This is a genomic window from Nocardia barduliensis, from assembly GCF_013315795.1.
Classification (GTDB): domain Bacteria; phylum Actinomycetota; class Actinomycetes; order Mycobacteriales; family Mycobacteriaceae; genus Nocardia; species Nocardia barduliensis.
The window spans coordinates 113,052-169,522 of sequence record NZ_JABLTE010000002.1; the positions used below are offsets into that span (position 1 = coordinate 113,052).

Annotated in this window: 56 protein-coding genes (1 of these 56 only partly in view); 37 read left to right on the top strand and 19 right to left on the bottom strand. The window is 69.7% G+C overall.

Annotation, left to right across the window (positions count from 1 at the left end; translation table 11 throughout):
• The 5 genes from HOV91_RS01845 to HOV91_RS01865 all read left to right on the top strand — a co-directional run.
• Positions 1-29 carry the end of an MCE family protein gene (locus tag HOV91_RS01845; protein ID WP_174183646.1) on the top strand. Its footprint begins 1,006 nt before the window's first position, so 29 of the gene's 1,035 nt are visible here — the last part of the coding sequence; its start codon lies beyond the left edge, outside the window; it ends in the stop codon at positions 27-29.
• The gene (locus tag HOV91_RS01850) at positions 26-1,264 is read left to right on the top strand and encodes an MCE family protein (protein ID WP_174183647.1); all 1,239 of its coding nucleotides are present in this window, start codon (positions 26-28) and stop codon (positions 1,262-1,264) included. Before HOV91_RS01845 ends, HOV91_RS01850 begins: the two co-directional genes overlap by 4 nt.
• Positions 1,265-1,266: 2 nt before the next feature.
• On the top strand, positions 1,267-2,403 hold the full coding sequence (locus HOV91_RS01855) for an MCE family protein (RefSeq protein ID WP_174183648.1): 1,137 nt from the start codon (positions 1,267-1,269) through the stop codon (positions 2,401-2,403).
• A gap of 2 nt (positions 2,404-2,405) precedes the next feature.
• The gene (locus tag HOV91_RS01860; protein ID WP_174183722.1) at positions 2,406-3,854 is read left to right on the top strand and encodes an MCE family protein; all 1,449 of its coding nucleotides are present in this window, start codon (positions 2,406-2,408) and stop codon (positions 3,852-3,854) included.
• A 147-nt stretch (positions 3,855-4,001) separates the two neighbouring features.
• Positions 4,002-4,472 (top strand): DIP1984 family protein, encoded by a 471-nt coding sequence (locus tag HOV91_RS01865; RefSeq protein ID WP_174183649.1) that lies wholly within the window; start codon positions 4,002-4,004, stop codon positions 4,470-4,472.
• 226 nt (positions 4,473-4,698) lie between these two features.
• On the opposite strand, the gene HOV91_RS01870 is transcribed toward HOV91_RS01865, so the two are convergent.
• Genes HOV91_RS01870 through HOV91_RS01890 form a run of 5 tightly spaced genes read right to left on the bottom strand, consistent with a single transcriptional unit; the run spans position 4,699 to position 9,345 of the window.
• Positions 4,699-4,941, bottom strand: coding sequence for a hypothetical protein (locus tag HOV91_RS01870; protein ID WP_174183650.1), 243 nt, complete (start codon positions 4,939-4,941; stop codon positions 4,699-4,701).
• Positions 4,941-5,612 carry an SRPBCC family protein gene (locus tag HOV91_RS01875; protein WP_174183651.1) on the bottom strand — a complete coding sequence of 224 codons (672 nt, stop codon included), beginning with the start codon at positions 5,610-5,612 and terminating at the stop codon, positions 4,941-4,943. Before HOV91_RS01875 ends, HOV91_RS01870 begins: the two co-directional genes overlap by 1 nt.
• A gap of 16 nt (positions 5,613-5,628) precedes the next feature.
• Positions 5,629-6,129 carry a (2Fe-2S)-binding protein gene (locus HOV91_RS01880; protein WP_174183652.1) on the bottom strand — a complete coding sequence of 167 codons (501 nt, stop codon included), beginning with the start codon at positions 6,127-6,129 and terminating at the stop codon, positions 5,629-5,631.
• Positions 6,122-6,997, bottom strand: coding sequence for an FAD binding domain-containing protein (locus HOV91_RS01885; RefSeq protein WP_174183653.1), 876 nt, complete (start codon positions 6,995-6,997; stop codon positions 6,122-6,124). Before HOV91_RS01885 ends, HOV91_RS01880 begins: the two co-directional genes overlap by 8 nt.
• On the bottom strand, positions 6,994-9,345 hold the full coding sequence (locus HOV91_RS01890) for a xanthine dehydrogenase family protein molybdopterin-binding subunit (RefSeq protein ID WP_174183654.1): 2,352 nt from the start codon (positions 9,343-9,345) through the stop codon (positions 6,994-6,996). The genes HOV91_RS01885 and HOV91_RS01890 overlap by 4 nt, the downstream gene beginning before the upstream one ends.
• A gap of 373 nt (positions 9,346-9,718) precedes the next feature.
• Between HOV91_RS01890 and HOV91_RS01895 the strand changes: the two genes are divergently transcribed.
• Positions 9,719-10,807, top strand: coding sequence for an XdhC family protein (locus tag HOV91_RS01895; RefSeq protein WP_174183655.1), 1,089 nt, complete (start codon positions 9,719-9,721; stop codon positions 10,805-10,807).
• 79 nt (positions 10,808-10,886) lie between these two features.
• On the opposite strand, the gene HOV91_RS01900 is transcribed toward HOV91_RS01895, so the two are convergent.
• The gene (locus HOV91_RS01900) at positions 10,887-11,720 is read right to left on the bottom strand and encodes an SDR family oxidoreductase (RefSeq protein WP_174183656.1); all 834 of its coding nucleotides are present in this window, start codon (positions 11,718-11,720) and stop codon (positions 10,887-10,889) included.
• Between the two features lie 91 nt (positions 11,721-11,811).
• On the opposite strand from HOV91_RS01900, the gene HOV91_RS01905 reads away from it, so the two are divergent.
• From HOV91_RS01905 to HOV91_RS01920, 4 genes are read left to right on the top strand one after another with little or no spacing between them, the layout of a single operon-like run.
• Positions 11,812-13,389: a methylmalonyl-CoA mutase family protein gene (locus tag HOV91_RS01905; RefSeq protein ID WP_174183723.1), complete on the top strand. Its 1,578-nt coding sequence runs from the start codon at positions 11,812-11,814 to the stop codon at positions 13,387-13,389.
• Positions 13,389-13,787, top strand: coding sequence for a cobalamin B12-binding domain-containing protein (locus HOV91_RS01910; protein ID WP_174183657.1), 399 nt, complete (start codon positions 13,389-13,391; stop codon positions 13,785-13,787). The genes HOV91_RS01905 and HOV91_RS01910 overlap by 1 nt, the downstream gene beginning before the upstream one ends.
• Before the next feature lie 37 nt (positions 13,788-13,824).
• Complete coding sequence (locus HOV91_RS01915; protein ID WP_174183658.1) at positions 13,825-14,781, top strand: LLM class F420-dependent oxidoreductase; 957 nt, start codon at positions 13,825-13,827, stop codon at positions 14,779-14,781.
• On the top strand, positions 14,778-15,824 hold the full coding sequence (locus HOV91_RS01920; protein ID WP_174183659.1) for a CaiB/BaiF CoA transferase family protein: 1,047 nt from the start codon (positions 14,778-14,780) through the stop codon (positions 15,822-15,824). The genes HOV91_RS01915 and HOV91_RS01920 overlap by 4 nt, the downstream gene beginning before the upstream one ends.
• Positions 15,825-16,451: 627 nt before the next feature.
• Here HOV91_RS01920 and HOV91_RS01925 read toward each other — a convergent pair.
• Positions 16,452-17,495: a ferredoxin--NADP reductase gene (locus HOV91_RS01925; protein WP_174183660.1), complete on the bottom strand. Its 1,044-nt coding sequence runs from the start codon at positions 17,493-17,495 to the stop codon at positions 16,452-16,454.
• 75 nt (positions 17,496-17,570) lie between these two features.
• Between HOV91_RS01925 and HOV91_RS01930 the strand changes: the two genes are divergently transcribed.
• From HOV91_RS01930 to HOV91_RS01965, 8 genes are all read left to right on the top strand, one after another.
• Positions 17,571-18,983 (top strand): class I adenylate-forming enzyme family protein, encoded by a 1,413-nt coding sequence (locus HOV91_RS01930; RefSeq protein ID WP_174183661.1) that lies wholly within the window; start codon positions 17,571-17,573, stop codon positions 18,981-18,983.
• Positions 18,961-19,863, top strand: a complete 903-nt coding sequence (locus HOV91_RS01935; protein WP_174183662.1) for an acyl-CoA dehydrogenase family protein — start codon at positions 18,961-18,963, stop codon at positions 19,861-19,863. The genes HOV91_RS01930 and HOV91_RS01935 overlap by 23 nt, the downstream gene beginning before the upstream one ends.
• Complete coding sequence (locus tag HOV91_RS01940; RefSeq protein ID WP_174183663.1) at positions 19,850-20,938, top strand: acyl-CoA dehydrogenase family protein; 1,089 nt, start codon at positions 19,850-19,852, stop codon at positions 20,936-20,938. The genes HOV91_RS01935 and HOV91_RS01940 overlap by 14 nt, the downstream gene beginning before the upstream one ends.
• A gap of 1 nt (position 20,939) precedes the next feature.
• Positions 20,940-21,707 carry an enoyl-CoA hydratase/isomerase family protein gene (locus tag HOV91_RS01945; protein ID WP_174183664.1) on the top strand — a complete coding sequence of 256 codons (768 nt, stop codon included), beginning with the start codon at positions 20,940-20,942 and terminating at the stop codon, positions 21,705-21,707.
• A 344-nt stretch (positions 21,708-22,051) separates the two neighbouring features.
• Entirely contained in the window at positions 22,052-23,902 is a 1,851-nt protein-coding gene (locus tag HOV91_RS01950) for an SCO2524 family protein (protein WP_174183665.1), read from the top strand.
• 11 nt (positions 23,903-23,913) lie between these two features.
• Entirely contained in the window at positions 23,914-24,828 is a 915-nt protein-coding gene (locus HOV91_RS01955) for an SCO2523 family variant P-loop protein (RefSeq protein ID WP_174183666.1), read from the top strand.
• Positions 24,829-25,839 (top strand): SCO2522 family protein, encoded by a 1,011-nt coding sequence (locus HOV91_RS01960; RefSeq protein ID WP_174183667.1) that lies wholly within the window; start codon positions 24,829-24,831, stop codon positions 25,837-25,839.
• A 1-nt stretch (position 25,840) separates the two neighbouring features.
• Complete coding sequence (locus tag HOV91_RS01965; RefSeq protein WP_174183668.1) at positions 25,841-26,812, top strand: SCO2521 family protein; 972 nt, start codon at positions 25,841-25,843, stop codon at positions 26,810-26,812.
• Between the two features lie 12 nt (positions 26,813-26,824).
• On the opposite strand, the gene HOV91_RS01970 is transcribed toward HOV91_RS01965, so the two are convergent.
• From HOV91_RS01970 to HOV91_RS01980, 3 genes are all read right to left on the bottom strand, one after another.
• Positions 26,825-27,646, bottom strand: a complete 822-nt coding sequence (locus HOV91_RS01970) for a hypothetical protein (protein WP_174183669.1) — start codon at positions 27,644-27,646, stop codon at positions 26,825-26,827.
• Between the two features lie 2 nt (positions 27,647-27,648).
• On the bottom strand, positions 27,649-28,125 hold the full coding sequence (locus HOV91_RS01975) for a GNAT family N-acetyltransferase (protein ID WP_174183670.1): 477 nt from the start codon (positions 28,123-28,125) through the stop codon (positions 27,649-27,651).
• Positions 28,126-28,258: 133 nt separating this feature from the next.
• Complete coding sequence (locus HOV91_RS01980; RefSeq protein WP_174183671.1) at positions 28,259-29,023, bottom strand: SDR family NAD(P)-dependent oxidoreductase; 765 nt, start codon at positions 29,021-29,023, stop codon at positions 28,259-28,261.
• A 123-nt stretch (positions 29,024-29,146) separates the two neighbouring features.
• Between HOV91_RS01980 and HOV91_RS01985 the strand changes: the two genes are divergently transcribed.
• Both HOV91_RS01985 and meaB read left to right on the top strand, forming a co-directional pair.
• Complete coding sequence (locus tag HOV91_RS01985) at positions 29,147-30,292, top strand: thiolase family protein (RefSeq protein WP_174183672.1); 1,146 nt, start codon at positions 29,147-29,149, stop codon at positions 30,290-30,292.
• Between the two features lie 31 nt (positions 30,293-30,323).
• The gene (gene meaB, locus HOV91_RS01990) at positions 30,324-31,205 is read left to right on the top strand and encodes a methylmalonyl Co-A mutase-associated GTPase MeaB (protein ID WP_312884427.1); all 882 of its coding nucleotides are present in this window, start codon (positions 30,324-30,326) and stop codon (positions 31,203-31,205) included.
• An 8-nt stretch (positions 31,206-31,213) separates the two neighbouring features.
• On the opposite strand, the gene HOV91_RS01995 is transcribed toward meaB, so the two are convergent.
• Positions 31,214-32,029 (bottom strand): acyl-CoA thioesterase, encoded by an 816-nt coding sequence (locus HOV91_RS01995; protein WP_174183673.1) that lies wholly within the window; start codon positions 32,027-32,029, stop codon positions 31,214-31,216.
• 44 nt (positions 32,030-32,073) lie between these two features.
• On the bottom strand, positions 32,074-32,727 hold the full coding sequence (locus HOV91_RS02000; RefSeq protein WP_174183674.1) for a TetR/AcrR family transcriptional regulator: 654 nt from the start codon (positions 32,725-32,727) through the stop codon (positions 32,074-32,076).
• A 274-nt stretch (positions 32,728-33,001) separates the two neighbouring features.
• On the opposite strand from HOV91_RS02000, the gene HOV91_RS02005 reads away from it, so the two are divergent.
• Positions 33,002-33,787 carry an enoyl-CoA hydratase gene (locus HOV91_RS02005; protein ID WP_174183675.1) on the top strand — a complete coding sequence of 262 codons (786 nt, stop codon included), beginning with the start codon at positions 33,002-33,004 and terminating at the stop codon, positions 33,785-33,787.
• A 163-nt stretch (positions 33,788-33,950) separates the two neighbouring features.
• Positions 33,951-34,451, top strand: coding sequence for an MTB12 C-terminal domain-containing protein (locus HOV91_RS02010; protein WP_174183676.1), 501 nt, complete (start codon positions 33,951-33,953; stop codon positions 34,449-34,451).
• Between the two features lie 84 nt (positions 34,452-34,535).
• On the opposite strand, the gene HOV91_RS02015 is transcribed toward HOV91_RS02010, so the two are convergent.
• The 6 genes from HOV91_RS02015 to HOV91_RS02040 form a co-directional block, all read right to left on the bottom strand.
• Positions 34,536-35,279: an acyl-CoA dehydrogenase family protein gene (locus tag HOV91_RS02015; RefSeq protein ID WP_174183725.1), complete on the bottom strand. Its 744-nt coding sequence runs from the start codon at positions 35,277-35,279 to the stop codon at positions 34,536-34,538.
• A gap of 65 nt (positions 35,280-35,344) precedes the next feature.
• Positions 35,345-36,457, bottom strand: a complete 1,113-nt coding sequence (locus HOV91_RS02020) for an acyl-CoA dehydrogenase family protein (RefSeq protein ID WP_174183677.1) — start codon at positions 36,455-36,457, stop codon at positions 35,345-35,347.
• Between the two features lie 73 nt (positions 36,458-36,530).
• Positions 36,531-36,947, bottom strand: a complete 417-nt coding sequence (locus tag HOV91_RS02025) for a nuclear transport factor 2 family protein (protein ID WP_174183678.1) — start codon at positions 36,945-36,947, stop codon at positions 36,531-36,533.
• On the bottom strand, positions 36,934-38,151 hold the full coding sequence (locus HOV91_RS02030) for a metal-dependent hydrolase family protein (protein ID WP_174183679.1): 1,218 nt from the start codon (positions 38,149-38,151) through the stop codon (positions 36,934-36,936). Before HOV91_RS02030 ends, HOV91_RS02025 begins: the two co-directional genes overlap by 14 nt.
• A gap of 3 nt (positions 38,152-38,154) precedes the next feature.
• Positions 38,155-38,520, bottom strand: coding sequence for a hypothetical protein (locus HOV91_RS02035; protein ID WP_174183680.1), 366 nt, complete (start codon positions 38,518-38,520; stop codon positions 38,155-38,157).
• Positions 38,504-39,772 (bottom strand): aromatic ring-hydroxylating oxygenase subunit alpha, encoded by a 1,269-nt coding sequence (locus tag HOV91_RS02040; protein WP_174183681.1) that lies wholly within the window; start codon positions 39,770-39,772, stop codon positions 38,504-38,506. The genes HOV91_RS02035 and HOV91_RS02040 overlap by 17 nt, the downstream gene beginning before the upstream one ends.
• A gap of 494 nt (positions 39,773-40,266) precedes the next feature.
• Here HOV91_RS02040 and HOV91_RS02045 point away from each other — a divergent pair, with 494 nt between their 5' ends.
• From HOV91_RS02045 to HOV91_RS02110, 14 genes are all read left to right on the top strand, one after another.
• Positions 40,267-41,625, top strand: a complete 1,359-nt coding sequence (locus tag HOV91_RS02045; RefSeq protein WP_174183726.1) for an ABC transporter substrate-binding protein — start codon at positions 40,267-40,269, stop codon at positions 41,623-41,625.
• A gap of 16 nt (positions 41,626-41,641) precedes the next feature.
• On the top strand, positions 41,642-43,765 hold the full coding sequence (locus HOV91_RS02050) for a branched-chain amino acid ABC transporter permease (RefSeq protein WP_174183682.1): 2,124 nt from the start codon (positions 41,642-41,644) through the stop codon (positions 43,763-43,765).
• Positions 43,743-44,456 carry an ABC transporter ATP-binding protein gene (locus HOV91_RS02055; protein WP_174183683.1) on the top strand — a complete coding sequence of 238 codons (714 nt, stop codon included), beginning with the start codon at positions 43,743-43,745 and terminating at the stop codon, positions 44,454-44,456. The genes HOV91_RS02050 and HOV91_RS02055 overlap by 23 nt, the downstream gene beginning before the upstream one ends.
• On the top strand, positions 44,453-45,211 hold the full coding sequence (locus HOV91_RS02060) for an ABC transporter ATP-binding protein (RefSeq protein WP_174183684.1): 759 nt from the start codon (positions 44,453-44,455) through the stop codon (positions 45,209-45,211). The genes HOV91_RS02055 and HOV91_RS02060 overlap by 4 nt, the downstream gene beginning before the upstream one ends.
• Positions 45,208-45,579, top strand: a complete 372-nt coding sequence (locus HOV91_RS02065; RefSeq protein WP_174183685.1) for a hypothetical protein — start codon at positions 45,208-45,210, stop codon at positions 45,577-45,579. The genes HOV91_RS02060 and HOV91_RS02065 overlap by 4 nt, the downstream gene beginning before the upstream one ends.
• A gap of 353 nt (positions 45,580-45,932) precedes the next feature.
• The gene (locus HOV91_RS02070) at positions 45,933-47,099 is read left to right on the top strand and encodes an acyl-CoA dehydrogenase family protein (protein ID WP_174183727.1); all 1,167 of its coding nucleotides are present in this window, start codon (positions 45,933-45,935) and stop codon (positions 47,097-47,099) included.
• The gene (locus tag HOV91_RS02075) at positions 47,099-47,863 is read left to right on the top strand and encodes an SDR family NAD(P)-dependent oxidoreductase (protein WP_174183686.1); all 765 of its coding nucleotides are present in this window, start codon (positions 47,099-47,101) and stop codon (positions 47,861-47,863) included. Before HOV91_RS02070 ends, HOV91_RS02075 begins: the two co-directional genes overlap by 1 nt.
• Entirely contained in the window at positions 47,863-49,137 is a 1,275-nt protein-coding gene (locus HOV91_RS02080; RefSeq protein WP_174183687.1) for a CaiB/BaiF CoA transferase family protein, read from the top strand. Before HOV91_RS02075 ends, HOV91_RS02080 begins: the two co-directional genes overlap by 1 nt.
• Positions 49,134-49,961, top strand: a complete 828-nt coding sequence (locus tag HOV91_RS02085; RefSeq protein WP_174183688.1) for an enoyl-CoA hydratase/isomerase family protein — start codon at positions 49,134-49,136, stop codon at positions 49,959-49,961. The genes HOV91_RS02080 and HOV91_RS02085 overlap by 4 nt, the downstream gene beginning before the upstream one ends.
• Before the next feature lie 3 nt (positions 49,962-49,964).
• Positions 49,965-51,110: a thiolase family protein gene (locus tag HOV91_RS02090; RefSeq protein ID WP_174183689.1), complete on the top strand. Its 1,146-nt coding sequence runs from the start codon at positions 49,965-49,967 to the stop codon at positions 51,108-51,110.
• 13 nt (positions 51,111-51,123) lie between these two features.
• A complete protein-coding gene (locus HOV91_RS02095; protein WP_174183690.1) occupies positions 51,124-52,275 on the top strand; it encodes an acyl-CoA dehydrogenase family protein in 1,152 nt (383 codons plus the stop codon).
• Between the two features lie 204 nt (positions 52,276-52,479).
• Positions 52,480-53,013, top strand: coding sequence for a hypothetical protein (locus tag HOV91_RS02100; RefSeq protein WP_174183691.1), 534 nt, complete (start codon positions 52,480-52,482; stop codon positions 53,011-53,013).
• Positions 53,014-53,120: 107 nt separating this feature from the next.
• Positions 53,121-53,474, top strand: a complete 354-nt coding sequence (locus tag HOV91_RS02105) for a hypothetical protein (protein WP_174183692.1) — start codon at positions 53,121-53,123, stop codon at positions 53,472-53,474.
• A gap of 57 nt (positions 53,475-53,531) precedes the next feature.
• Positions 53,532-54,287 (top strand): DUF6882 domain-containing protein, encoded by a 756-nt coding sequence (locus HOV91_RS02110; RefSeq protein WP_174183693.1) that lies wholly within the window; start codon positions 53,532-53,534, stop codon positions 54,285-54,287.
• 36 nt (positions 54,288-54,323) lie between these two features.
• On the opposite strand, the gene HOV91_RS02115 is transcribed toward HOV91_RS02110, so the two are convergent.
• Complete coding sequence (locus HOV91_RS02115; protein WP_174183694.1) at positions 54,324-55,523, bottom strand: alpha/beta hydrolase family protein; 1,200 nt, start codon at positions 55,521-55,523, stop codon at positions 54,324-54,326.
• 283 nt (positions 55,524-55,806) lie between these two features.
• Between HOV91_RS02115 and HOV91_RS02120 the strand changes: the two genes are divergently transcribed.
• Positions 55,807-56,391: a hypothetical protein gene (locus tag HOV91_RS02120; protein ID WP_174183695.1), complete on the top strand. Its 585-nt coding sequence runs from the start codon at positions 55,807-55,809 to the stop codon at positions 56,389-56,391.
• Positions 56,392-56,471: the final 80 nt, after the last annotated feature.

A 56,471-nucleotide genomic window follows, 5' to 3' on the forward strand; every position in this document is an offset into this window, starting at 1 on the left:
CTCTCCCGAGCCCGGAGCCGCCCCGATGAAGAAGCGAATCCTCGGTATCGCCGGTGTGGCGGTGGTCGTCTCGCTGGTCGTCACCGGCGCCTATCTCGGATACCGTAACCTGTTCGGCCCCAAGACGATTCACGCGGAGTTCGCCTCCGCCACGGCGATCTACACAGGCGACGATGTGCGCGTGGCCGGGGTCCGCGTCGGCCGCATCGCCGCGATCCGACCGCGCGGGACGAGCACCGAGATGGTGCTGGAGGTCGACCGCGACGTGCCGATCCCGGCCGACGCCAAGGCGGTGATCGTCGCCCAGAGCCTGGTCGGCGCCCGCTACGTGCAGCTGACGCCCGCCTACCGCGCGCAGGGGCCGACGCTGCCCGACGGTGCGGTCATCCCGCTGGAGCGCACCGCCGTCCCCGTCGAATGGGACGAGGTGAAGACCCAGCTCACCAGGCTGGCCACCGAACTCGGCCCCGGCATCGATCTGGCCGGCAGCGCGACCGGCCGTTTCATCGACAGCGCGGCGAACGCGATGGCCGACAACGGCGCGAAGTTGCGGCAGACGCTGGCGCAGCTGTCCGGAATCGGGCGGGTGCTGGCCGACGGCAGCGGCGACATCGTCGGCATCATCGCCGACCTGCAACACTTCGTGACGGTGCTGCGCGACAGCGACGTGCGGATCGTCGAATTCCAGCATCGGCTGGCCAGCCTGTCGAGCGTGCTGCACGACAGCAGATCCGACCTGGATGCCGCGCTGACCGAGTTGTCCGTCGCGGTGGGGGAGGTCCAGCGGTTCGTCGCCGCCAACCGGGACGGCGCGTCCGAACAGGTGCAGCGCCTGGTGAACGTGACCCAGAATCTGGTCGATCACCGCGCGGACGTCGAGGAACTGCTGCACATATTCCCCACCAGCATCGCCAACTTCTACAACATCTACAACCCCGACACCGCGACCGAAGCGGGCGTATTCGTCCTGAACAACTTCTCCGATCCCGTGCAATTCGTATGCTCGTCCATCGCCAGCCTGGAGAAGACGACCACCGCGGAGGCGGCGCGCAAGTGCCGCGACTATCTCGGCCCGGTGCTCGGATTACTGAACTTCAACTATCTGCCGTTCCCGGTCAACCCCGTGCACGGTCCGAGCGCGCGCCCGGAGAGCCTGATCTACACCGAAGACCATCTGATCCCCCAGGTGGTCACGGCCGAGGGGCCGCCACCGCCGCCCCTGCCGAGCCTCGCGGACATCCTGTTCCCCGGCGGAAGGCGTTGACCATGAGAACATTTCCGCGCCGCGGCTGCCCTCCGCTGCTCGCCGTGAGCGCCTGCGCGCTCCTGACGCTCACCGGATGCGGATGGCACGGAGTGAACTCGCTGCCGCTGCCGGGCGCTCCCGGACAGGACGCGGGGGCGACCGTCATCCAGGTGGACATGGCGAATGTCGGTACCTTGGTGGCGAATTCGCCGGTGCTCGTCGAGGACGTGGTGGTCGGCAGCGTCAGCGGTATCCGGCTCGACGGCTGGCACGCGGTGGTGGAGGCGTCGATCCGCGCCGACGCCGCGGTGCCCGCGAACGTCGTCGCGACGATCGGGCAGACCAGCCTGCTCGGGTCCAGTCACCTCGCGCTGAACACCCCCGCGGGCGTCGAACCGTCCGGCAGGCTGGCTTCCGGTACCCGGATCCCGCTGAACAAGTCCTCGACCTATCCGTCCACCGAACAAACCCTGGCGTCGCTGTCGGTGGTCGTCAACGGCGGCGGACTCGGTCAGCTCGGCGAGATCATCGGCAACTTGAACGACGCTTTCGACGGCCGTCAGGAGCAGATCGGTGCGCTGCTGGTGCGCCTGGACACGATCATGGGCGTCATCGACGGTCAACGCGACGACGTCATCGCCTCGATCACCGCGCTCAACCGGCTGGCCGGACAGTTCGCCGAGCAGCGCGACGTGGTGACCGAGACCCTCGAGCGGCTGCCGCCCGCGCTGGACGTGCTGCTGGCCCAGCGGCCGAACATCACCGCGGCGCTGGATCGGCTGCGCACCTTCAGCGACACCGCCACCGCCGTGGTCACCGACGTCCGGACCGATCTGCTGACGAACCTGCGCAACCTGGAACCGACGCTGCGGGCGCTGGCCGACGTCGGCCCGCAGATCGACGCGGCGCTGGCGTACGCGACAGTATTCCCCTACGGCCAGAGCGTCATCGACCGCGCGGTCCAGGGCGACTACCTGAATTTGTTCGCGACAGTCGATCTCACTGTGCCGCGGCTGAAACGCGAAATGCTGCTCGGCACGCCGTGGGGCGATCCGACCGCCGTGGTGCAGGCGGCCGTGGGCGACCCGGGCTACGCGCAGCAGACCTCGGACCCGCTCGGAGTCGGGATCACGCCGCCGACCACCGGAGGCCGCTGATGCTGCTGTCCCGTTTCGTCCGCGTCCAGTTGACGATCTTCGCGGTCCTGTCGGTGATCGGGCTGACCGCGATGGCGACGGTCTACATGCGCCTGCCCGATCTGGCCGGTGTCGGCACCATCAGCGTGTCCGTCGACCTGCCCGCCACCGGGGGCCTCTACCGCTTCGGCAACGTCACCTACCGTGGCGTCGAGATCGGTGAGGTGAGTTCGGTCGAGCTGACCCGCGACGGCGTGCGCGCCACCCTGAAGATCGACAGCGACTACGACATTCCCGCCGATCTCACCGCGGAGGTGCGCAGCGTGTCCGCGGTGGGCGAGCAGTACGTCGAGCTGCGGCCCCGCACGGACGCGCCGCCCTACCTGCGCGACGGTTCGGTGATCGAGCGCCGGCACACCGCCGTCGCGCAACCGGTCGGTCCCATGCTGGACTCGCTCAGCGATCTCGTGGGCAGCATCCCCACCGACAAGCTGCACGAACTACTCGACGAGCTCTTCCAGGGCATGCACGGGGCCCACTACGATCTGGACTCCCTGCTGACCTCGGCGCGAACGCTCGCCGCCGACCTGAACGGCGCCGGTGGCCGGACCCGCACACTGGTGGAAGACGCCGGGCCACTGTTGGATTCGCAAGTGCGCTCCGCCGACGCCATCCGCATCTGGACGCGCAGCCTCGCCGGGGTCACCGGTCAGGTCGTCGCCAACGACCCGCAGGTCCGTACGCTGTTGCGTTCCGGCCCCGGATTCACCGGGGAGGTGGCGCACCTGCTGGATTCGGTGCAGCTCACGCTGCCGATCCTGCTGTCGAACCTGACGACTGTCGGGCAACTCGGCGTGACCTACAACGCCGGCCTGGAGCAGATCCTGGTCCTGCTGCCACCGGCGATCTCGATGATCCAGGCCGTGCAACCGAATCGGAACGCCTCGGGTCTCGGCCTCGGCGACTTCCGGTTGGGCGGCATCTCCGATCCGCCCGCGTGCACCGTCGGATTCCTGCCGCCGTCGGCCTGGCGATCGCCGGAGGAGACCGACACCATCGACACCCCGGACGGGCTGTACTGCAAACTGCCCCAGGATTCCGACATCGCCGTGCGCGGAGTGCGCAACATCCCGTGCGCGAACAACCCCGCCAAGCGGGCGCCCACCGCGGCGCTGTGCAACAGTGACCAGGAGTTCCAGCCCCTCGCGACCGAACAACCCCTGCTCGGCCCCTATCCGCGCGATCCAGGACTGGAAGGCCAAGGCATTCCGCAGGACTCCCGCCGGGCTCCGGGCGCGCCACCACCGGCCGCACCGGCGTCGGCGCCCGCCGACCCCGCAACCCCTTCGATCGGCTTCGCGCGCTACGACCCCAGAAGCGGGAACTACCTCGGCCCGGACGGCCGTCTCTACCAGCAGAGCGACCTGGCGTCCTCGACCGGCCGAACCTGGACCGACATGCTGCCGCACTGACCGCGCGAGGCGGAATCGGCTCCGGTGAGTACCGACGGCAGCGCGCCGGGAGCCGGGACCTCGCCACTGGGAAGCTTATTCGCGTGACTCGACCCTCGGCATGATCGATACTCGACCTGCACGAGTCGATGTCCGGAGGTAGGGGATTTGAAGCTGGCGGAGGCGTTGGCATTGCGCGCGGATTCGGCGCGCCGGATCGAGCAGTTGCGTGCCCGCATCGTGAGCAACGCGCGCTTTCAGGAGGGGGAGGAGCCCGCCGAGAACGCGGCCGCTCTGCTCGCCGAGGCGGGCGAGGTGCTCGAGGAATACGAGACGCTGATCCGGCGCATCAATCGCACCAATGCCGCCGCGCGGATCGATGACGAGGGCACCTTGACCGACGCGCTGGCCCGCCGGGACGCGTTGCGGCTGCGGCACTCCTTGGTCACCGCCGCGGCGGACGCGGCAGCGGGCAAGGGGCAGCCGGGGTACGCGCGCCAGCTGCGGTCGGAGCTGAAGATGTTCTCCGCGTTGCCGGTTGCCGAACTGCGTGAGCGGGCCGATGACGTCGCCCGGGAACTGCGCGAACTCGACGTGCGCATCCAGCGCTCCAACTGGGAGGTCGAGCTGCTGGACTGAGCGGGGACGTGGAGCAGGTAGTCATCACGGAGGCGTGCACGAACCCGATTGGCCGACGGGATATTCGGCCACTTTCTCGGCGCACGAGGGGCAGTGCGAAGGGTTCGACTCCCTTCCTCACACCGCAGCCCAGCAATGCGCACAAGAGACAGTGCACAGCACACAGCACACCACCATGTGCAGATCCGTGACGACGAGGGCGGGTAAGGGGCACTCCACTCTTCGCTCAGTCCCAGAGTTCGCCGCAGGGTAGGGGCGGCAGGTCGGGGCGCACGTTGTCGTCGACGGTGACGACGAATCCGCCGTGGGCGCCCAGCTCGGCGACGACATCCGCGATCTGCGCCGCGCCCGCCTGGTAATCCACCGCCAGAGCGCCGGTTTCGATGTGGATGTGCCGGATGTGGCGGCTCTGCGCGCTCACGTTCCGCGGCCGATCCCCGGCGAGCGTCGTCGGAGCGGGCAGGGACATCAGGGTTCCGATCGTGCGGAGCGTTTGCGCAGCAGGAGGGCGAAAAGCAGGATCAGGCCACCGGCGAGGGCCAGTCCGCCCAGTCGCGTCGCGCTGCCCGCACCGGCCGCTTGTAACAGGTCGATCGGCTCGGCCGACCGGCGTGGCGCGGTCCGCGTGGACGAGGCGGCGTCCGGCGCCGCCGAGAGGACCCGCGGCTGCGCGTCCGGCACCGGAGCGGCCTGCGCCGACGCGGTGATCTCCGCGGCGAGGTTGGTGGCGAACTGGCCGATGAGCGTGCCCGCCACATCGGCGAGCGCGCCACGCCCGAATTGCGCCGGCTTGCCGGTGATCGCGAGGTCGGTGTCCACGAAGACGTCCGTGGTCGCGCCGGATTCGACGAGGCGGCAGGTGATGGTGGCCTTGGCCGTTCCGTTGCCGCGGGTTTCGCGCCCGCGCCCCTCCAGGACGGCGATCCCGGCGGCCTCGTCCTGCGAGACGACCTTGATGACACCGCTGTAGCTCAGCCCCACGGGTCCGAGCTTGACCTTGATCTTGCCGTGGAAGTCGTCGCCGTCGCGGGAGGTGATGGCGGCGCCGGGAACGCAGGGGGCGATGCGCTCCAGATCGAGCAGCGCCTGCCAGGCCTGCGCGGCCGGAACCGGAATGGTGAAGGTGTTGTCGAGTTTCATGGAAGTCCTTCGCTGCTCACGCCTGCGGTGCGGTGGGCGTCTCGGCGTTCATCGAATCGGCGGCGGCGCGGACCGCGCGCACGATGCCCTGATATCCGGTGCACCGGCACAGGTTCCCGGAGATGGCCTCGCGGATCTCCGTCTCGGTGGGGTCGGGGTTGTCGCGCAGGAAGGCGGTGGCGGACACGATGAAGCCGGGGGTGCAGAATCCGCACTGGAGCCCGTGCTGTGCCCGGAATGCCGCCTGCACCGGCGAGAGTTCGCCGTCGGGCCCGGCGATGCCCTCGACGGTGGTGAGTTCGGCGCCGTCGGCCTGCACGGCGAACAGCAGACAGGCGCGCACCGCCTGTCCGTCGAGCATGATCGTGCAGGCGCCGCACACGCCGTGCTCGCACCCGAGGTGGGTGCCGGTGAGGCCGCACTTGTCGCGCAGATAGTCGGCCAAGGTGAGCCGGGGCGGCACGCGGTCGCGGCGCAGGGCACCGTTGATGCGCACTTCGATGTCGACGTCAGTCATTTCCGGCCTCCTCTACGGCGCGTCGCCACGCGCGCGCCACCATTGCCGCTCCGACCCGGCGCCGGTAGTCGGCGGAGCCGTGCACATCCGACGAGATCGCCTCCAGTCCGGCGGTCGCGCTGCGGCCGACCTCCTCGGCCCGCGTCGCCTCGACGGCGCGACCGATCAGCTCGGTCTCCGTCTCGGTGGCCCGCACCGGCGTCGGCGCCAGCCCGAACAAGCCGATCGCGCACCGCTCGACGCGGGAGTCGGCGTCCAGCCGCACCGCCACCGCGGCGCCCGCCATCGCGAAATCGCCACTGCGGCGGGTGAATTCCTCGATGGCCCAGCCGCACCGCCCGTGCCACGTCGGGAAGACGATGCCGGTGACCAGCTCGTCCGGCTCCAGGTCGGTGGTCCACATGCCGGTGAAGAACGCGGAGGCCGGGACGGTGCGCCGTCCGCGCGGGGAGAGTGTCTCGATGTCGGCGTCGAGAGTCAGGGCCACCACCGGATATTCGGCGGCGGCGTCGGCGTGCGCTATCGCGCCGCCGATCGTGCCGCGGTTGCGGATCTGGAAGTGCCCGATGAGCGGCGTGGCCCGTGCGAGCAACGGCACCCCGCGGCGGACGTCGTCGGACCGGCCGACCGCGGCGTGCGTCGTCCCGGCGCCGATCCGGACGGCGTCCGCTCGCGTTTCGATGCCGCGCAGTTCGTCCACGCGCCGGAGGTCGACGAGATGCTCGAACACGGCCAGCCGCAGCGCCAGCATCGGCACGAGGCTCTGCCCGCCCGCGATGATCTTGGCTTCCTCGCCCAGTTCGGCCAGGAGGGTGACGGTCTCGCCCGCGGTCGCGGGCGCGTGGTACTCGAAGGTAGCCGGTTTCATGCGGGACCCTTTCCGGCGGCGCGCGCCTCGTCCAGCAGTGCCACGATCGTGGCGGGGGACAGGGGCAGTTTCGAGATCTCCACCCCGAACGGCGAGAGCGCGTCGATGACGGCGTTGAGCACGGCCGGGGTGGCCCCGATGGCCCCGCCCTCGCCGACGCCTTTGAAATTGCCGGGTCCCGGGCTCGGCGTCTCGACGTGGCCCACCTCGATCGTCGGCGCTTCGGTCGCCGTGGGCAGCAGATAGTCCAAGAAGGTGGTCGTCACCGGATTGCCGCTCTCGTCGTAGGCCAGGTGCTCGTAGAGCGCGCCGCCGATGCCCTGCACGGTGCCGCCGTAGATCTGGCCTTCGACGACGTTGGGGTTGATCATCGGGCCGCAGTCCTCGCTGACGATGTAGCGCAGCAGCTTCACCTCGCCGGTCTCGATGTCGACCTCGCAGGTGCACACGTGGGTGGCGTTGGCCCAGATCGCCAGCTGCGGGGTCTTGTAGCGTCCGCTGGCCTCCAGCCCGGGCGGCACCCCGGGCGGCAGCGCGTCGGCCTGGAAGTACGCGATCTCGGCGATCTCGGCCAGCGACAGCCCCTTGTCGGGCGTCCCGCGCACGGTGGCCCTGCTGCGGCCGAACTCGATGTCCTCGGGGCTCGCGCCCAGCCGGTGGGCGGCGATCTTCAGGATCCGTTCCCGCAGGATGGAGGCGGTCTGCGCGATGGCGCCCGCGGTCATCGAGCCGGACCGGCTGCCGCCGGTGCCGCCGCCGAAGGGCGTGATCGCGGTGTCGCCCTGGATGGTTCGCACATCGGTCAATTCCGCCCCGAGCGCGTCGGCGGTCAGCTGCACGACGGTGGTCTCCAGGCTGTTGCCCGCCGAGCCACCCGCGACGTAGACGTTCACCTTGCCGCTCGGCTCGATGCGGATGGTGGCGCCCTCGGTGCTCAGGAACGGGCTGCCACCGGTGGTCGGCTCCACGTAGGTGCAGGTGCCGACGCCCAGGTAGCGGCCGAGGGCGCGCGCTTCGCGCTGCTGCTCGCGGAAGCCCTCGTAGTCCAGCATCCGGACCGCCTGCTCCAGCGTCTCGAGCGGTGAGATGTTGTCGAAGGTCATGCCGTTCGGGTTGGCCCACGGCAACTCGTCGCGGCGCAGCATGTTCCGCCTGCGCAGTTCGATCGGGTCGATGCCGATCTGCCGGGCGGCATGGTCGAGCAAGATTTCGCGGGCCACCGATTCGAACTGCCACGGACCTCGGTAGGCGAGCCGGCCGACGGTGTTGGAGTACCGGAATTTCGCGGTGAAGGAGGCGTCGGTGATCCGGTACGGCCCGGGGAAGAGGATCCCCACCACGACGCCGCCGGTGAGCGGCGACGGCGTCGGGTAGGCGCCCACGTTCTGTACGTGGTCGATCGCGGCGGCGAGGATGTTTCCTTCGGCGTCGAAGGCCATCCGGACATCGGCGTGCTCGTGGCGCGACATGCCCGCGGCCATCAGGTTCTCCTGGCGGTCCTCGATCCACTTCACCGCGCCGCCGAGTTTGCGCGCGGCCAGCAGAACGCAGGCGTCCTCGCGCAGCGGGACCTGTTTGAGGCCGAATCCGCCGCCGGTGTCGCGGGCGATGACGCGCACCTGGTGTTCGGCGATGCCGAGCAGCCGGGCGCAGAACCCGCGCACTTCGTGCGGTGACTGGGTGGAGCTCCAGATCGTCATCTCCGCGGTCGGCGCCGACCAGTCCGCGATGATCCCGCGCGTCTCCAGCGGGACCGGCAGGTACGCCTGCTGAAAGATCGTCTGCCGCACGACATGCGCGGCCGAATCGAACAGCGGCGCCAGATCGGCGGCGGGGCGCCCGCCCAGTTCGCCCGCGGAGTTCCCCGCGAATCCGGCGTGCACCAGGTTCGGTGAGTCCGCCGCGGTGACGTAGTCGACCACCGGTTCCAGCGGCTCGTAATCGATGACCACCAGTTCGGCGGCGTCCTCGGCCACATACCGGTCGACCGCGATCACCAGGGCCACCGGGTCGCCGACGAAGCGAACCTCCTCCTCGGCCAGTGGCGGCCGGGGCACCGGAGGGAAGCCGACGATGTCGAGCGCGTAGGAGATCTCGTGGACGCCGGAATTGAGGTCAGCGGCGGTGTAGACGGCGAGCACGCCGTCCAGTTCCAGCGCGCCGGAGACATCGATCGCTCCGATCGTGGCGCGGGGAAGGGGGCTGCGGACGAAACACGCGTGCGCCATGCCCGGACGGGTCACGTCGTCGACGAAGGTTCCCGCGCCGCTCACCAAGCGCGCGTCCTCGATCCGCGGCACTCGGGTGCCGACGACACCGGTCGTGGTGGTGGGTTCGGTCTGGGTCATCGGTGGGCTCGCAGCGGGCGTGGGCCGGACTCGCCGCGAGGCGGCCTGGTGGATGTCATCCGGTTGATCCTCCGTTCACCTCGGGCGCCCGCGGGCGCGCACGAGTGGCGGTCGTTGTCCTCGGAGCGTCCGGACCTCGTGCGCGGCGCCCCGGCCGGAGGCGGGGAGCAGGGTCGGCCCGCGTACCGGAGCGGCGATCGGTTGCCGCTCGCGGATGCCGAGCACGTGTTTAGCATCGGGATTCGCACGGTGTCAACTCCGCCTATGTCGGAAATGAATATGACGCTAGTATTGCAAGAGAATAGCATTCTCGTCGCGGTGCCAGGAGAAAACGCCGTGTGGGCGGGGCCGACGATTGCCGAAAGGGATCATCATGCGGGAACTCGCTGCGCATCTGCTGCGCTGGCATGTCGCGAACACCCCCTATGCGCTCGCCACCGTCGTGCGCGTGACCGGCAGCGCGCCCCGGCCGGCCGGGGCGACCATGGCGGTGGACGCATCCGGGAACGTGCGCGGCAGCCTGTCGGGAGGGTGCGTGGAGGGCGCGGTCTACGAGCTGTGCCAGGAGGTGCTCGAATCCGGCGAGCCTGTTCGCCGGACCTACGGCTATAGCGACGCCGACGCCTTCGCCGTCGGGCTGACCTGCGGGGGAGAGTTGGACATCTTCGTGCATCGGATCACGCCCGCGGAGTATCCGGCCGTCGAAGCCGCACTCGATCCCAGCGGTCCGATGGCGTTCGTGCGCGACCTGTCCTCCGGCGTGGTGGCGGCGCTCGGGCCCGAGAGCGCCACGGGCGCGGACTTCGATCGCGCGGTGGTGCGCGAGGCGCGCGCGATGCTCGACACCGGCGCGACCGGGGTGCGCGTCGTGGGCTGCGCGGACCGGGAGCGCACGGTGTTCGTCGAGTCCTTCGCACCTCCGCCGCGCATGCTGATCTTCGGCGCCACCGACTTCGCGGCCGCGTTGTGCCGGGTCGGCCGGTTGCTCGGATACCGGGTCAGCGTGTGCGAGGCGCGTCCGGCCTTCGCCGACCATGCCCGGATGCCGGACGCCGACGAGGTGGTCCGCGATTGGCCGCACCGGTACCTGCGGCGCACTCCGGTCGACGCGCGCACGGTGATCTGCGTCCTGACCCACGACCCCAAGTTCGATATCCCGGTGCTCACCGAAGCCCTGCGTCTGCCCGTGGCCTACGTGGGCGCGATGGGCTCACGGAAGGCCGACCGGGATCGCCGGGTCCGGTTGCGCGCCGCCGGGCTCAGCGAACACGAACTGCGACGGCTGCATTCGCCGATCGGCCTGGAATTGGGTGGCCACACGCCGGAGGAGACGGCCGTGTCCATCGGCGCCGAGATCGTCGCCGTCCGGCGCGGTGGCTCCGCACGGCCGCTTTCCGCCACCGAACGACCCATTCATGCTGGGGAACTGCGAGTCGCGACAGGGCACGCGATCGGGAATTAACGCGCGGGAATAGTCGCGAGTGCGATTGCGGCACTGGGAATATCGGCGGGCGGCCGGTCCGCGGGGGCGGGTTGGTCGCTCAGTCCAGAAACAGGTCCGGCGTGGGGTTCTCGCCACCGCCGTACCCGGACAGATCATCGATCCCGGCATACAGCGACAGCGCGTCCGCGTCGATGAAGCAATTGCCGGTGACCTCTTTCGCAGGGCGGGTCAGGATCGTGAGAGCGGCGTCGGCCATGATCCGCGGGCTGCGGGCGGAGGCGAGCTGCCGCTCGCCGTCGGGCAGGTTCGCGACCGCCGAGGTGGCGATGTAGGTCTGCGGCCACAGGCAGTTGAAACCAATCCCGGCCTCGGCGAATTCGGCTGCCCAGCCTTGGGACAGCATAGTCATCCCGTACTTGGCGAGAGTGTAGGCCGGGTGGGCGCCGAGCCAGCGGGGGTTCAGGTTCACCGGCGGCGCGATGGTCAGCACGTGCGGGTTGGCCGAGTCGCGCAGCTGCGGCAGGCAGGCCTGGGTCAGCAGGAACATGCCGCGGATGTTGATGTCCTGCATGAGGTCGAACTTCTTGACCGACAGCCGCTCGGTGGGTTCGGTGGCGATCGCGCTGGCGTTGTGCACGCAGACATCGATGCCGCCGAACCGCTGCACGGCGGTCTCGACTACGCGCCGCACGTCCGTTTCGTCGCGCACGTCACCGACCACGGCGGCGGCTCGCCCGCCCGCGGCTTCCACTTCGGCGGCCGCGGTGTAGACGGTGCCCGGCAGCCGGGGGTGTGGTTCGGCGGTCTTGGCCAGCAGCACCACGTTGGCGCCCGCTTCGGCGGCGGCGATGGCGATCGCCAACCCGATGCCGCGGCTCGCTCCGGACACCACCACGGTGCGGTCGGTCAGCTGTCGGTGCTGGTCGGACATCGTTCTCCTCGGTCGTGGCGGGCGGTCGCACCCGGCCCTGTCCCCTGAATGGTATTGGCATTCTCCTTTTACGCAAGTACCGTATTCAATGATGAACAACCAAGTGCAGACCTCGTCCGGCATCCCGCTGGAGCCGAGCTACGGACCGGACGCCCGGCGCGGTGAACCACCCGCACCGGGCGCCTACCCCTTCACCCGCGGCAACTTCGCCACCGGCTACCGGGGACGGTTGTGGACGTTCCGGCAGTACTCCGGCTTCGGTACCGCCGAGGAGTCCAACCGCCGCTACCGCTACCTGCTGGAGCAGGGCGGTACCGGGCTCTCGGTCGCGCTCGATCTGCCCACCCAGTGCGGGTACGACTCCGACGATCCCGAGGTGAGCGAGGAGGTCGGCCGGGTCGGCGTCGCGGTGGACACCCTCGCCGACGCGGAGGTGCTCTTCGACGGCATCCCGCTGGACCGGATCAGCACCAGCTTCACGATCAACGGCACCGCCGCGATCCTGCTGGCCTTCTACGTGGCCGCCGCGGAGAAGAAGGGCGTGCCGCGCGCGAAACTCACCGGCACCATCCAGAACGACATCCTCAAGGAGTACGCCTCGCGCGGCACCTGGATCTGGCCGCCGGAGCCGTCGCTGCGGCTGATCGCCGACACCATCGAGTTCTGCGCGGCCGAGGTGCCGCGATTCAACGCGATCTCGGTGGCGGGCGCGCACTTCCGCGACGCCGGTGCGAACGCCGTGCAGGAGATGGCCTTCACGCTGGCCGACGGCGTCACCTACTGCGACACCGTGATCGAACGCGGCCGGATGACGATCGATCAGTTCGCCCCGCAGATCTCGTTCTTCTTCTACACGCACGGCGACTTCTTCGAAGAGATCGCGAAATACCGGGCCGGGCGCCGCCGCTGGGCCACCATCGTGCGCGAGCGGTATGGCGCGACCACCGACAAGGCGGCGATGTTCCGCTTCGGCTGCGTGGCGGGCGGCGCGTCGCTCTACGCGCCGCAGGCGCGGAACAACCTGGTTCGCGTCGCCTACGAGGCGCTGGCCTCGGTGCTCGGCGGCGTGCAGTCGATGTTCACCGCCGCGTGGGACGAGCCCTTCGCGCTGCCCAGCGAGGAATCCGCGACGCTGGCGCTGCGCACCCAGCAGGTGCTCGCCTACGAGACCGGGGTGACCAGAGTGGCCGACCCGCTCGGCGGCTCCTACTTCGTCGAGGCGCTCACCGACGCCACCGAAGCCAAGATCGTCGAGATCATGCGCGACTTGGAGCAGCACGGCGGCATGGTGCGCTGCATCGAGGACGGTTACCTACAGGGTCTGATCGCCGACGAGGCCTACCGGCTGCACCAGGCGGTGGAGTCGGGCGAGCGTCCGGTAGTGGGTGTGAACACATTCGTCTCCGACGAGCCCGCACCGGATATCGGCACCTACGAACTCGACGCCGACGGGCGCGAACGGCAGTTGAAGCGATTGGCCCGAGTGAAGTCCGAGCGCGACGCCGCGACCGTCCGCGACACCCTGGCCGCCCTGTCGCGCGCCGCGGAAGGAGACGACAACCTCATGCACCGCCTCATCGATTGCGCCAACGCCTACTGCACGGTCGGCGAGATGACCGCCGCGCTGAAATCGGTGTGGGGCGAATTCCAGCAGCCGGTGGTCTTCTGATGCCCGCCCGCGTACTGGTCGCCAAACCCGGTCTGGACGGGCACGATCGCGGCGCCAAGATCGTCGCCCGCACACTGCGCGACGCCGGGTTCGAGGTCGTCTACACCGGGATCCGCCAGCGGGTCGAGGACATCGTCGCCATCGCGCTGCAGGAGGACGTGGCCGTCGTCGGCTTGAGCATTCTCTCCGGCGCGCACGTCGCGCTCACCACGCGGGTGGTGGACGCGCTGCGCGCCGCGGACGCGGGCGACATCGCGGTCGTCGTCGGCGGCACGATCCCGCAGGCGGACGTGCCGCGGCTGCTGGAAGCCGGTGCCGCCGCGGTGTTTCCGACCAGCACCCCGCTGGAGACGCTCGTCACCGAGATCCGCGCGTTGACCGGGCACCCGGCGCCATGACCGGCCGCCTGCCGAATCGACACAGTTTGGAGGAATCGTGCGCATCGGAGTGATGATCGGGCCGGAGAAGGGGGACTCCGGGCGCAAGCTCGAACGAATGCTGCGCGATATCGAATGGGCCGAGTCCGCTGGGATGGACACGGCGTGGATCCCGCAGATCCCCACCGATTTCGACGCGCTGATCACGATCGCCGCGATGGGGCTCGGCACTTCGCGCATCGAATTGGGCACCGCGGTCGTGCCGCTGCAAGCACAGCATCCGATCGCCCTGGCTCGGCAGGCGCTCTCGGCGCACGCCGCGGCCGGTGGCAGGCTGGCGCTGGGCGTCGGGCCGTCGCACCACTGGATCGTGCGGGACATGCTCGGCCTGCCCTACGACAAACCGGCCGCCTACACCAGGGACTATCTCGAGGTGCTGAACGCGGGACTGCGCGGGCCGGGCTCGGTGGACGTGGAGAACGCCACGTTCACCGTGCACAATCCGCTCGATCTCGGGCCGGTGGCGCCAGTGCCGGTGCTGGTCGCCGCCCTCGGGCCGGTGATGTTGCGCATCGCGGGGGAGTCGGCCGACGGCACCGTGCTGTGGATGGCCGACGAGCGCGCGATCGCCGACCACGTCGTGCCGAAGATCACCAAGGCGGCGGCGGACGCGGGCCGGCCTGCTCCCCGTGTGGTCGCCGGGTTGCCGGTGTGCCTGTGCGAGCCGGGCCGAGTGGACGAGGCGCGCGAGCGGGCCAACCGCATTCTGGGTGAGGCGGAGATCTCGCCCAACTATCAGCGACTGTTGGATCAGGGCGACGCCCGCGACATCGGCGATCTGTGCCTCGCCGGTGACGAGACGCAGATCGCGGCCGGGCTGCGCCGCTACGCGGAGGCGGGCGCCACGGACATCTCCGTGCGCCTGCTGCCGATCGGGGAGACCCGGGACGAACTGGTGGCGTCCAAGCGCCGCACCCGGGAGATGATCGCCGAGATCGCCAGGGAGTTGCGGTGAGCCCTGAGGGCTCCGGACCTCTCGACGGGATCCGGATCCTGGAGGTCGGCACCATGCTGGCCGGTCCGTACGCCACCATGATGCTCGCCGACCTGGGCGCGGAGGTCACCAAACTGGAACCGGAGGGCGGCGACATCTCCCGCCAGGTGAGCAACAGCTACTTCGCGAGCCTCAACCGCGGCAAACGCAGCATTCGCGTCGAATTGGGCAGTGCGCACGGTCAGGCGCGGCTCGGCGAACTGGTCGCGGGGTCGCACGCGCTGCTGGTGAACCTGAAACCCTCGGCGATCCGGCGGCTCGGTCTCACCTACGACGCGCTGCGGCGGTGGAACGAGAAGATCGTGTGCGTCGCGATCACCGGCTACGGCCTGCACGGCGGGGACGATCCGGCGTTCGACTACGTGATCCAGGCGGCGGCCGGGATCGCCGCCCTCACCGGCGATCCCGCGGGCCCGCCGACGCTGCCGGGGTACTCCTCGGCGGACAACTCCACCGGTCTGACGGCCGCGCTGGGGCTGCTGGCCCAGATCGTCTCCGGTCGCGGCGGCCAGATCGACGTGTCGCTCTACGAGGTCATGCTCTCGCAACTGAACTACCACGCGGCCGCCTACCTCAACGAGGGGAAGCGGCCGCAACGCCGCCCGCACGGAGCGCACTCGTATTACGTTCCCGCCCAGATTTTTCCGACGGCCGAGGGCTATCTGGCGCTGTTCGTCACCCACGACGGCTTCTGGAAGACTTTCGCCGCGGAGGCGGGCGTCGACGGGTTCGAGCTGATGGCCGAGCGGGTCGCCCGTCGCGCGGAGGTACTGGCGGCGGTGACCGCCGCGCTGGCGGCGGATACCGCGACCGGCTGGGAAGCGCGGCTGCGGCCGCTCGGCATCCCCGCCGCCGCGGTCCGCGAGCTGCCGGAGGCGCTGGAAGCCAGCCCCGAGGCCGTGGTGACCGCGGGCGCCTTCCGGCTGGTCGGCAGCCCCATCCGGATCGCGGGCTACGAGCCGGTGTACGCGTCTCCGCCGCGGTTGGGTGAACACGGAAGCTGAGGCACACTAGCCGGGTGTCACGTCGAGTGCGTCGGCGCGGCCGTTCACGCTGCTGCGGCGGGTAATTGTGCACTGAGCGCGGCGTAGTCGTGTCTGCCGAGTGGCGCCGTGTTCGTAGCTGCCGGGCGCAACGTGCTAGTGCCTGCGGGCGTGCGGCTTGCTCGTGTCTGCGGGGTGCAACGTGCTGATGTCTGCGGGAGTGCGGCTTGTTTGTGTCCGGCGGGTGCAACGTGCTGATGCCTGCGGGGGGTGCGGCGTGCTCGTGTCTGCCGGGCGCAACGTGCTAGTGCCTGCGAAGTACAGCGTGCTCGCGCCTGCCGAGCGTAAGGTGCCTCCACCTGCCGGGCGTAACGGTGGTCGCGCCTGCCAGGCGTGACGTGGTCGCGCCGGTCGGGCGTAACGTGTTCCCGCCTGACGAGTAGCGGCGTGCTCGTAGCTGCCGGGCGCGACGTGGTGGTGTCTGCCGGGGCGCGACGTGCTCGTGTCTGCCGGGTGTAAACGTGTTCGCGCCTGCCGGGTGGCGGTGTGCTCGTGCCTGCCGGGCGCATTTCGTGCCGACGGCGCGCGCACTGGTCCGGTGCGGCGGCCCGGGTGCGGCGCTCGCCGCCGCGTGGAACCGCCCGGCGCTCACTCGTAGTCGACGGTGATCGTGTCGGTGTCGGGCACGGCCTGGCAGGTGAGGACGTAGCCGTCCGCGAGTTCGTCATCGGTGAGCGCGTTGTTCTGGCGCAGCGTCGCGCTTCCCGAGGTCACCTTGGCGATGCAGGTGGCGCAATTGCCCGCTTCGCAGGAGAACGGCGGCGCCAGCCCGCCTCGGCGGGCGCTCTCGAGCAAGGTCTCGCCGTCCTTGCGCGGCACCGTCTTCCTCTTGCCGTTGAGGATGATGGTCACGGCGCTCGCCGCCGCGCCGGTAGCGGAAGCCGCTGCGGCAGGACGGGTCTCGACGGGCGCCGGGCTCTCGGCCGGAGCGTCGGGAAGCGGCGCGGGGGCGCCGAACCGCTCGCTGAACACCAGCCCAGGACCCGGCAGCGCCAGTTCGACCATCTCCATGAAAGCCTCCGGCCCGCAGACGTACTGATCGGCGTGCCCGTCGGCGCCGACGAAGGCGCGCACCGCCGCGGCGTCGAGGAACCCGCCCTCGCTGTCCAGGTGCCGGACCACCTCGAGCCGGTCCGGGTAGCGCCGGGCGAGCTCGGTCAAGGCCGCGTCGAAGAGCATCGAATCGGCGTCGCGGTCCGCGCACAGCAACCGGACCCGCCGCCGCGTGCCCGCCAGCGCGCACTTGGTGAGCGACAGGATCGGCGTGATGCCACTGCCGCCGCTGAAGCCGAGCATCGGCACACCGGTCTCGCGCAAGCAGAATCGTCCTGCTGCCCTGGTCATCTCGATCTCATCGCCCTCGGACAGGTTGTCGTGCATCCAGTTCGACACCGCCCCGCCGGGCACCCGTTTGACGGTCGTCATCAGTTCGCCGTCGGTCTCCGGCGCGCTGGACATGGAGTACGACCGGAACAGCTCCGTGCCGTTCACGGTGATCTTGAACGTGCAGAACTGCCCGGCGCGGTAGGTGATCGGCCCGTCGTGCGGCGCGAGCACGAACGTGCGCGCGTCGGCGCTCTCCTTCACGATCCGGGTCACGGTCGCGCGCTGGAACAAAGAGGGTCTCGCCATGAACCGTGTCCTCCTGGTATGAAGATTCTATCCGAATGAGAATTATATTCTCACTCACGAGACGGGATCTCTCAAATGTCCTCGACCACCGTTTCGAGCGCGCTCGTCTTCGAGGGGCGTTCCTATACCAGGACCGAGCTCGACGATCTCGCGGCCGGTCTCGCGGCCGAGCTGGCCGACGGCGGCGTGCGGGCGGGCGACCGGGTGGCGCTGATGTCCTCGAATCGGCCGGAGTTCGTCGTCGCCGTGCTGGCGATCTGGCGGCTGGGCGCCGCGGCGGTCCTGATCAGCCCGGCGTACAAACGTGCCGAGGTCGCGCACGCGGTGGCGGTCACCGGGCCGCGCCAGGGCGTCGGCGACAGTCCGGTGCTGGCGGCGTTGCTGCCGATGCGGCACCTGGACGCGCCGATCGTCCCCGGGCACGGCGGCGGTACGGCGCCGGACCCGGCTTCGGACGCCGTGCTGGTGTTCAGTTCCGGAACCACCGGCATGCCGAAGGCGGTGCGGCACACGCACGCCTCGCTGGCATTCGCCGTGCGGCAGTGGGCGCAGGTGCTCGGCCTGACCGCGACCGACCGGATCCAGATCGCCACGCCGCCGTCGCACATCCTCGGCCTGCTGAACATCGTGACCGCGCTCCAGGTGGGTGCGTGGATGCGGCTGCACCGCCGCTTCGACCTGGAGACCATGCTCGGCTGCATCCAGGACGACCGGATCACCGTCGAGATGGCGGTCGCGCCGATCGCTCTCGCCCTGGCTGGGCACCCGGAGCTCGAGTCCTACGACCTCGGTTCCCTGCGATACATCATGTGGGGCGCGACGCCGGTGACGGTCGCGGTGGCCCAGACCGTCACCCGGCGCACCGGGGTGCGCTGGTTGCCCGCCTACGGCGCGAGCGAACTGCCGGTCATCGCGTGCAACCCGCTCGCGGGTGCGCGGCTGGACACCGTCGGCAAGGCCGCGCCGGGGGTGCATATCCGGGTGGTCGCGCTGGAGACCGGAGAACTCCTGCCCCCCGGGGAGATCGGCGAGATCCAGTGCCGCGCCGAATCGGTGATGGCCGGCTACCTGCCCGCCGAGGAGACCGCAGGCGCCTTCCACGACGGCTGGTACCGCACCGGCGACGTCGGCTACGTCGACGAGGAAGGCTGGATCCGGCTCACCGACCGGGCCAAGGAAATGATCAAGGTGCGCGGATTCCAGGTGGCGCCCGCCGAGATCGAAGCGGTCCTGCACGGCCACCCCGAGGTGACCGACTGCGCCGTGTTCGGGGTGCCCGACGCCGCGGACGGCGAGGCGGTCGTCGCGGCGGTGTCCGGCGCCGCGGCGGTAACCGCGGACGAGCTGATCGCCCTGGTGGGCGAGCGCCTGGCCACCTACAAGCGACCGCGTCGCGTCGTGTTCGTGCCCGAGATCCCGCGCCTGCCCTCGGGCAAGGTGCTGCGCCGAGTACTCAAGGAGCGCTATGGACGTCCGTCTGACCGATGAACAGCGGCAATTGCGCGGCGCCGCCGCGAAATTGGCCGACGACCTCGGCCCGGGCTCGGTGGCCGAACTCGACGACGAGAACCGCCGCGCGCGCTTGGAGCGAGCCGTGGCCGCGACCGGATGGCGAGCCCTGCGCACCGACGGGGCCTCCGGTGTGGAGGTCGCGATCGTGGCCGAGGAGTTCGGCCGCGGTCTGGTCGACGTGGCCTTCCTCGGGCCGGTGCTGGCCGACGACCTGGGCGGGCGACTCGGCGCCGAAGGGCGCTGGACCATCGCCGTCGGCGACCGTGCCATCGACGCGCGCGGCAGCGATTCGGCGCTGCTCCTCACCGGCGAGCAGGTCCAGGCCGCACCGGTGGGCGCGCCGCTCCCCGGCGCGGACCTGACCCGGCGGACCGCGACGGTGGCGGACGAACGCCGACACCTCGGCGAGCTGACGGCCGACCAGGCCACCCGGTGGCACGCACTCGCCGTCACCGCGACCACCGCCGATCTGCTCGGCGTCGCCCGCGGCGCCCAGGGGCTCGCGGTCGAATACGCGAAGGTGCGCGAGCAATACGGCCGCACGATCGGGTCGTATCAGGCGGTGGCGCATCTGCTGGCCGAGAACCAAGCGCTGATCGAAGGGGCGATCAGCGTGCTGCGGCACGCGGCCTGGGCCGTGGACGAACTGGCTCCGGCGCACGCGTTGCAGGCTGCGCGGATCGCCAAGGTCTACACCGCGCGGGCCGCCCGCACCGTCTGCGAGACGACGATCCAGGTGCACGGCGGTATCGGCAACACCTGGGAATGCCTCGCCCACGTCTATCTGCGGCGCGCGCTGGTCTCGACCGAACTGTTCGCCGTTCGTCTGGAGGAGATCGACCTTGGACTTTCGTGACGCACCGCAGGAGGCCGAATTCCGCTCCCGGCTGCGCGCCTGGCTGGCCGAGACGGCCGGGCGGTTCCCGACTTCGGGCGACGACTACTGGGCGCGCCAGGGTGAGTGGCATCGAGCGCTGTACGCGGCCGGATTCTTCGGGTTGTCCTGGCCGAAGGAGTTCGGCGGCCACGAGCTGCCCCCCGTCTACGACGTGATCGTGGACGAGGAACTCGCGCTCGCCGGGGCGCCGCCGCGGCCCAGCCTCGGGTATCTCGTGCACGGCCTGGGCCGCCACGGCGGCAAGGAACTGCAGCAGCGCTTCCTGCCCGGCATGATCGACGGCACCCAGCGCTGGTGCCAGGGTTTCAGCGAGCCAGGCGCGGGCTCCGACCTCGCCTCGCTGCGCACCACCGCCACCCGCGACGGCGACCACTACGTTGTGCACGGTCACAAGATCTGGACCAGCTACTCCGACGTCGCCGACTGGTGCCTGCTGCTGGCCAGGACCGACCCGGCCGCGCCGCGGCACAAAGGCATCTCGGCGTTCGTGATCGCGATGGACCAGCCCGGCGTGCAGCAACGGCCACTGGCCATGATCAGCGGCGTCACCCGGGAATTCGGCCAGGTGTTCTTCGACGGCGCCACGGTGCCCGCCGATCAGATGGTCGGCGAGCCCGGCGACGGCTGGAAGCTGGCGATGACCGTCGTCGGGCACGAACGCGAGCCGTCGACGCTGGGCTACGCGGCCCGCTACGGAAAACTGGTGCGGCAGTTGGCCGCCCGGCTCGACGGCCCGGCCCCGGCGGAACTGGTCTGGGCGGCGGTGCACACCGAGATGCTGCGCCTGCACGTGCGGCGGCGGCTGTCCGAACAGCTGGACGGGGTGGTCCACGGCCCCGACGGCTCGCTCGACAAATTGCTCATGACCTGGGTCGACCAATCGGTCGGGCACGCGGCGCTCGCGGTCGGCGGCACGGACGACACCGAACTGCTCGGCAGCTACCTCTACAGCCGCGCCCAGAGCGTCATGGGCGGCACCTCGCAGATCCAGAAGAACATCATCGCCGCGCGCATCCTCGGATTAGGAGTTTGACATGTACGACCTGCCGGAAGAGATCCACGTCGAGGCCGACGGACCGCTGCGCGTCATCACGCTCAACCGGCCCGACGCGCTCAACGCCGTCAACGACGACCTGCACACCGGCCTGGCTCGGCTCTGGCCCCGGCTCTCCGACGACCGCGCGGCCCGCGTCGCGGTGCTCACCGGCGCGGGCAAAGCGTTCTCCGCGGGCGGGGATTTCGGCTATCTCGCCGAGCTGGGCCGCGACGCCGACCTGCGCGCCAAGACGATCGCGCACGGCCGCGACATCGTGCTCGGCATGGCCCGCTGCCGGGTGCCGGTGATCGCGGCGGTGAACGGCCCCGCGGTCGGCCTGGGGTGCAGCCTGGTCGCGCTGAGCGATGTCGCCTACATCGCCGAGACCGCGTACCTCAAGGACCCGCACGTGCAGGTGGGCCTGGTCGCGGCCGACGGCGGACCGCTGACCTGGCCGCTGCACACCAGCCTGCTGCTGGCCAAGGAGTACGCGCTCACCGGCGCGAAGATCCCGGCCGAGCGGGCCCGCGAGATGGGTCTGGTCAACCATGTGGTCGCCGACCCGCGCACCGAGGCGCTGGCCTGCGCGAAACGCATCCTCGAACTGCCACGCCAAGCGGTCGAGAGCACCAAGCGCCTGCTGAACCTGCACTTGGAACGCGCGGTGCTGGCCACCCTGGATTACGCGACGACCGCGGAAGATCTGTCCTTCCAGACCGAAGACTTCCGCGCGGTGATCACCGCCCTCACCGCCGATCGGAACTGACGCCGCGGCGCCGGTCGCGGGCAGCGGCCGGCCCGCGCCGCGATTCCGCAGTGCGCCCGGCCGGTAGCCGTCGATTCGCCTGTGGAACGCGCTCAGGTGCGCGGATCGCCGTCGCGGCACGCCGGAAGCCGACGTGTCGACGAAGGCGCGCCGACGGATCCCGGCCAGCCACACGGCGGCAAAGCACTCCCGCCACGAATTCACGGAAGCCTCTGCCGCGCAAGATAATTCGCAGCAAACGGCGGCGTCGCAAAGTGCTTGGCCAAGTGAACCTCCGCAAGGCACACTCTATGTAACGACGTCCGGCGCCGCCGGTCGAACGCGGGGGCGAGGTCCGACAGCAGATGAGGATTCGGCCGAGGCAGCAGCTGCTCGAGCTGTGGCGAGCGCTGCTCGCCTGCTCCTACCGCGACGGGACCTGGCAGTGGGGCGGGCGCGACGGCGCCAATTCGATCAGCGACGCCGAACAGCTGCTCTGCCTGCTGTATCCGGCGACCGAGATCGACGCGTTCGCGCTGGACCAGCCGAACGACATGAGCCCCGACGTCAGAGCCGCGCTCGCCCCCTTCGGTGAGGAGACCCGCATCGGTGGTGTCCTGGTCGCCCTGGTGGAGGACTATCTGCGCCGCTACACCGGGCCGGACGGCGAGCCCGTCTTCGCCGCGGGCTCCTACTTGCGCTCCGGCGACGACAGCCCGCTCACCGAAGGCCAACTGGCGGTGGAGATCGTCGACTCGTATTCGATGTCGCTGAGCCTGTGTATCGCGGCGTTGCGTTTCCTGCGCGGCTTCCAGCGGTTCGTCAGCGGCGAGGTCCGGCTGGAGGCCCGGCAACTGCGCGAGCGGATCCCGACGGTGATCGAGCAGGCCAGCGCGCGGCTCACCGCGGCGATGGCGGGTCTGGTGCGCAGTTTCGTCATCCACACCCCGGAGCCGAGGACCGAGTTCGGCCGGTCGATCGTCTACATGCTCAACCAGACCCGCACGCCGGCCGACGAGATCATCGAACGGCTGTCGGCGCAGCTGGAACGCCTGCGCGTGCAGGCGGCCAACGAGGTCAGGCTCAGCCAGACCACCGAGGTCGATATCGCCGACGACGGGCGGCTGTTCGAGTGCGGATGGAGCTGGGGCATCGTGCACAGCTCCGAACCCATCGAGATCGTGCCGGGCCGGGTCAGCAGCGCGATCGGCCACGCCGAACCCCGTCCCTACCTGTACTTCACGGCGGTGGCACTGGACGGCATCATCGACCTGTCGTCGCAGCGCATCCGGGAACTCGACCTGTTGACCGACCAGCAGCGCATCCTCGCCGACGCGTTGCAGTTGCGCTTCGAGCTGACCCGCAACTACTGGTCCAGGGTCGCCCGCTTCGGCAGCGGCCGCTGGCCGCTGGAGGACATCCCGTGGCGCACCTCCGACGGGGAGGAATCGGAGTACTTCAGTCTCGTCATCGCCGCCATGCTCATCCAGGACCTGGTCCACCGGGACAGCACCGAGGATCTGTCGCGCACGGTGGCGGTGCTCGACCAGCTGGCCCGCCGCGGGCGCATCACCAGCCGGTTCACCGTCGAAGATCCGGCGGCGCCGCTGCACTATCCGGGTGTGCGGCTGAATCTGGCGGGCAGCGAGGAGGTCGCACCCGGCCCTCCGCTGGTCTGGTACGTGCCCGATTTCGCGACCATGCTGCTCAAACGCTGCCTGCAGGCGGCGAGTCTGCGCACCGACGTGGACACCCGCGACCAGCTGATGGCGCTCGCCGAAGCGGCCATGGAACACCTCGACCAGCGAGTGCTGCGCGACGGCGAGGTGATCGGCCTGTGGGACGACATCGGCAGGCTGGTCGGCTCCGGGGACCCGAAACCCGACGGGCCGTCCTGGTTCGTCACGGAGCGGATGATGGAGTGCCTGGTCATCGCCTACGGCACTTTCGAGCAGCCCCCGCTGGCTCCACAGTCGATGGTCGCCCGCGCGGTGGATCTGCTCAGTGAGGCCGAACATCTGCTCAATCAGGAGGAACTGGAGATCGAGGGCCCGGATCTCTCGCCCAAACAGGCCGCCGTCAACCGGATCCGGCAATCGCTCGACCGGGCCCGCCGCGTGCTGCGCGAGCGTCCCGGTACCGCCTACAGTCTGGCCACCCAGGCGCTGGTGCAGCTCGACGAACTGGCGTACGCCCGCCGGGACGCGACACGGTAGGGGATGGCACGGTGCTGGTGTTCTCCACCTCCGACAAGGGCGGCACCGGCCGGTCGGTGACCAGTTGCAACATCGCCTACCGGCTGTGCCGTTCCGGCTTCAACGTCGCCTACGCCGACTTCGATCTCGGTTCACCCACCGCAGGCGCGCTGTTCGAGATCGGCGCGGCCGAACGCGGCGTGCCGCGCGGCGGCGTGCATTCCTACCTGCTCGGCGAGAGCGGAACCGTGGCCCGGCTCGATGTCGGCGCGGCCACCGACCGGCCGGAACTGCGCCGCATCGGCCCCAACTCGGGGCGACTGGTGCTGCTGCCGGGGGACGAGGGCGGCGCGGAGTTCCTCACCGACGACGACGCGGTGGTGCAGCGCTGCGCGGAACTGCTGGTGGCGCTGGATCAGGAGTTCCGCGTGGTGATCGTGGATCTCAGCGCGGGCCGTTCGGCGGCCCTGCAGATCGTGCTGCAGGCCACCGCCCTGCCCCAGTTGCGTGGGCGCGTCGCCCGATGGTTGATCTTCCACCGCTGGACGCGCCAGCACATCCTGGCCGCCGCCGGTCTGGTGTACGGCTCGCACGGACTGCTGAAGGCAGGCGCGGAATGCGGTCACGACCCGGAGGAGTTGCTCGGCTCGGTGCGTTACGTGCGCACGGCGGTGCCCGACGCCAACTGGGACGGGGTCGCCCAGCGCCCGGCGCAGGCCGCGTGGCTGCAAGAGCAGGACACCGCACTGCGGCGGCTGGCCACCGCCAAACGGCTCGGCGCCACCGCCGTCCTCGGCTCCACTCCGATCGAGCCGGTGTTGCAGCGGCGCGAACAGCTCATTCTCGACGCCGACGTCAACGCCCAGATCGCCAACGAGGCGACCGCGTCGGCCTATGCCGAACTGGCACGCCGCCTGGTCGACATCGCCACCTGGGAAAGGCTGTAGATGCGGGATACACAGGGCTACAGCGAGGCGACCGAACAGCCTCGGATCGCGTCGGTCCCGTTGTCGCACTTGTCGATCGAGGTCGGGCACTTCTATCTCAACGACATCACCTCCGATATCGCACGGGTCGGCGCGGAGTTCCGCCGCATCGTGCCGCTGGTGTCCGCCTTCGTCGAGTCGGCCAAGGTGCAGTACGGCCCGAACGCCCGGGTGAGCACCTGCTACCTGATCGACGACTACTTCCAGCCCGACACCGATCCCTCCGCCATCCTCGCCAAGCTGCTGGACGCCGCGGAGGAATCCGGATTGGTCATCGACTATCTGGCGCGTGAATCCGGCTGCTGGCGGGCGTCGAAGTTCGTCGACGGCGTGGCGTTCGGCGAGGCGATTCCGGTGGCGGAGATGGTGGCCGCGCGCATCGTCGCCGAGCCTGCACCGCCGAGCACCGGCCGCAGACCGCCGACCGCGGAGTCGGGATGGCTGTGCAACGGGCGGCGGTCGTCGGAGGACGAACGCGGTCAGGCCATGCGCCAGCGCACCTATCAGCCGCCGGAGGAGTTCGGCCGCCGGGAGCACTCGATCTTCCTCGACGTGGAATTGTGGAGCAGGCACGTGGTCGACGGGGTGACGGTGACGCGCTGGTCGTGCCCGTTCCTGGCGGCCGTCTGGCATCTGTTGCGGCTGGGCATGCTGCGCTATCACGGTGACGCCGTGGTGGAGCCGCAACCATGGGCTCGTGCCGATCTCACGCCGCGGCGCTGGCACGACATTCCGCCGGTGGTGCAGCTCAATCCGGCCGCCGCGCCGTTCGCCGCCTACAAGACGCTGTCGATGCTGCCCAAGCGGTACATCGGTATCGAGCACGCGGTACGGCTGGTGCTCGACCACCTCGATCTGGACGACGACGTGGTCGAGCAGATCATCGCCCGGGGCGGCGACGAGGTTCCGCCGGTGCCGGTACCGCGCGAGGTCAGCGAACGTCTCTCCCACCTGCTGCTCGACGGGACCTGAGATGGCCGCGACCACGCCCCTGGTCGTCCTCGGTGAAGTGCGCACCTGCCTGCTGCCGTCGACGACCGCGCTGACCGCAGCGGAGGCCTGTGATCTGCTGGCCCTCATGCCCGGCTGCACGGTGCGGTGGCGGGAGCGGCCGGGCACGCTGGCGGTGTCGCCGACCACGGCGGTCGGCGTCGACTGTGATCTGAGCTTGGGCGAGGAGTCCGCGCACATCGTCGGAACCGTGGCGACCAGCGCGGTCTTGTCCGGCGGACGCGTGCTGCAGTCCACCGCGCTGACCCGGGTGGTGCGCGCCACGAGCCGGCGCAGACAGACCTGGTCGCACTACCTCAGCCAGAAGGGCGTGACCGAAGTCATCAGCCGCATCCCCGGAGGATCGACTGCCGGTGCGGGTTTGGCCGAGGGGTATCTCACCGGGGCGGTCGACGCCGAGACACTGGACCTGGCCTCGATCAGCGAACGCCTGCTCGCTCACCTGCGCGCCGACACCAGGCTGGATCAGCAGCCGCCGGTGCGGGCGGGCACGACCCGGCTGCGCTGGGTAGCCCGAGTGGGGGGCAGCACGGGTCCCGCGGCCGCGCTGCACTTGGACGACGCCACCCTCCGCACGGTTCGGCTGATCGTGCGCGAGGAGAAGGATCTGGATGCGGCGCAGCGATTCTGCGAGGATCTGGCCGCGCACGACTGGCTGCTGACCGTCGTCGCCGACGCGCTGGCCGAAGCCGACCGTTTCCCCTCGCACAGCCGGGAACGCACCGACATCCTGGCCCCGGTGCTCGAAGACCTCACCGGGCTGTGGATGCCGGGAGCGCACACCCCGGCATCGATGCGCGCGTTGTGGCGGGAGTTGCAGGTCGATCCCGGCTTGTCCCGGCAGTGGAACACCCTGGTCGCCCGGCTTCGCGACCGCATCGCCGTGGCGACCCTGAACGCGCTGCGGCACAAGGCTTTCGAGGCCGAATGGTAGCGGCCGATCCGGCTAAATCCGGAACCACTTGCGCACCAGCAGGGCGAAGAACACCGACATCGATACGGTGCCGGTCCACGCTTCCACCGCGAACAGCGGCCGGGCGGCCGGGCGCAAGTTCTCGGTGTCACCGGGGCCCAGCGGATTGATGAAGCTGGTCACGCACGTGTAGACGGTGGCAGCCGGTGAAGCGTTTCCGCTCAGCAGCAAGGCGGCGACGGTGAACAGCACCAGCTGCACGGCAACCCAGCCGAGTAGCCAGGACGGCCGGTACCCGTGGCCGCACAGCACATACGACAGCTGCCCCGTCCAGCGCCTGCGGCCCGGCGGCAGGGCGAGGGTGCGCGCCCGCGCCAGTCGCAGGCCGCAGCGGTCCTCGGCTTCGTCGTCCTCGTTCATGCGGTACAGCGCGGCGCCTCTGCGGTATGCCAGGGCGGCATGCGCGGGCAGGCGCGCAGCCGCGAGCTGGGCGCCCAACTGCTCGTACTCCTCGGCCAGCATGGTGTTCTGCCGACTGCTCAGCCGCAGCGGCCCGCGGAATTCGATCTCCGCGGCCAGCAGCGCCGCCGGGATCGCGCTGGGCACCCGCCAGCCCGCTTCGTCGGGCCTCGGCTGGCGCGCGGCGGCGTACAGGTGCCGGAACACCAGGGAGTCGGAGTGGCGCCGCGCGGTGGGCGGGTCGTAGTCGGCGAGGATCGCCTCGGCATGCGCGGCGAACTGCTCCAGCGCTTCCTGCTCGCTACGGCCGCCCCGGTCGAGCTCGGCGGTGTATTCGTCTGCGCGGCGGGTGATCCTGGTCGAGAACGAAGCGACGAAGGGCGAAATCTCCCCCATGGTCACGAGTCTAGCGGTCTGCCCCTCAGCCGGTACTCGAAAACGTCCCGGGGCTCACCCGGCCCGAAATACCGGTCGTCGTGCCGGACGAATTCGAATCCGGCTCGCTTGAACAGATCGCTCGCCAGCTGGTTGTCCGGCCGGACGGTCAGGTACATCACCTCGGCGCCCACGGTCCGGCACGTCTGCAGGGTGCGCTTCAGCAGCGCGCGGCCGTAACCCTCACCCTGGTACCGCTTGGCCACCGCGAACGTGAACAGCAGCGCCCGGCCGGATTTCGCCAAGGTCAGCGCGTAACCGATCACCGCACCGTCCACCTCCGCGACCAGCCACTCGGAGCCGTGCAGGTCGAACAGCTGGCGCAGCATCAGATACCGGTACGGCTCGGCGAACACCTCGGCCTCGATGGCCGCGATGTCTTCGATATCGGCGAAGCACGCCTGCCGGTATTCCGGCTCGGACGCTGTTGCGATGCTCATACGCTCCCTACTGCCAGGGCATAGGCCGTACGGTTCCAGAGTAGAACGTCGGTCGTCGACCGCGTCAGTGTAGGACTCGCGGAATCGTTCGGCCGGGCAGCGGGGCCGCATGTGTCGCCCGCCGTCGCGGCGGCTACTTCGGCGGGAAGCGCAGGGCGCCGTCGAGCCGGATGACCTCTCCGTTGAGATAGTCGTTCTCGATGATGGCCGTGGCCAGCTTGGCGTACTCCTCGGAACGGCCCATGCGCTTGGGGAACGGCACCTGCGGGCCCCAGTACGCCTCCAGTTGGTCGGCGGCCTTGCCGTAGGCGGGGGTGTTCACCGTGCCCGGGGCGATCGTGACCACGCGGATGCCCACCGGTGACAGGTCACGGGCGGCCACCAGGGTCATGCCGACCACGCCGCCCTTCGCCGCCGCGTAGGGCAGCTGCCCGATCTGGCCTTCGAACGCGGCGATCGAGGCGGTGTTCACGATGACGCCGCGACCGCCCTCCTCCTGCGGATCGGTCCGCGCGATCGCGGCCGCCGAAAGACGCAGGACGTTGAACACGGCGGTCAGATAGAACTCGATGGTGGTGCGGAAACCGTCGAGTGGCAGTGGCGCGCCGTCCTTGCCGATCAGGCGGCCGCCGGTCGCCGGACCGCCGTGGGTGTCGACCGAGATGCGCAGCGGCCCGAGCGATTCCGCTTCCGCGATGGCGGCGAGAACGGAGCCCTCGTCGGTGGCGTCGGTGTGCACATAGCGGATCCCGAGTTCGGTCTCGAGCTGCTTGCCCTTGTCGTCTGCGACGTCGGCGACGACGATCTTGGCCCCCGCGGCGTGCAGGCGCCGCACGGTCGCCTCACCCAGGCCTCCGGTCCCGCCGACGACGAGCGCGGAGCTTCCACTGATCTGCATGGCGTAATCCTATCTTGCAACTATGACTCTCATTTTGAGAAAATAATATTCTCATGACTCTCTCGGCATGATCACCGAAAAGTCGCCGCGCCGCAATCGCGTCGCCCGGAATGGAGGCCTGCAATGCCCGAAGCCGTCATCGTGTCCGCCCTGCGGACGCCCATCGGTACCGCACGGAAGGGAACGCTGCGCGACACCAACGCCTTCGACCTGGCCCACCATGTGGTGGGCGCGGTCGCCGATGGCCTCGACCCGGCTCGGATCGATGACGTCGTCCTCGGCGAGGGGCGCTACGGGGGTGGCGTGCTGGCCCGGCACGCGGCCGTGACCACGGGGCTGACCACGGTGCCGGGCCTGGCACAGAACCGGCACTGCGCGGCGGGAATGTCCGCGGTGCACACCGCGGCGGCCGGGATTCGCGCAGGCATGGACGAACTCGTGATCGCGGGCGGCGTGAATTCCGAGTCCACCGCACCCAAAGCGCGCTTCCGGGTCGGCGAGGACGAGTGGATCGATCCGTGGGTGTCGCCGAGTCACCCGGACCGCCCGGACGCCCCCGCGCTGGACATGTCCATCACCGTGGGCTGGAACGCGGCGGTCAAGGCGGGCATCTCCCGGGCCGATCTGGACGCCTGGGCCTATCGTTCGCACCGCAACGCGATCGCCGCCATCGACGAGGGCCGGTTCAAGGAAGAGATCGTGCCCATCGAGACCCCGCACGGCCTGTTCGACACCGACGAGCATCCCCGTCGCGACACCAGCCTGGAGAAATTGGCCTCGCTCAAAGTGCTGCACCCGGAGATCGAGGGCTTCTCCATCACGGCGGGCAATGCGTCCGGGGCCAACGACGGCGCCGCCGCGCTCGCCATCGCCAGCGACCGCTTGGGCTTGCCCCCGCTGGCCTACATCCGTTCGTGGTCGTCGGTGGGCGTCGATCCGGCCGACACCGGCCTCGCGCCGATCGAGGCGATCACCAAAGCGGTCTTCCGCGCCGGTATCTCGCTGTCCGCAGTGCAGTTGATCGAGATCAACGAGGCGTTCACCTCGGTGCCGATCGCGGCCATCCGGGCATTGGACCTCGACCCGGAGAAGGTGAACGTCAGCGGGAGCGGTTGCTCGCTCGGGCACCCCGTGGCCGCGACCGGAGCCAGGATGATCGTCACGCTGGTGCACGAATTGCGCCGCCGCGGCGGGGGTCTCGGGATCGCGGCGATGTGCGCAGGCGGCGGAATGGGCGCGGCCACGGTCATCGAGGTGCTCGCTCCGTGACCGGAACGGGTAGCGGCGCGCAAGGGTGGGCGTGATCCAGGAGCGGGCGACCGTCGCCGAGTTGCTGGCCCAGGCGCGTGCCGGGTCGGCACGGGCGACGGGCCGGTTGCTCAGCCTGGTCGAGGGCGACCGCCGCGACGAGGTGCAAGCGGCTCTGGCGCCCGGGACCATTCGGGTGATCGGCGTGACCGGCCCGCCCGGCGCGGGCAAGTCGACGACGATCGCGGCGCTGGTCGGCGTCTACCGGGAGCGCGGGCTGCGGGTCGCGGTCCTCGCGGTCGACCCGTCCTCCCCCTACAGCGGCGGAGCACTGCTCGGGGACCGTATCCGGATGGCCCAGCACATCGACGACCCCGGTGTGCTCATCCGGTCGCTGGCGACGCGCGGGCACCTCGGCGGCCTGTCCGCCGCGGTGCCCGCCGCCATCCGCCTCCTGGCGGCTCTGCGCTACGACGTCGTGCTCCTGGAGACCGTGGGCGTGGGCCAGTCGGAGATCGAGATCGCGGCTGTCGCCGACCCCACGCTGGTGATCCTGAATCCCGGTGCGGGCGATGCGGTGCAAGCCGCGAAGGCGGGCCTGCTGGAGGTGGCCGACCTGCTGGTGGTGAACAAGGCCGACCGGGAGGGCGCCGAACAGACCGTGCGCGATCTGCGGGCGGAGTCCGGCGTGCCGATCCTCACCTTGGTCGCCGCGCGCGGCGAGCGGGTCGCCGAACTGGCGGAGGCGATCGAGGCGCACCATCGCGCCGACACCCCGGCGCGGCGCACGGCTCGGGCTCGCGCGCAGATCCTTTCGCTGGCGCAGACCCGGTTACGCGCGCACGCCGAGCTGGACCGGCTTGCCGCCGCCGTCGCGGCGGGCGAACGCGATGCCTACAGCGCGGCCGAGTATCTGCTGCCGCGGTCGGGGTGAGGCGGTCCTCACTCCTGGGGGATGCGCACCATCGCTTCCTGCGCGTAGGAAGCCACCAGTGTGCCGTCCTCGGTGAGGATGTCGCCGCGGCCGTAGGCGCGGGCCTGCGCGAGCAGCGGACTGTGCTGGCGCAGCAGCAGCCATTCGTCGGTGCGGAAGCGCCGATGGAACCACAGGGTGTGCGACGTGACGGCGGAGACGAACGCGGTGCCGTTGCCGCTCTGCGCGTACCCTTCCAGCGGCAGCAGCGCCGTGCCGATGAGGGTGAGGTCGGTGGCATAGGCGGCGAGCGCGGGCGCCAGCGCCGGATCGACCTCCGGAGTGCGCATCCAGAACTCGAACTCCGGTGCGGCGGTGCCGAGATCGTCGAGGTCGACGGCGGCGCGCGTCTCCCAGGGCAGCAGGTCCCACTGCACCTTGTGCTCGGCGGACAACAGCGGGGGCGCCGCCGCGACGGTCTGCCGGTGCGGCCCGTCCTCCTCGGCGTGCAGCGAGACCGAGGCCGTCGCCACGACCCCGCGGGACTGCTCGGCGAGCAGTGACACCGTGGCGAAGGAGCGGCCCGCGTGGTGGCGGTGCACCCGGTACCGGATCGGCTCGTCGGTGCGGCCCTCGCGCACGAACACCGTGTGCACGGACTTGACCGACCTGTCCGGGACGCCGGCCGCGGCCGCCCGGACGAACTGGCCGAGCAACTGCCCACCGAACACCCGGCTGTAGGCCAACCGCAGGTTGCGGCCCTCGAAGCGGGCGTCGGCGTCGTCGCCGGCCGGTGTCACGGACAAGTCGAGGCAGGAGACGAGATCACTCCACAAATCGGGCATGAACCCGAGTGTAAGTCAAATTCTCTTGAGAGAGAATATTGTTCTCATCCGCGCGCGAAGCCGTGTGCGCAGAAGTTCCATACTTCCGACGCGGTGATCGGATGCTGCGTCTCGTCGTCCGACGCTCCCGCGGACTGCGCGGTGAACATGACGGTCTGCATGACCATCGAGGCCGTCCGGCGCGAGTTGACCTCGGGCCGCAGCTGCCCGGCCTCCCTCGCGGCATCCATCAGTTCGGTGAACAGCGCCAGCATCGGTGCGTGCGCGACCTTCACGTGGTCGGGGTGCGAGATCAACAGCTGTGGCGCGAAATCGGTGAACAGCGGACGCTGCGCCGACGGGTCGGGCCTGCACAGCTCGAACAGCAGCTCGACGGCGACCTGCAGTTTGTCCAGCGGGTCGGTCTGGCCGTCGGCGGCCGCGCGCAGCTGGTCGGAGGTGCGGCTCAGCGCGTCCTCGAACAGGGCGAGCAGCAGTTCGTGCTTGCCGTCGAACTGCAGGTAGAAGCTGCGCAGGGATTGCCGTGAGCGGTCGACGACCTCCTGCACCGTGAAGTCGGTGCTGCCCTTCTCGGTGATGATGGCCTGGGCGGCGTCGAGGAACCGCTGCACGCGCTCTTCGGCGCGCAACTTCGCGGTACGCAGGGAGCGCTCGACGGCGCGCTGTTTCCAGGCCGGTTTCTCGCTCGGGCTGGTCACGGGCACCTCGGTCCTCGGTCATGTGAAGAGAACATGGATGCACTGTACCGGAGAACGGTGTGTCAGCGGGTTCGTGGGTCACCGTGTCCGACAGCAATGCGAGACTATCCTTTCCTGATCCGAGAATGCTATTCTCGCAGTTATCCACGCAGGGACGCGGGAAGGAGGCAAGCCGCGATGTCCGTTGGCACCGCTGCGGTCGGGCTGCCTGCACTTCGGCGCGCCGCCGTCGCCGGGCACGCGCCCGGCTTTTCCCGGACTCGAGGAGCTCGATTTGTACATCCGCTATGAGGTCGCCGACCGGATCGCGACCATCACCCTCGACCGGCCCGAGGCGGCCAACGCGCAGAACGGCGAGCTGCTCGACCAGCTCGACGCGGCGTGGGTCCGCGCCGCGGAGGACGAGGACGTCGCGGTCATCCTGCTGCGGGCGGAGGGAAAGCACTTCTCGGCCGGACACGATCTGAAGGACAAGTCGTGGCCGGACCCGAGCAAGATCACTCTCGACCGCATCTACGGGTTGGAATCGCGCCGCTACCTCGAGTACTCACTGCGCTGGCGGAATGTGCCCAAGCCGTCCATCGCGGCGGTGCAGGGGCGGTGCATCGCGGGCGGGCTGCTGCTGTGCTGGCCGTGCGACCTCATCGTGGCCGCCGAGGACGCGCTGTTCTCCGATCCGGTGGTGCTCATGGGCATCGGCGGCGTCGAATACCACGGGCACACCTGGGAACTCGGCCCGCGCAAGGCCAAGGAGATCCTGTTCACCGGCCGGCCGGTGACCGCGGAGGAGGCCAGGCAGGTCGGCATGGTGAACAAGGTGGTGCCGCGCGCCGAACTCGACGCGCAGACCAGGGAGTTGGCCGCGCAGATCGCGACGATGCCGCCGTTCGGGCTGCGCCAGGCCAAGCGCGCGGTCAACCAGACGCTGGACGTGCAAGGTTTCTACGCCGCCATCCAATCCGTGTTCGACGTGCACCAGACCGGTCACGGCAACGCGCTGAGCGTCAACGGCTTCCCGATCCTGGTCCGGCTGGACGACATGAAGGCCAACATGAAGTAGATCCGGTGAGTCCACCGGCGCCATCGTCTGCCGGACCGCTCCGGCAGTACTCGCACGGCCTCTGCCGCCTCGAAAAGGGACATCCGGTCCGTGCGGTCAACCGGCGATCGGGCGTGTGCGCGTCCGGCGCCATCGCTGTTCCCTTTCCGAAAAAGAGGATTTCATGCACGATTCCATCCTGCGCAAGGCCCTCGCCTGCTGTGGCCTCGCGGTCGTCGCGGCCGCCGCCCTGACCGGCTGCGGTGACGACGACGAGTCCACCGCCCCGGCGTCGAGTACGCCCGCCGCGACGACCAGCGCGGCGCCCGCCCAGGCCGACGCGGCGACCAGCAAGGCCATCACCGACGTGTACACGTCCTTCTTCAGCCCCTCGACCCCGCCGGACCAGAAGGCCGCGCTGGTGCAGAAGGGTGACGTCTTCCTGCCGATCCTGCAGGCACAGGCGGGCAATCCGCAGTCGCAGGGCACGTCGGTGACGGTCTCGGCCGTGAAACTCGTGGACGCGGACAACGCCGATGTCACCTACACACTGCTGATGGGCGGCAATCCGGTGCTGCCGAACCAGACCGGACAGGCGGTCAAGGACGGGGGCAAGTGGAAGGTCGCCACGGCCACGTTCTGCGCGTTGATGACCTTGCAGGGTGGCACCTCGCCGGCCTGCTGATCGGCGGATCGCACGCGAAAGGCCCGGCGCCGGAGACGAATCCGGTGCCGGGCCTTCGCTGGACGTGGCGGGTGACGGCGGTGTCTACAGCTGCGTCAACCGTGGGGCGGAGCCGGTGGCGCGGATGAGCGCGCCCGCCTCGCGGATGAGTTCCCTGGTGCTGCCGAGCAATCCGTCCAGGACCAAAGTGCGGCGAACGTGCCGGTGCAAGTCGTGCTCGGCGGTGAAGCCGATGCCGCCGAGCACTTGCTGACAGTGCCGGGCCGCGGTGAGCGCCGCCTGCCCCGCGGCGGCCTTGCCGAGCAGCGCCCCAAGGTCGCCCTCGGCAGCGTGCAGCGTGGCCTCTGCCCCGTCGAGGGCGACCAGGGTTTCCGCGAGCCGGTGCCGGACCGCCTGGAAAGAGGCGAGCGGGCGGCCGAACTGGACGCGTTCCAGAGCGTGCCGCCGCGCCAGGCCCAACATGGCGTGGCCGGCGCCGAGCAGCCACCAACCGAGAGCTCGCCGCCCCGCCGCGAGGGCCTGCCCCGGAAGATCCGTCCCGGTCGCGACGGTGCGCAGCGGCAGTTCCTCGTCCACCGCGGCGCCGGGCTCGCCGTCGCGGTCCCACACCACCCAGGCCCCGCCCGCGAACGGCAGCGGTACCGGGCCGGGGCCCGGATATCCGGCGAAGTGCCGGACGACGTCATCGAGCACCGCGGCGTGCGCGCCGGTCTCGCCGAGTAACCGGAACATCAGTGGGACAGCGAGATCGGGCGACTCGGCGAGCAGATCCGGCCAGCCGAGTGCGGCCAGCGCGGCGTCGAGTTCGCGCCCGGTGGCGGTCGCCATGGTCTTGCGCAGCGTCTCGGTGAGCAGGTCGAGTTCGGCCCGGTCGGGGTCGGCTCCGGCCACGGTCACTCCTTCCCCAGGTCCAGCAGGCGGCGGGCGATGATGTTGCGCTGGATCTCGGCGGTGCCGCCGTAGATCGTCGCGGCGCGGGAGTAGAGGAATTCGGTGCGCCACGGCGAATCGCCGAATTCCACCGCGCCGGGCAGCAGATCGCGCGCGGTGTCGAACAGGCGCTGTTCGGCGGTGGCCAGCAGCACCTTGTCGACCGAGGTCTCCGCACCGAGCCGGGCGCCGCCCGCCAGGCGCCGCTGCGTCGCGTGCGAGCGGCACCGCACCGTGTGCAGCGCCAGGTACGCGGCGCCGAGTTCGGCGTCGTCGGCGCTCGTGGTCTGCTCGAGCACCTGGTCCAGACGGGTGAACAGGTACGCGATCCGGTGCCAGAAGCAGGTGGAGCGTTCGTAGGGCAGCAGATCCATCGCCACCCGCCAGCCGTCGCCTGGATTGCCGAGCATGCGGTCGCCGGGCACCACTACGTCGTCGAAGAAGACCTCCGCGAACTCGTCCACGCCGTGCATGGTGCGCAGCGGCCGGACGGTGACGCCGGGGGAGTCCATGTCCACGAAGAAGGCGGTGATGCCGTCGTGGCCGGGCCCGGTGCGGGTGAGCAGGACGCAACGAGCCGCGTACTGGGCCAGACTGGTCCACACCTTCTGCCCGCTGACCACCCAGTCCGCGCCCCGCGGCGCCGCCCTGGTCCGCAGCGAGGCCAGGTCGCTGCCCGAGCCGGGCTCGGAGAAGCCTTGGCACCACTGCTCGCGGCCGGACAGCAGCAGCGGCACCGTCGCGGCGGCCAATTCCGGTCGCGCGTAGGAGATCATCGTCGGCGCGAGCACTTCGATCATGGAGTAGATGCCGGGTTCGGCCAAGTCGCGGGAGGCGACCTCCTCACCGAGCACCGCGCGCAGCGCGGCGGGCCCGCCGAGTCCGCGCACGCTGGCCGGCCAGCCGTAGCGCATCCAGTCGGCGTCGTACAGCGCGCGTCGCACCCGCAGCAACTGGTCGACCTGCCCGTCGAGTGAATGATCGGGACCGGGGGTGAGGTCGTTGACCGCCAGCCAGGCGCGCAGGTTCGACCGGAACGTGGCGACATCCCTGTTCGGGTCGGCGCCCGCGGTCATCCGATGTCCTTTCTCATCCGGGCGGCAGGACCGGTGTGGTGGCGGAAGCCGCCTGTCGCGGGCCGCACCGCGCTCACGCCTCGGAACGCTCGAACGCGTGCGGGATCCCGGAGTCGTGATCGCCGTTGCGGCGGATGAACGTCATCGCGCGCGTCCGCAACCGCCACCCGTCCGTGGTGCGCACGAGAGTGTCGGTGTAGTAGCCGATGCGCATGTCGTGCGTGCTGTGCTCGATGAAGCACAGCGGCTGGGTACCGGTGGCGGTGTCGCCGTCGATGTCGAGAACGGGTGTGCCGGTGAGGAACAGCCCTTTCGGCGCGGCCGCGACCAACTCGGGGAACCGGTCCAGGGGGTAGGTGTCGCCGAAGGCGCTGTAGGCGCCGTCGGGCGTGAACACCGCCAGCAAGCCGTCGATGTCGCCTTTGGTGATGGTCACCGCGTACCGGGCCAGCACCTGCTGGATCTCGAGCAGGTCGTCACTTCTGGACATGAATTCTTCCGCCTTTCATCACGAATCGCACGTCCCGGGTGACGGTGATGTCCCGCACCGGGTCGCCCGGAACGCCGATCACATCGGCCAGCAGCCCCTCCGCGAGCCGGCCGCGGTCGGCCACGCCCACTAGCTCGGCCGCGGCGACCGTCGCGGCCCGCAGGACGTCCAGCGGGGGCAGGCCGCGTTCGACCAGCGCCACGAGCTCGTCGGCATTGCGGCCGTGCGGGATCGCGGGCGCGTCGGTGCCGACCGCGATCCGCACGCCCGCTTTGTACGCGGCCAGCACGGAGGTGCGGGCCTTCGGGAACATCTCGGCCGCCTTGGCCTGCAGCGCGGGATCGGCTTTCGAGACGTCCATGGCGTCGGCCAGCCGGGTGGTCGGTACCAGCCAGGTGCCGTGCCGCACCATCAGGTCGATCGCCTCGTCATCGAGGAGGAAGCCGTGCTCGATGCAGTCGATGCCCGCCCGCACCGCGTGCTTCACCGCGTCCGCGCCGTGCGTGTGCGCGGCCACCTTGAGGCCGCGCCGATGCGCCTCGTCGACGATCGCGTGCAGCTCCTCGTCCGAGTAGTGTTGCGCGCCCGGCGCTCCGGTGAGCGACATGACGCCGCCGGAGACGCAGATCTTGATCAGCTGCGCGCCGTGTTTGATCTGGTACCGCACCGCCTTGCGCACCTCGTCCACGCCGTTGGCGATGCCTTCTTCGAGCGTCAGCTTCAGCACGTCGGGCGCGAAGGCGGAGAACATGGTCGGGTCCAGATGGCCCCCGGTGGGGGTGATCGCGTGCCCGGCGGGCACGATGCGCGGGCCCTCGATCCAGCCCGCGTCGATCGCCTTGCCCAGCGCGACGTCCAGCAGGTAGCCACCGGTCTTCACGAACAGCCCGAGATTGCGGACGGTGGTGAAACCGGCGCGCAGCGTCCGGCGGGCATTGCCCACCGCGCGCAGCACCCGCAGCGCCGGATCGTCCTTGACGCTGGAGGCCAGACCGGTCTCCCCGCGCCCGCCCATGAGGAGGTTGACCTCCATGTCCATCAGGCCCGGCAGCAGCACGAGATCACCGAGCTCGACGACCTCGCCCGCCACGGCGCCGCCGACACCGGCGATGCGGTCGTCCTCGATCCGCAGAATGCCGGGACGCACGATCGCCCCGGTGTCGAGGTCGAGCAGACCGGCGGCCTTCAGCGTCAGCGCCGTCATCGGTCAGACCACCGGCTCGCGGACGATATCCAGGTACGCCGCACCGGAATCCGGCACCCGCGGCTGCTTCCACACCTCGACCGGGAACGACACCATCACCAGCGATTGCAACAGGTGGAACAGATTGCGGGCCTCGTCGGGCAAATCCTTCCAGTCGTGCTTGTCGAGGTAATCCAGGGCGGGCTGCAAACGCGGGAACACGGTGTCGTACAGCCGCTGCATCTGGTCCATGGAGGAGGCCAGCCGCTTGGCGTAGCGCTCGGGCTCCGTGGCGAGAATCCAGTCCGAGAACTGCGCCAGGTCGGCGAACTCGGCGGGCAGCGGCGCGGCGTTCGCCTGGTCGGTCTGCTGGTCAGTGGGCGCGGCCATCGCGGTACTCCTCGACGATCTTCTGTGCGGTCTTGTGCAGGTGGCGGAGCAGGATCTCCTGGTCGTTGAGCGGGAACTCGGTGACCTCGCGGGTGGCGATCATGGTCTGGGTCGCCTCCAGGGTGTTCGCGTCCTGCAGCGCGTATTCCTTGAAGGTCACCGCGGCCAGTTCCTGGGCCAGCCGCTCCCGGGCGTTGCTCGCGGGCACGAAATACAGGCTGGCCTCGAAGATGTGCCGGTCCACGGCCGTCGGCCAGTAGTGGTAGGTCAGGTACCAGCCCGGCGCCCAGAACAGCAGGGAGAAGTTGGGGAAGAACTCGAATTCGTCGACGCCCCACGCGCGATGCTTGGCCGGGTTGATGCCCTGCGGCAGCGGGTCCAGGCCTTCGATGTCGGGCCGGTCCCAGGGGCCGAACAGGCCGCTGCGCAGTTCACGCTCGATCGGCTTGACCATCGTCGGGTCCTTCGGCGGGGCCATCCCGCCCCATGAGGAGATCATCGAGTGCGGGGCCGCGATCTCGTAGTGCAGCGCTTCGTAGCCGACGTCGTAGAGCTTGTCGGCCTCGTCCTTGACCGCTTGCTTCTGGTGCAGGACCGGTGCGTGGTAGAACTCGGCGAACGCGTCGATGAACAGTTTCCAGTTGCTGCCGACCTCGGCCTTGTAGCTGAAGACCTCGGTCATCTGGTCGAACGGGTACCCCTCGAGCCCCTTGGCCAGCGGACCCAGGTATTCGGTGAGCGGCTTGGCGTTGTCGTCGAGGTTGACGAAGATGAAGCCCTCCCACACCTCGCAGCGCACCGGTTTCAAGCCGAACTTGTCCTTGTCCAGGTCGAAGAACTCCTTCTCCTGCTGCACGAAGGTGAGTTCGCCTTTGAGGCTGTAGCGCCAGGCGTGGTACTTGCAGGTGAACTGGCGGCAGGTGCCGGAGGTCTCCTCCCCGGGATAGTCGTCCCAGACCAGCTTGTTGCCGCGATGGCGGCAGATGTTGTGGAAGGCCCGCACCGCGCCGTCGTTGTCCTTGACGACGATCAGTGAGGTGCCCGCGCAGGCCAGTTCCTTGGTGAAGTAGTTGCCGACCCGTGGCAGCCGGTTGACCCGGCCGACGTTGAGCCAGGTCTTGCGGAAGATCGCCTGACGCTCGTCCTCGTAGAAGGCCGGGTCGATCGAGTCGGTGTAGTCGACCGGCTCGGTACCCAGCTCGGGATAGTTCTGCGTCCAGCTCCCCGCAGCGGGTTTGGTGAAGTGTGCCAACGGATTACCTTTCGTGGTCCGGCGATGTGCCGGAGGTGTCGATGCCGTGCCCGGTGGGCCGGACCGGTCGAGTCGGCGGCTTGGTTCCCCGGCTGTCCGCGAGGCGCTCTCGGGGTGACGGGTCGCCGCCGGCGCTCGCCGTCCATTCGGGTGGGCGCGCACCTCCGTACGTCCGAAATGAGAATAGCATTCTCAAAATCAACTAGTAGATTTCCATGTGGCTGCGGCACTGTCAACGGCGAGGGTGCGGGAGTGATCCGGCGGCGGGTGCGGACCGGTCCGGCCGCCGCCGCCGAGCCTCGGTGCGGATGACGCTCTCCAAAGAGCAGATATTGATTATCCAAATCTGAGAAGATAGTTTCCCTGACAGCGAGTGTGCCCTCGGGCACGCGCTGCTCATCGACGAGCGAAGGGCGAGACGTCGGCGAAAGCCCCGGCCACCCATCGGGCGCCGAACAGCCCACGGAGGAGGAACTACGGTGAAACCGCAGCGGATGATCGTTGCCGCGCTGACGATCGCGCTCTTGGTGGCCGGGTGCGGCCGCGAGGGCGGCGGGCGCGGAACGGACGAGGATTCGGGCCCGGCCGCGTCGGGCAACTTCGGCGACCTGACCAGCGTCTGTCAGCCCGGGAACGCGAAAAGCGCCTCGGCGCAGGGCGTCACGGCCACGGAGATCGAGATCGGGGTCTTCTCCGACATCGGTTTCACGAAGAATCCCGATCTTGTCGACGCGGCGAAGGTGTTCACCTCCTGGTGCAACGCCGCAGGCGGCATCAACGGGCGCAAGCTGGTGACCAACCTGCGCGACACCAAGCTCATGGAGGTGCGCCAGCGCATGCTGGAGGCCTGCCGGGAGGACTTCGTCCTCGTCGGCGGGAGCGCGGCGCTGGACGGGCTGGGTGTGAAGGACCGGCTGTCGTGCCTGCTGCCGGAATTCCCCGCCCAGGTCACCCAGACCGCCAACACCGGCTCCGACCTGCAGCTTGGCGGCGGTTCCTCCGCCTCCGAAGCGGTCAATCCGTACACCGGCTTCCAGGACTGGCTGATCAAAGAGGCCTACCCCGACTCGGCGGGCGCGGTGGGGATGATCAACGGCGACTCGCCGATCACCAAGGTCATGGGAGAGAAGCTCACCGAATCCTTGACCGCCAACGGCGCGAAGATCGTCTACAACGATCTCTACCCACTCGCGGGCGTCTCCGACTGGACGCCGTACGCACAGGCGATCAAGGCCAACAACGTCAAGGGCCTGATCTTCTTCGGCGAGTACCGCTACCTCGCCAAACTGCAGGACGTGCTCACCAGCATGAACTACAAGCTGGACTGGATCGACGCCAACGCCAACTCCTACAACCAGTCGTTCCTCGACGTCACCAAGAGCTCGCTGGCCACGCAGAACAACTACGCCGACCTGAGCGGGACCGCGCCGCTGGACGCGGCCGCGCAGGTGCCCGCGGTGCAGCAGTTGAAGGACCTGTTCGAGCAGTACGCGCCCAGCAGCGCGATCACCTTCCAGGTGCTGCGGGCCTTCCAGTCGTGGTTGCTGTTCGCCAAGTCGGCAGGCAGCTGCGGTGACAACCTGACTCGCGCGTGCGTGTACAACGCCGCGCACAAGGAGACGGCATGGACCGGCGGCGGATTGCAGGCGCCGGTCGACCTGTCCCGGCCGATGGCCGAGCAGACGCGGTGCTTCAACGTCCAGCAGGCCACGCCGGAGGGCTGGAAGACGGCGGACTTCAAGCCGAACAACGGCGTATTCCGTTGCGGGTTCACCCCGTACAAGTACACCCGCGATTTCGGCAAGCCGCTGACCCTCGCCGATGTCGGCAAGAGCATGAGCGACCTGAAGTGACGGAGTATTCGCGCTGATGGAGCAGTTCATCGCCTTCGGGATCGTCGGCCTCAGCACCGCGGCGATCTATGCCGTGATCGGCAGCGGACTGGTGCTCACCTACACCACGACCGGTGTGTTCAACTTCGCGCACGGCGCCGCGGGAATGATTTCGGCGTTCGTCTACTGGCAGCTCACCATCGGCTGGGGATGGCCGGCGCCGATCGCGATCGTCGCGGTGCTGCTGGTGTTCGCGCCGCTGTTCGGGTTGCTGTTCGGCAAAGCGCTGGCGCCGACCCAGGGACTGGGTGACGCCGAGAAACTCGTGATGACGATCGCTTTGCTCAGTGGTCTCATCGTGCTGGCGCGCTGGATCTGGAACCCCAACGAGTCGCGGTCGCTCACCAGGTTTTTCGCCGACCGGCCCTCGATCGACCTCGGCCCGGTCATCCTCACCTGGCATCAGGCCCTCACCATGGCCGTTGCCGTGACGGTCGCGGTCGGGCTGCGCATCCTGCTGTACCGCACCAGGATCGGCGCGGAGATGCGCGCGACCGTGGACGATCGCGCGCTGGTCGGCCTCACCGGCGCCGATCCGCGGCGAGCCAACCGGTTCGCCTGGATCCTCGGCATCGAGCTGGCCGCGATCGGCGGAATCCTCATCGCGCCGACCGTGGCGCTGGACGCCGCGCAACTGTCGCTGCTGATCGTCAGCGCCTACACCGCCGCCATTTTCGGGCGGCTGCGGAACCTGCCGATGACCTTCGCGGGCGCGGTGGTGGTCGGCCTGCTGGAGAGCTACCTCACCGGGTACCTGCCGCAGAACGACTATCTGCCCGGTCTGCGGCTCGCGGCGCCCGCTCTGCTGCTGTTCGTGGCGCTGCTGGTGTTCCCGCACGGCAGGTTGCGCGGGCGCGACCGCAAACTCAGCCCGGTGCCGCTGCCCTCGATCAACGGTTCGGTGGTCTTCGCCGCGGCCGTGATCGTGCTCGGCCTGATGCTGGCGACCATGCTCACCGAATCCGATTTGATCACCTACGGTGCGATGTTCGCCTGGGGCGTGATCGCGCTGTCGTACGTCCCGCTGCTCGGCTTCGCGGGCCAGATCTCGCTGTGCCAGCTCAGTTTGGCCGGTGTGGGCGCGGTGGCCTACGCGCACCTGGGACCGGACGGCCAGTGGTGGGCGCTGTTCGCCGCGATGGGCATCGCCGGGGTGGTGGGAGCGGTGGTCGCGGTGCCAGCGCTGCGGCTGTCGGGAGTGTATCTGGCCCTGGCGACCGCGGCGTTCGCCGTCATCCTGGATCGCTGGATCTTCACCCTGCCCTCCTTCGAGATCCTCGGCGTGCGGATCGCGTTGTTCGACCAGGGCTCGGTGTCACTGGTCGGGCCGGATCTGTTCGGCCTGAAGCTGGACACCACCGCCGAGGTGACCGTCTTCGCCGCGGTGTGCCTGGCCGTGGCGGGCCTGGCGGTGGCCGCGTTGCGGCGCAGCCGATTCGGGCGTCGCCTGATCGCCCTGCGCGACAGCGAGGCCGCCTACGCCACCCTCGGCGGCAGTCTGCTGGCGGCGCGCGTGCTGGTCTTCGCGCTCGCGGCCGCCATCGCCGGACTGGGCGGTGCGCTCTACGGCATGCAAGTGCGGGCGGTCGCGCCCGAGCAGTTCAATCTGGTGGCCGGATTGCCGATCTTCCTGATCGTGACCATCGCCGGTCTCGGCGCGGTCGGCGCTGGCATGTTCACCGGCGCCGTCTTCGCCGGACCGTTGAACGTGATCCCCGTGCTGTGGCCGGGATTGCAGAACCTGGCGCAGGTGCTGCCCGCACTCGGCGGGATCGCCTTCGGCGGTGGCGTGCTGAAGGAGGGGGCGATCGCCTCGATGCGCAAGGACTGGGTGCCGATGCTGCGGGACCGGATCGTGGCCCCGCTGCTCGTGCTGGTGATCCTGGGGCTGTGGGGGCTGCGGCTGATCGACGTCGTCGACGGCTGGGGCTTCACCCTCGGCGTGGTGGTCGCCGCGGTGGCCGCGCGCGTCTGGCACGGCGTGCGCTCCCGGCCCGCTCCGGACCCGGCGCAGGTGCCGGTCGAGTGGTGGGGTGTGCGGCGGCCGTGGACATCCGAAGACGAGGAGGTGCTCGACCGTGCCGTCGCTACTGGAAGTTGACGATGTCACCGTAGTGTTCGGCGGCAACCGCGCACTCGACGGCGCCGGGTTGCGCGCCGAACGCGGCGCGGTGACCGGACTGATCGGCCCGAACGGCGCGGGCAAGAGCACGCTGTTCGACGTGATCTGCGGGCTGCGCAAGCCGACGAAGGGACGCGTGGCCATCGACGGTGCCGACGTCACCCGGCTCGGCCCGTCCCGCCGGGCCCGTCACGGCCTGGCGCGCACCTTCCAGCGGCTGGAGCTGTTCGGCAGGTTGAGCGTGCGCGACAACCTGTTGGTCGCCGCCGAACTCGGCCCGCAGCGCAGGCATGCCGCCCGGATCGTCACCGAGATCATCGATCGGCTCGGCCTGCACGAGATCGCGGACGCCTCCGCCGACGAACTGCCGACCGGCACCGGCCGCCTGGTCGAAGTGGGACGGGCCATCGCGGCGCGGCCCAGCCTGATCCTGCTCGACGAGCCTGCCGCCGGACAAGACCACACCGAGACCGAGCGGTTCGGCGAACTGCTGCGTTCCCTGGCCGACGACGGCACCGCGGTGCTGCTGGTGGAACACGACATGGGCTTGGTGATGAACGTCTGCGACGAGGTGTTCGTGCTCGATCTCGGCAAGGTGATCGCCTCCGGCCCGCCCGCGGTGATCCGCGCCGACGAGACCGTCCTCGCGGCCTATCTGGGAGACGTATGAGCGTGCAGAGCGCAACCGAAACAGTTACGACGGCAACGCCGCCCGACCCCGCCGCTCTCCTCGCGCTGCGCGAAGTGCGCGCCGCCTATGACGCCATCACCGTGCTGCACGGCGTCGACTTGGACGTCGCGGCCGGGCAGGTGGTGGCGCTGCTCGGGCCCAACGGTGCGGGCAAGACCACCGCGCTGAAGGTCATCGCGGGCATTCACCCGGTCGCCTCGGGGCGGCTGGTGCTCGGCGGGCGCGACGTGACCGGCGCCGACCCGCGCGACCTGGCCCGCGCGGGCGTCTGCCTGATCCCCGAGGGCCGCGGCGTGTTCCCGAATCTCACCGTGCGCGACAACCTGCTGATGATGACCTTCACCGGGCGGTCGCGCGAGGAGATCGAGGAGCTCGCCTTCAGCCGGTTCCCGATCCTCGGCGAACGCGCGGGCCAGATCGCGGGCACCATGTCCGGCGGCGAGCAGCAGATGCTGGCGTTGGCCCGCGGCCTGGTGACGAATCCCGCCGTGCTGCTGCTGGACGAACTGTCCATGGGCCTGGCCCCTCTGGTGGTCGGCAGGCTCTACGACGAGGTCGCCGAGATCGCTCGTCAGGGCGTCGCGGTGCTGCTGGTCGAGCAGTTCGCCGCCGCCGTGCTGGACATCGCCGATCACGCCGCCGTCCTGGTGCGCGGCCGGGTCGTGCGACAGGGACACCCCGACAGCGGAATTCGCAACGAATTGGCAGCCCTCTACCTAGGAAGTTCCACATGACCGAATCTCGCGCGGAGCGTTTCGTCCGCGAATTGCAGGAGTTGAAGATCCCCGACCCGGCGGCAGGCCGCTCCGGGCTGTGGCTGCGCACCGGTGCCACGCTCATGGTGGCGGGGTTGGTGGTCGCGGTGCTGGCGTATTTCATGTCGCACGGCACGACCGACGCGCTCGCCCAGCGTGACGCGATCACGCTCGCCCTCGGCGGGGTAGCGGCGACCGTGGTGGGCTCGGCGCTGTTCCTGCGTTACTCGCTGACCAATTTCCTGCGGTTCTGGCTGGCGCGCCAGTCCTACGACCTCGACGAACTCGGTAACCGGGTGCTCGGCGCCGAGATCCGCTACGACGAGGTCGCCTCGGCGCCCCGGTGACCCGGCGGGCCGCGGGAGGCAACGGGCTCCTGCGGCCGCCACGGACACGTCGGTCCGCGGCAGGGCCGGGGACAGGCGGCGTACGCCGTGTCCCGCGGAAACCCGCGGCGGGCACGGGAATCGCCTCGGTGCACTGCCGCGCCGGGGGACGGGCATCGGCTCGCGCGTCGTCCGCCTCGACTGGGGAGACGGAGGGCCACACGCGCGGTACCGAGCGGTCGCCCGTCGGATGCCGCCGGTGCGGGAGGGCTGGATCGACCTTCCGCACCGGCGTGCGCCGCGGCCTGCGGCGAGCTGGTCGCGATACGAGGAAGTGGAGGTGCGAAGTGTCCGGTGACATGAACGACGAGGGCATGAATTTCGAGCTGTCGGAGGATCAGGAACTGATCCGGAAATCGGTGGCCGAGCTGTGCCGCAAGTTCGACGACCAGTACTGGATGGAGAAGGACCAGGCGCACGAATTCCCCACCGAGTTCTACGACGCCATCGCAGGCGGCGGCTGGCTCGGCATCACCATCCCCGAGCAGTACGGCGGCCACGGCCTCGGCATCACCGAGGCCACGCTGCTGGCCGAAGAGGTGTCGCGCTCCGGCGGCGGAATGAACGCCGCCAGCTCGATCCACATGTCGATCTTCGGCATGCATCCGGTGGTGGTGCACGGCTCCGAGGAGTTGAAGCGGCGCACGTTGCCGCGCATCGCGACCGGCGAGCTGCACGTGTGCTTCGGCGTGACCGAACCCGGTGCGGGACTGGACACGCCGCGTATCACGACCTTCGCGCGCCGCGACGGGGACCACTACGTCGTGAACGGGCGCAAGGTGTGGATCTCGAAAGCGCAGGAGTCGGCGAAGATCCTGCTGCTGACCCGCACCAGCTCCTACGACGACGTCGCGAAGAAGACCGACGGCATGACACTGTTCCTCACCGACCTCGATCGCGCGCACGTCGATATCCGCCCGATCGCCAAGATGGGCCGCAACGCCGTCACCTCCAACGAACTGTTCATCGATGACCTGCGCATTCCGGTGCAGGACCGGGTGGGCGAGGAAGGTGAGGGGTTCCGGTATCTGCTGGACGGGCTGAACCCGGAGCGCATGCTGATCGCGGCCGAGGCGCTGGGGCTCGGCCGGGTCGCCTTGGACCGGGCGGTGCGGTACGCGAAGGAACGCGTGGTCTTCGACCGGCCGATCGGCATGAACCAGGGCATCCAGTTCCCGCTGGCGGACTCGCTGGCCCGGCTGGACGCGGCCGAGCTGATGCTGCGCAAGGCCACCTGGCGCTACGACAACGGGAAATCATGTGGGCGCGAGGCGAACACCGCCAAATACCTGTGCGCCGACGCGGGCTTCACCGCCGCCGACCGGGCGCTGCAGACGCACGGCGGCATGGGATACGCGGAGGAGTACCACGTGGCCCGCTACTTCCGGGAGGCGCGCGTGATGCGCATCGCCCCGGTCAGCCAAGAAATGATCTTGAACTACCTGGGCTCGCACGCCCTGGGACTGCCGAGGAGCTACTGATGACGCAGCAGACACTGTTCGATCTCACCGGGCGTTCGGCGCTGGTCACCGGCGCGGCGGGCGGGATCGGCTCCGCGGTGGCGCGGGCGCTGGCCACCGCGGGCGCGGCCGTGCTGGTCACGGATCTGAACGGCGAGGCGGCCGCCGCCGTCGCGGAGAAGATCAGCGCTGACGGCGGCCGCGCGGCCGCTCGCGCCCTGGACGTCACCGACCGGGATTCCGCGGCGGCGGCCGCCGAGCAGGCCGCCGGGCTCGCCGGCGGCGTGCTGCACATCGTCGTGAACAACGCCGGGGTCACCGCGCCCGCGATGCTCGCCGACACCACCGCGGAATCGGTCAGGCGACTGTTCGACATCCACGCCTTGGGCACGATCAACTGCTCGCAGGCCGCGTTGCCGTTCCTGCCCACCGACGGCACCGGGCGGATCATCAACGTCACCTCCGCCGCGGGCATCGTCGGCACCCTCGGCCAGGTGAACTACTCGGCCGCCAAGGCCGCGATCATCGGCATCACCAAATCCATGGCCAAGGAACTGGCGCGCAAGAACATCCTGGTCAACGCGCTCGCGCCGCTGGCGGCGACGCCGATGACGCACACCATCCGCACCGACGAGCGGTTCTCCGAGCAGATGCTCAACCGGATCCTGTTGCGGCGCTGGGCCGAACCGGAGGAAGTCGCGGGCGCGTTCGTCTTCCTCGCCTCCGACGCCGCCTCCTTCGTCACCGGCCAAGTGCTGCCGGTGGACGGCGGCACGGTGATCTGATGGCAGGCCCCGCGCAGCGCTCCGCGCCGGCCGCCGAGTCACCCGGCCCGCCGGGCGCGGCGACGCCACCCGGGACGGACCCGGGACCACTTGCCGGTGTCACGGTCGTCGCCTTGGAACAGGCGGTGTCCGCGCCGATGTGCACCCGCACCCTGGCCGATTTCGGCGCCAGGGTGATCAAAGTGGAACACCCGCGCGGCGGCGACTTCGCCCGGTACTACGACGACGTGGTCCACGGGCAGGCCGCGCACTTCGTCTGGGTCAACCGCGGCAAGGAATCGGTCACACTCGACCTGAAAACGCCCGCCGGGGTGGATCTGCTGCACCGCCTGCTGAGCCGCGCCGACGTGCTGGTGTCCAACCTCGCGCCCGGCGCCACCGCGCGTCTGGGGCTCGCGCCGAGCGAGCTGGCGGCACGTCACCCGGATCTGATCGCGGTGGAGATCGACGGGTTCGGCGCGGGCGGGCCACTGTCCCACAAACGCGCCTACGACCTGCTCGTCCAGGCCGAATCGGGCGTCTGCGCGGTGACCGGGACCGCGGACGCCCCGGCCAAACCGGGCCCTCCGGTCGCCGACGTCACCACGGGTCTGTACGCGGCGCTGTCGATCCTGGCCGCGCTGTGCGGGCGTGCCAGGAACGCGTCCCACGGCAACACGATCTCGGTCAGTCTGTTCGACACCATGGCCGAGATGATGGGCTACCACCTGACCTACGCGCGGCACACGGGCGTGGATCAGCAGCCGCTCGGAATGAGTTCGCCCGCCGTGGCGCCCTACGGGGCGTATCCCACCGCCGACGGCCGAATCGTGGTGCTGGGCACCACCAACGACCGCGAATGGCAGCGACTTGCGACGGAGATCCTGGACCGTCCCGATCTCGCCGCCGACGAACGTTTCCGCACCAACCCGGGACGGGTGCGCCACCGCGTCGAAATCGACGACGCGATCGCCGCATGGTGCCTGCGGCACGACTTGGCGCGAATCCAGAAGATCGCCGACGACGCCGGGATCGGCAACTCCCGCTACAACCGTCCCACCGACGTGCTCGACCACCCGCAGCTCACCGAGCGCGACCGCTGGCGCAGCGTCGAGACACCGGCCGGAACTATCGCGTCGCTGCTGCCACCGGCGATCCTCGCCGGTTTCGAGCCGCCGATGCGACCGGTGCCCGGCCTCGGTGCGCACACCGACGCCGTGCTCACCGAATTGGGCTGCACCGCACGGGAGCTTGCCGAGCTGCGCGATTCCGGAGTGATCGGGGCGCACGGATGAACGGTGGGCCCGTGTTGCTCTGCGACGACCTCGACGGCGTGCGCACCCTGACGCTGAACCGGCCGCACCGCAAGAACGCGATCGACGCCGAACTCTGGGTGGCGCTGGCCGACGCGCTGCGCGCGGTCGCGGCCGACCGCACAGTCCGCGCCTTGGTGCTCACCGGTGCGGGCGGCGCGTTCTGTTCCGGCGCCGATATCTCGACGCCGGACAACAGCCACCCGATCTACCGGATGCGCGCGCTCACCGACGTCGCGGTCCTGCTGCACGAACTTCCGCTGCCCACCGTCGCGAAGGTCACCGGCGTGGCGGTCGGCGCGGGCTGGAACCTGGCCCTTGGCTGCGACCTCGTGGTCGCCACGCCGGAATCGACGTTCGCGCAGATCTTCACCCGGCGCGGACTGTCGCTGGATCTGGGCGGGTCGTGGCTGCTGCCCCGGCTGATCGGCCTGCAACAGGCCAAGCGGCTGGCGCTGCTGGCGGAGACGATCGACGCCGCGCAGGCCAGGGACCTGGGGCTGGTGACCTGGGTGGTGCCGGAGGAGGAGATCGACGGATGGGTCACCGATCTCGGCGCGCGCCTGGCCGCCGGCCCCCCGGTGGCGCTGGCCCAGACCAAGGCGCTGCTGCACGAGGGCGCCGGCGCCACCCTTCGGGAGGCGCTCGCGGCCGAGGCCAGGGCACAGGGACTCAACTTCGCCACCGCGGACGCCCCGGAGGCGTTCGCGGCCTTCGCCGAACGGCGCGAACCGCGGTTCACCGGCCACTGGACGGTCCGGCGGCCGCCGACGCGCGCCGACGGGAATTCCGAGAACGGGAGATGACAGATGCGTGAGGTAGTTATCGCCGCGGCGGTCCGCACCGCCGTCGGCAAACGTAACGGAGGGCTGTCCGGGATGCACCCGGCCGATCTGTCCGCGCTCGTGCTGGCCGCGCTGGCCGAACGCTGCGGCCTCGATCCCGCAGTGATCGATGACGTGATCTGGGGCTGCGTCTCCCAGGTCGGCGATCAGTCGAGCAATATCGGCCGCTACTCCGTGCTGGCGGCGGGCTGGCCGGAGAGCATTCCGGGCGTCACGGTGAACCGGGCCTGCGGTTCCAGTCAGCAAGCGTTGGATTTCGCGGCGCAGGCCGTGCTCTCCGGGCAGCAGGACATCGTCGTGGCCGGCGGCGTGGAGGTCATGAGCAGGGTGCCGTTGAACGCGGCGAAGGCGTCCGGCGTTCCCTACGGGCCGAAAGCCTTGGCGCGTTACCAGAACTTCGCCTTCAACCAGGGGATCTCGGCCGAAAAGATCGCTCAGAAGTGGGGTTTCACCCGCGCTCGGCTCGACGAGTACTCCGCGCGCTCGCACGAACGCGCCGCCGCCGCCCAGGACGCGGGTGCGTTCACCGGCCAGATCGTGCCCGTCACCACCGAAGCGGGCGTGGTGAGCGCGGACGAGGGCATCCGGCGCGGCACCACGGCCGAGAAGCTCGCCGGGCTGAAACCCGCGTTCCAGGACGACGGCGTGATCCACGCGGGCAACGCCTCACAGATCTCCGACGGCGCGGCCGCGCTGCTGGTCACCACCCCGCGCAAGGCGCGCGAGCTGGGCTTGACGCCGTTGGCGCGCTACCGCGCGGGCGCCGTGGCCGGTTCGGACCCGGTGCTGATGCTCACCGGGCCGATCCCCGCGACGGAGAAGGTGTTGCGCAAAGCGGGTCTCGCGCTGGCCGACATCGGGGTGTTCGAGGTGAACGAGGCGTTCGCGCCCGTTCCGCTCGCCTGGCTCGCCGAGACCGGCGCCGACGAAGACCTGATGAATCCGCTGGGCGGAGCGATCGCGCTCGGGCATCCGCTCGGCGGGTCCGGCGCCGTGCTGATGACCCGGATGCTGCACTACATGCGCGACAACGGGATTCGCTACGGCTTGCAGACCATGTGCGAGGGCGGCGGCACCGCCAACGCCACCGTCGTCGAACTGATGTCCTGAGCGGAGGCACGGCGTGCGACGAGAGCTGTTCAGCGCAGACCACGAGGCGTTCCGCAGCCTGGTCCGGGAATTCGTGGCGAAGCAGATCGCGCCGAACTATCCCACGTGGGAGAAGGACGGCAAGATGCCGCGCGAGATCTTCGCGGCCATGGGCGAATTGGGGCTGCTCGGGTTCGCGCTGCCCGAGGAGCACGGGGGAGCGGGGATCGGTGATTACCGCTACAACGTGATCCTGCAAGAGGAGGCGGCCCGGGCGCTGGTCACGCTCGGCACCGTGCGCACCCAGCTCGACGTCATCCTGCCGTACTTCCTCGAGTACGCCGACGCCGAGCAACGCGACCGGTGGTTCCCCGGGCTGGCGTCGGGCCGGCTGCTCACCGCGATCGCCATGACCGAGCCGGGCACCGGTTCGGATCTGGCGGGCATGCGGACCAGCGCGGTGCGCGACGGCGACGACTATGTGCTCAACGGCGCCAAGACATTCATCACCGGCGGCCTGCTCGCCGACCTGGTGATCGTGGTGGCGCGCACGTCCACCGACCCGGGCAACCGGCGCGCCGGGCTCACCCTGCTGGTGGTGGAGGACGGAATGGCGGGCTTCACCCGCGGGCGCGTGCTGGAGAAGATGGGCTGCAAGGTGCAGGACACCATGGAGCTGTCGTTCCAGGACGTCCGGGTGCCGGTGGCCAACCGGCTCGGCGCCGAGGGCGCGGCGTTCGGCTACCTCGGGCACAACCTGCCGCAGGAGCGGCTGACCGTCGCGGTCGGCTCGGTCGCCCAGGCGCGGGCCGCGATCACCGCGACGGTCGAATACACCAAGCAGCGCAAGGCATTCGGCACGCCGGTCGCGTCGTTCCAGAACACCAAGTTCGAACTGGCCGCGATGTCCGCCGAAGTCGAGGCGGCCCAGACCATGGTCGACCGGGCGGTGCTCGACCTGGTCGAGGGGACGCTGTCCGGGGCGGACGCCGCTCGCGTCAAACTGTTCTGCACCGAGGTGCAAGCCCGTGTGGTGGACCGCTGCCTGCAACTGTTCGGTGGCTACGGATACATGATGGAGTATCCGATCGCCCGGTTGTACACCGACGCCCGCGTGGCCCGCATCTACGCGGGCACCAGCGAGGTCATGAAGATGATCGTCGCCAGGGATCTGGGGCTGTCTTGAAGGCGTACTCATCCGGTCTCACCGAATTCAGCGAATCGGAGCACAGGTCATAGCTGATAGCTATACTTGGCCTCGCCTGTTGTCTGCCCCGAGGGCTGGGCGACGTGATCGCGGTTTCCGCGATGACGCTGAGGTCCCCCCAGCGCGGCCGGACCAGCAGTCCGACGGCAGGCCGCCGAGTGGTTCGACCGGTATCGTGATGGCGTGGCGGACCGGGGGCTCGAATTCAAGCCGGATGCGGATGACCCGAAACGGGTGAAGCTGAACAGGGGATTACCGAAAGGCGTCTCGCGCGCGGAGATCACCTATCGCGTCGAGGGCGGCCTCAGGGGCACCCGCGTGGTGCGTTGTTCCGCAGCGGAGTTCGCGCACCTGCGCACCGCCGTCGACAGTGTGTACGAAGGCATGTGGAGCGAACCGCAGCGACTGTCGCTGTCGGAGGCGCGGCATTACATCGATCAGGCGAAGCGCCGGATAATGCTGCAGGAAGACGAGATCCGCCGCAGGCAGGAGGCCGTCGATCTGAGGTGTCCGTGGTGCGAACGGCAACGCACCTACCTCGGGGTTGTCGGCTTCATCACCGGACATACCGGCTTCATGACCGATCACCCGAGTGAGCTGGGCCAGCAGGTGCTCGAGCAGCATGCCTACCGGTGTGATCAGTGCGGCTCCATGCTGTTGTTCGCCGACGGTTTCCTGCCGCACCCGCTGCCCGGCCGCCCGGCCGCCGCGGGCTGAGTCCGGTCGTCGCTGCGCTACGTCGTATTTCACCCGGAAGGGGTGAATCGAGTCGCGCCCGGATCTGGGCAGACTGTGGCGAGAACAGCGGACCGAAGGAGAGCCGAATGACCGAGACCGCCAGAATGGCGATCAAGAAGAAGGCCGTCACCGTGTCGCCGACGGCCCCGGAGCCCGCCACGCGCAGTTCGCCCGGCTGGTACAAGCTGCACAACGATTCAGGCGGGCACGTGTCGGTCTACCGGCAGGAATGGGACAAGCCCAAAGAGCTGTTCGTGCTGGCCCCCGGCGCCACCAGCGCCGAGTACGAGGCAGGGCACGAGATCTACATTCTGTTCTCCGAGTCCGGTGAGTGGTCGCCGGTCACCTGGACGGGTTCGGACCTCTCGTTCTCCATCACTTACCACGTCAGCGGGTACACCACCTCGAACCAGGTGAACAACGTCAGTTCCTTCGAGTAGCGGGCACGTCGCCGGTCGGAGGCGCGGTCGCGGGCGCGCGTTGACTACGCTGACGCGGTGTCCCAATCCGTGCCACTGACGAGACTTCTCGATGACGCGGGCCTGCTGTCGCTCGAACACCGGCTGCACCTGGAAGAAGTGCTGGGCGCACACGTGTGGGAAGCCGACCTGGAAGGGCGTCGGCTCGAATTCCTCGGCGACGAGCGCTCCTTCGTGTGCACCGAGGTCCAGCTGCTCGGAACGGCCGACGCGGAGTCGTGGCTGTGGGGATGGGCCAATCCCTGGGGCTACCCGCGCTCGCTGCTGCGCTGCGCGCAGACGGTGCGCGAGTTCGGTTTTCGATACGGCGTGGCCGAATTGTGTTCGGCCGAACTGCCCGTTGCGCTCGGCGGCGCGGCGCCGGAGCCCTATCAGGTGGCCGGGCTGATGGCGGACGCCGCGAAGATCGTCTGTGGCCGCTGGAGCTCCTACTGCGGTGTCATCGATGGCGCCTGCGTCGCGTTCCTCATCGACCACCCCTCCTTCGAGCTGCCCGCGCCGACCGCCTCCGGCCTCGCTCGCGTGCTGGCCTACGGTTTCGGGGCGCTGCCGCTGACCGATCACCGGCGCGCCGTGCACAGCTACCTGACCCGGCGCGGTTTGGTGACCGAATTCCTCGACGACTATCGGTGGCTGGAATTCAGCGGCCACGGTATCGCGGGCGACGTCGAGTTCGACGCTTCCGGCGACGTCGCGAACCTCGACATCCGTATCGTCATGGACCGGATCGAGTTCCCCTTCGAGGCGAAGACGCAACCGGCCGACTCGCACTGAACCGCCGCTCGTGCGGTGACCTTCCTCGGGTCCGGATCAGTCCGGCGGAAACCCTTGCTGGAACCAGCTGAGGATTTCGGGAAGGGCGACCCGGGCCGTCCCGCCATGGTCCACCTCGCCCATGTCGCGCAGCGTGGCGCTGCCGCTGTCGAGGGCACGCAGGCAGTGCTCGGTGTTGGCGTAAGGGACGGCCCGGTCGCCGCGGGCGGCGTAGAGCTGGACGGGCACCCGCGGCGTCCAGTCGCAGGTGCCGTCGCTGTCGGCGATCGCCTTCGCGGCGGCGCCGGTCGGTTCGGCGGCCAACCCGAGGAACCGCTCGGTGAGCAGTTGCGCGGGTGTGCTCGCCAGCGAGGTCACGATGGTGAGCTCGTTGTGGAAGCCGTCGAAGAGTTCTTCGACTTTGTCGGCGTAGGGCTGCTGGAAGGCTTCGGTGGGATCGTCGTAGAGGTGGTGGATCCGGTCCATCGAGGTGATCCAGTAGGAGAGGAACAGGACCGCGGCGCCCGGCACGATCCGCCCGTCGAACGCGGCGGGCGCTTGGACGTGCCGCAGGTCGTAGGGGCCGCTGATCGGGGCCAGCGCGGCGACGCCGAAGCCGGGAATCGCTCCGGCCTGCAGCGCTTTGCCCAGCGCCATCGCGGCGTGGCCGCCCTGCGAGAAACCGGTGACGAGCACGTTCGGGTCCAATTCGCGACGTTGCTGCGCGGCGAACGACCGCGCCGCGCGCAGCAGGTCGGCCGACGCGCTGACCTCCGACGGCGCGTGGGCGTAGGGATGCGGCCCCGGGCCGTTCCCCAGGCCCAGGTAGTCCGGTGCCGTCGCCGCGTAGCCGGCCGCCGCGAACATCACCGTGCGCAGCCGGTCGGGGAGGTTGCGGGTGTCGACCGACGGCGCGTCGCTCTTCAGCGTCATGGTCCCGTGCGCGTAGGTGACCACCCGCAGGCGTGCGGACTCGGTGCGCGGCAGAACGACCAGCCCGCTCGCGGTGGTCGGCTCGCCCTGCGGGGTGATCGTCCGATAGTCGATCCGAAACGCGTCGACACCGTTGCGGACCGGCGTCCGGATTCCGCCATCGGCCAGCAGCGCGGCGGTCTGTTCGAGCGGCAGGCTCAGCAGGGATGTCGTCGACACGATCTCGCCCCGGACAGCCTGCGGCTCGGGCTCGGTGTCCCCGCACCCGACGGCGGCACAGAACAGGACGACCACCGCGATCAGGCAGCGACTCGGACGGTGCATCGGTCGTTCCTCTCGACGGTCATCGGCCCGGCTCCACCATCGTGCCCGCGATGCCGGGTGCGGACCAACGGCCGGTCGGACGGCGCCGGGCGTAACCGATGGTTCCGGTGCGGCTCCCCGGGCTGTTCAAGTGAATGACGGTTCCAGCGCAGCTCTTCTGTCTACCTGCACATTGTTGCGATATGTTATGAACCATTGACGCATAGTTGCGCCAAACCCACCCCCGGCCGGGCTGCCAGTCGACGGATTCGGTCGGAGGGTCTCTACCTCAGAGGGAGCGGACATGGGCACGTTACCGGTGAGCGCGGGAACGGAGATCTACTTCCGTGCGGCGGCCGCGACGCTGGTGGAGGCGGCGACAGTCCTGGCGGACTTCGGTTGCTCCCCGGTCGACGCTTCCGGAATCCTCGATCGGTTGCACCGCGTCGAGTATGCGGTCGGCGTGGTGATCGGCAACTTGACCGCCGCCCTGGAAGGCGGATCCGTGGCGGCGGACGGGGAGAGGCTGTCGGAATTGGGGCGGGCGCTCGGCGGTGTCGTGGCACGTACGCGGATGGCGGCGGCGCTCGCGGACGCCTACGTCATCACGGCGGTGCCGGACGAGTTGCTCGAGGTCGTTGTCACGATCGGCCGCTGCGCCCACCTCACCGCCGCGGCGCTGAACGCATGCGACCAACCGCTACTCGGCTCCTACCGCGCCGAATTGCTGCGCCTCGCGGTGCACGCCGAGCGGACGTTCACTCGATGGTCGCTGACGCGGCCGCGGGCCGGTGCGGACCGGACGGCGGAACTCGCCGCAGCGCTCATTTCGGTGGTGCACGCGTTCCTGGCCGTCGGATACGCGGCGGCGATCGTCATTCCGGCGTGAACGCCGAGGCGAATCGGGACACGGCGCGCTGTCCGGGCCGCGCGACGCACGGCACGGTGACCTAGAAGCTTCAGTATGTG

Coding starts and splice junctions, on each gene's coding strand:
- HOV91_RS01850 (WP_174183647.1), top strand. CDS start 26: ATGAAGAAGCGAATCCTCGGTATCGCCGGTGTGGCGGTGGTCGTCTCG.
- HOV91_RS01855 (WP_174183648.1), top strand. CDS start 1,267: ATGAGAACATTTCCGCGCCGCGGCTGCCCTCCGCTGCTCGCCGTGAGC.
- HOV91_RS01870 (WP_174183650.1), bottom strand. CDS start 4,941: ATGTCCCTGCCCGCTCCGACGACGCTCGCCGGGGATCGGCCGCGGAAC.
- HOV91_RS01875 (WP_174183651.1), bottom strand. CDS start 5,612: ATGAAACTCGACAACACCTTCACCATTCCGGTTCCGGCCGCGCAGGCC.
- HOV91_RS01880 (WP_174183652.1), bottom strand. CDS start 6,129: ATGACTGACGTCGACATCGAAGTGCGCATCAACGGTGCCCTGCGCCGC.
- HOV91_RS01885 (WP_174183653.1), bottom strand. CDS start 6,997: ATGAAACCGGCTACCTTCGAGTACCACGCGCCCGCGACCGCGGGCGAG.
- HOV91_RS01890 (WP_174183654.1), bottom strand. CDS start 9,345: ATGACCCAGACCGAACCCACCACCACGACCGGTGTCGTCGGCACCCGA.
- HOV91_RS01895 (WP_174183655.1), top strand. CDS start 9,719: ATGCGGGAACTCGCTGCGCATCTGCTGCGCTGGCATGTCGCGAACACC.
- HOV91_RS01900 (WP_174183656.1), bottom strand. CDS start 11,720: ATGTCCGACCAGCACCGACAGCTGACCGACCGCACCGTGGTGGTGTCC.
- HOV91_RS01905 (WP_174183723.1), top strand. CDS start 11,812: ATGAACAACCAAGTGCAGACCTCGTCCGGCATCCCGCTGGAGCCGAGC.
- HOV91_RS01910 (WP_174183657.1), top strand. CDS start 13,389: ATGCCCGCCCGCGTACTGGTCGCCAAACCCGGTCTGGACGGGCACGAT.
- HOV91_RS01925 (WP_174183660.1), bottom strand. CDS start 17,495: ATGGCGAGACCCTCTTTGTTCCAGCGCGCGACCGTGACCCGGATCGTG.
- HOV91_RS01930 (WP_174183661.1), top strand. CDS start 17,571: ATGTCCTCGACCACCGTTTCGAGCGCGCTCGTCTTCGAGGGGCGTTCC.
- HOV91_RS01935 (WP_174183662.1), top strand. CDS start 18,961: ATGGACGTCCGTCTGACCGATGAACAGCGGCAATTGCGCGGCGCCGCC.
- HOV91_RS01945 (WP_174183664.1), top strand. CDS start 20,940: ATGTACGACCTGCCGGAAGAGATCCACGTCGAGGCCGACGGACCGCTG.
- HOV91_RS01950 (WP_174183665.1), top strand. CDS start 22,052: ATGAGGATTCGGCCGAGGCAGCAGCTGCTCGAGCTGTGGCGAGCGCTG.
- HOV91_RS01960 (WP_174183667.1), top strand. CDS start 24,829: ATGCGGGATACACAGGGCTACAGCGAGGCGACCGAACAGCCTCGGATC.
- HOV91_RS01965 (WP_174183668.1), top strand. CDS start 25,841: ATGGCCGCGACCACGCCCCTGGTCGTCCTCGGTGAAGTGCGCACCTGC.
- HOV91_RS01970 (WP_174183669.1), bottom strand. CDS start 27,646: ATGGGGGAGATTTCGCCCTTCGTCGCTTCGTTCTCGACCAGGATCACC.
- HOV91_RS01975 (WP_174183670.1), bottom strand. CDS start 28,125: ATGAGCATCGCAACAGCGTCCGAGCCGGAATACCGGCAGGCGTGCTTC.
- HOV91_RS01980 (WP_174183671.1), bottom strand. CDS start 29,023: ATGCAGATCAGTGGAAGCTCCGCGCTCGTCGTCGGCGGGACCGGAGGC.
- HOV91_RS01985 (WP_174183672.1), top strand. CDS start 29,147: ATGCCCGAAGCCGTCATCGTGTCCGCCCTGCGGACGCCCATCGGTACC.
- HOV91_RS01995 (WP_174183673.1), bottom strand. CDS start 32,029: ATGCCCGATTTGTGGAGTGATCTCGTCTCCTGCCTCGACTTGTCCGTG.
- HOV91_RS02010 (WP_174183676.1), top strand. CDS start 33,951: ATGCACGATTCCATCCTGCGCAAGGCCCTCGCCTGCTGTGGCCTCGCG.
- HOV91_RS02015 (WP_174183725.1), bottom strand. CDS start 35,279: ATGGCGACCGCCACCGGGCGCGAACTCGACGCCGCGCTGGCCGCACTC.
- HOV91_RS02020 (WP_174183677.1), bottom strand. CDS start 36,457: ATGACCGCGGGCGCCGACCCGAACAGGGATGTCGCCACGTTCCGGTCG.
- HOV91_RS02025 (WP_174183678.1), bottom strand. CDS start 36,947: ATGTCCAGAAGTGACGACCTGCTCGAGATCCAGCAGGTGCTGGCCCGG.
- HOV91_RS02030 (WP_174183679.1), bottom strand. CDS start 38,151: ATGACGGCGCTGACGCTGAAGGCCGCCGGTCTGCTCGACCTCGACACC.
- HOV91_RS02035 (WP_174183680.1), bottom strand. CDS start 38,520: ATGGCCGCGCCCACTGACCAGCAGACCGACCAGGCGAACGCCGCGCCG.
- HOV91_RS02045 (WP_174183726.1), top strand. CDS start 40,267: ATGATCGTTGCCGCGCTGACGATCGCGCTCTTGGTGGCCGGGTGCGGC.
- HOV91_RS02050 (WP_174183682.1), top strand. CDS start 41,642: ATGGAGCAGTTCATCGCCTTCGGGATCGTCGGCCTCAGCACCGCGGCG.
- HOV91_RS02060 (WP_174183684.1), top strand. CDS start 44,453: ATGAGCGTGCAGAGCGCAACCGAAACAGTTACGACGGCAACGCCGCCC.
- HOV91_RS02065 (WP_174183685.1), top strand. CDS start 45,208: ATGACCGAATCTCGCGCGGAGCGTTTCGTCCGCGAATTGCAGGAGTTG.
- HOV91_RS02070 (WP_174183727.1), top strand. CDS start 45,933: ATGAATTTCGAGCTGTCGGAGGATCAGGAACTGATCCGGAAATCGGTG.
- HOV91_RS02075 (WP_174183686.1), top strand. CDS start 47,099: ATGACGCAGCAGACACTGTTCGATCTCACCGGGCGTTCGGCGCTGGTC.
- HOV91_RS02080 (WP_174183687.1), top strand. CDS start 47,863: ATGGCAGGCCCCGCGCAGCGCTCCGCGCCGGCCGCCGAGTCACCCGGC.
- HOV91_RS02085 (WP_174183688.1), top strand. CDS start 49,134: ATGAACGGTGGGCCCGTGTTGCTCTGCGACGACCTCGACGGCGTGCGC.
- HOV91_RS02090 (WP_174183689.1), top strand. CDS start 49,965: ATGCGTGAGGTAGTTATCGCCGCGGCGGTCCGCACCGCCGTCGGCAAA.
- HOV91_RS02105 (WP_174183692.1), top strand. CDS start 53,121: ATGACCGAGACCGCCAGAATGGCGATCAAGAAGAAGGCCGTCACCGTG.
- HOV91_RS02115 (WP_174183694.1), bottom strand. CDS start 55,523: ATGCACCGTCCGAGTCGCTGCCTGATCGCGGTGGTCGTCCTGTTCTGT.
- HOV91_RS02120 (WP_174183695.1), top strand. CDS start 55,807: ATGGGCACGTTACCGGTGAGCGCGGGAACGGAGATCTACTTCCGTGCG.